Here is a 56,812-nt window from a genome sequence, read left to right as displayed (position 1 = left end):
TCCTTCGAACTCGTGCAGAAGGCCGCGATGGCCGGGATCGGACTGCTCGCCGCGGTGTCCGCGCCGTCGTCGCTCGCGGTCGAACTGGCCGAGGAGAACGGCATGACGCTGATCGGTTTCCTGCGCGGCGACAGCATGAACCTCTACACCGGGGACCAGCGCCTGCTCACCTGATCAGGCTTCGGCGGGCACCCAGTTGCCGTGGAAGCCGTGCGGGACCCGGTCCGGCAGGTGCACCGCGGCGACGGCGTCGAGGGTGCCCGCGTCGAGCAGGACAAGATCGCTGCGCGCCTCGGCCGCGTCGTAGACATAGCCCATCAGCACGCCCTCGTCCTCGCCCGCGTCCGCACTGGACGGAACGAAGACGAACTCCCCCGGTTCGCGGCCTGGACCGAACCGGTGCGCATCGACGGAACCCTTGCGCAGATCGTGTTTGTACACCGCGCCGACGCTGCGCGACCGATCGTCGAGCGCCGTCGCGTAGCCGTACCGGTGCGGCAGGCCGACCAGCCGCTCGTCCACCCTCGGGAACTCCTGGCCGTGCTCGTCGATCCGTTCCTCGACGACCTTCCCGAGCGTGAGGTCCACAGTCCAGCGGTCGAGCGTCGGCTCGCCCTCGGCCGGGCCGTGCAGCGCGCGGTCGAACATCTTCGGGTGCCGGACCACGTCGAGCACGATCCGGTCGTCCTCGTCGTAGGCGTTGAGCGGGTGGAAGACGTAGCACTGGCCGACGTCGAACCAGCGGACGTCGCTGTTGTCCCCCTCGCGCGGCATCACGCCGATGCGCGCCGGGTAGTCCGGATTCCACCGGTACGGCAAGGAGCTCACGCCGCGGCCGGTGCGCGCGGTGAGCGGGTCGGGCACGTCGAGGCGCACCGGGGCCTGGTCCGGATCGAAGGTGACCGGCAGGTCGTAGAACACGACATACCGTTCGGTGAGCGAGAAGTCGTGCATCATCGGCGCTCCGGTGACCTCGACGTCGACCGTCCGCCGCGCCCGGCCGTCGGTGCCGACCACCGAGTACTGGACCTTGTTCCCCAGTCCGAATTGGTACGAGACGGCGTGCAGTTCGCCGGTCCGCGGATCGCGTTTCGGGTGCGCGGTGTACCCGGAGAGGGTGCCGTCGAAGTCGCAGAAGCCCAGCGTGTCCAGCTCCTCGCTGAGTTCCCACTGCGGCATTCCGCCCTCGACCAGCGCGATCGTGCGCCCGGCGTGCCCGATGACGTTGGTGTTGGCCCCGCCTTCGTCCGTGCCGACGCGGCGGCTGCGGTACCACTCGGCCCGGCCGTCGCGCAGCCGTACGCCGTGCACCATGCCGCGGCCGAGGAACCAGTGGTGCGTTTCGGGATCCGGATCGGCCGGGTTCGGCCCGTTCCGCAGGTAGCGGCCGTCGAGGTAGTCGGGCAGTTGTCCGGTGACCGTCAATCGGGTGCTCGTGTACTCGCGCTCGACCGGCGCGAAGTTGCCTTCGAGGAAGTGATTTCCCATGACCCACTCCATCCATAACGTGGTTATGGCCACCGGTATAACAGGGTTATGGGATACTGGCAAGCATGAGCGAGCGGACTCGGGGCGAACACGCGCGGACGCAACTGGTCGAGGCGGCGATCCGGCTGCTGGCCGACGGCGGCGCGGAAGCACTGCAGGCCCGCAAGCTGGCGGCCGAGATCGGCGCGTCCACGATGGCCGTCTACACGCACTTCGGCGGGATGGCCGCGCTCATGGATGCCGTTGCGCGAGAAGGGTTTCGACGGCTGATCGCGAACATGGCGACAGTCGAGCGCACCGACGACCCGGTCGCCGATCTGTACCAGCTGGCGCTCGCCTACCGCCGCACCGCGGTCGAGCATCCGGAGCTGTTCACGCTCATGTTCCGCGAGGCGGGCGCGCACGGACAGCCGGTCGGCGACCTGCTGAAGGACAAGCAGGACAGCGAGGCGGCATCGTCGTTCCGAGGCATGGTCGCCGCCGTGGGACGCACCATCGACTCCGGACGGCTGCACGGCGACCCGCTCGCCGTCGCCGCACAGGTGTGGAGCGCGGTGCACGGCTATGTCACCCTCGAATTGCTGGGCCACTTCGGCCGGGGCGACCGCGGGGTGACCGAAGTGCTCGCGCCACTCTGCGTGACGCTGGTCGTGGGACTCGGCGACCGCCCTGCCGCCGCCCGGGCGTCCGTGGGGCTGCTCACAACAACCGAGTGAAGATCTTCAGAAGGCAACGTTTCGTCCCTTCCTCACGTCTTACGCTATATGGGTGAGGGGGATCGGGTGACCGAGGAGACTGAGGGCCGAAGGCGGGTGAGCCGCCGGTCCATGCTGATCGCGGGCGCCTCGGGCCTCGGCATCGCCGGGCTCGCGGTGGGGAGCGCGACCGGCGTGGTGCCGTTCAACCAGGCCATGCAGCGGGCACTGGGCGTCACGTCGTCGACGCCGGTCACACAGCTCGGCAGCATGCGGGTGGAGCGCGTCTACTCGCACGCCCGCGGCCGGGAAGTGGACCTTGTTTTCCTGCTGCCGAGCAAGAAGCCGCCGGCCGGCCTGCCGATGTCGCTGATGCTGCACGGCCTGCACGGTTCCGCCCGCTCCGCCGCCCCGAGCGGGTTGCTCAAGCAGCTGGGCAGCGACGTCGCCCGCAAAGCCGTGCCGTCGTACGGCTTCGTCGCGGTCGACGGCGGCGACAACTACTGGCACCAGGTCCGCCCCGGCGACGACCCGATGGCGATGCTCCTGGAAGAAGTCCCGCAGTGGCTGCGCGCTCGCGGCTTCGGCGGCACGGACGGCCTGCCGTTCGCGGTCGCCGGAGTGTCGATGGGCGGTTTCGGGGCACTGCTGTACGCCCGCCGCCGAGCCGAACGCCGCCAGCCGCCCGCCGCGGTCGCCGCGATCGCCCCGGCGCTCATCACGTCCTGGCCGGAAATGGCGAAACGCCGCATTTTCACCGGGATGACGGATTGGACTTCACTGGATCCGCTGCGTCACCAGTCAGCTTTGCAGGGCATTCCGACGGCGATTTACTGCGGTACGGAAGACCCGTTCATCACCGGGGCGCGGCGGTATATCGCGGAGACGCATCCGACGATCGGGTACACGGCGCACGGGAAGCACAGCGACACGTTCTTCCGGACCACGGTGCCCAGCATGGTGGGGTTCCTGGGGAAGCATTTGCGGCAGAAGGCGTGAGCCTGCTCAACGGAGAATCCCGAGCTCGTCCACCAGATGGCTCGGCGTGCCCAGGAACAGTTCCCGCGACACCGGCCCGTACGCGACGTTCAGCGTGTCCAGCCGGTAATGCCATTCCCCGCAGCAGACACCGGTGAGGCGGTAATTCACCTGCCACCGCAGCCATTCCCCTCGGGCCAGGCGGTGGGCCGGAGGGCGGCGAAAGCGGCGTGGATTCCCGTGCGGGGTCGGTTTCACCTCGACCCGCAGCAGGCCGTCCGCCTCGCGGAAGCGGACCGTCGAATCCCAGGGCGACGGCGCTTCGTCCTCGGCACCGGATCGCGGCTCGAAGTCCGTCTCTTCACTCATCCGCACCACGTGCGTGAAGGGCGCGGTCAACGCCGGGAGCGGAAAGGCGATCGGGACGGCATTGCGGCGAGCCGCCTCCGCACCGCCGCGGGACTTCTTCGTCCACGAGGTGCGCACCCACTGCACGACTGCGTCCATCGCGCCATCCTCTACCGCGGAGGACGCCGCCGCGACGAAATTACGAGACCCAGCGGGCCACGACGGATATCACCCAGAACCCGACCATCGCCGCCAGCGCCATCAGCAGCGACCACCGCAGCTGCTGCGCCCGGGTCTCCGACCCGCGCAAGCGGCGCAGGAACAGCCACGAAACCACGAACAGCGGGATCGGAAGCAGCGGCAGCGCCGACAGCCGGGTGCCGACCGCGACCAGGCAGACCAGCGTGAACAGCGCGAGCATGATCTCGGACGCGCGGACCAGCCACGGGAAGCGCGTCAGCACGGACGCGGCGACCCGTTCGCTCAGCTCCACGATGCCGACCGGAGCGGCGGAAGGCTCGGTTTCGGCGGGGACCGCTTCGCCGGGGTCGGCAGTCTCGTCCCCCCGGGGTGCGGTCAGCGGCACGGTTGTCATCCTGTCCATTATCGCGCCTGCCGCCGACACCCGGACAGCCGACTCCTGCTAACGCCCGGCAGCCGCCGGGTCAGGCCGACTTCTCGCCGCGCTCGCTGCGGGTGCGGCGCGACGGCTGGCGAGCCACGATCGTGGGGTTGACGTTCTCCCGCACGGTCTGCTCGGTGATCACGACCTTCGCCACGTCCTCGCGGCTCGGGATGTCGTACATGACCGGCTGGAGGACTTCCTCCATGATCGCGCGCAGGCCGCGGGCGCCGGTGCCGCGGAGCACGGCCTGGTCGGCGATGGCCTCGAGCGCGGTCTTGGTGAACTCCAGCTCGACGTTGTCCATCTCGAAGAGCTTCTTGTACTGCTTCACCAGCGCGTTGCGCGGCTGCGTCAGGATCGAGACGAGCGATTCCTTGTCCAGGTGGTTCACCGTCGCCACGACCGGGAGCCTGCCGATGAACTCCGGGATCAGCCCGAACTTGATCAGGTCCTCCGGCATCGTCTCGGAGAACACGTCGCTGCCCTCGATCTCGGCCTTGGTGCGGATCTCCGCGCCGAACCCGAGGCCGCGCTTGCCGACCCGCTCGTTGATGATCTTTTCCAGCCCGGCGAACGCGCCCGCGACGATGAACAGCACGTTCGTGGTGTCGATCTGGATGAATTCCTGGTGCGGATGCTTGCGCCCGCCCTGGGGCGGCACCGACGCGGTGGTGCCCTCGAGGATCTTCAGCAGCGCCTGCTGCACGCCCTCGCCGGACACGTCGCGGGTGATCGACGGGTTCTCGCTCTTGCGGGCGATCTTGTCGACCTCGTCGATGTAGATGATGCCGGTCTCGGCGCGCTTGACGTCGTAGTCGGCCGCCTGGATCAGCTTCAGCAGGATGTTCTCGACGTCCTCGCCGACATAGCCCGCCTCGGTGAGCGCGGTGGCGTCGGCGATCGCGAACGGGACGTTCAGCAGCTTCGCCAGCGTCTGCGCGAGGTAGGTCTTGCCGCAGCCGGTGGGGCCGAGCATCAGGATGTTGGACTTGGCCAGCTCGACCGGCTCGTCCTTGGAGTCCTTCGGCCCGGACTTGTCGTCGGCCTGGATCCGCTTGTAGTGGTTGTACACCGCGACCGCGAGCGTCTTCTTCGCGTCGTCCTGGCCGATGATGTACTGCTCGAGGAACTCGTGGATGTCGGCGGGCTTCGGCAGCTCGTCGAGCTTCACGTCGCCGGCTTCGGCCAGCTCCTCTTCGATGATCTCGTTGCAGAGGTCGATGCACTCATCGCAGATGTAGACCCCTGGCCCGGCAATGAGCTTCTTCACCTGCTTCTGGCTCTTGCCGCAGAAAGAACACTTCAGCAGGTCGCCGCCGTCACCGATCCGTGCCATGGCCGTTGACCTCGTCCCCTCCGGTGCGCGGGGCGCACCTGCACAACTGTCTGGCGGCCCCGGGACTGCCAGGCGTTCCCGGAACCAACACGCATTGCCATCGACGGTACCCGTCCGAAGGCGCGGTCGGGAACACCCGACCCCCTTCGGGCACGTCGACGACCGACACTAGACCAGCGGACCGGTGCGCGTCGCGGATTCGCCGCGCACCGGCCCGTCGCGGTCAGTTCGCCGAGGCCTTCCGGTACGGGAGCACCTCGTCGATCAGGCCGTAGGCCTTGGCCTCTTCGGCGGTGAGGATCTTGTCCCGCTCGATGTCGGCCTTGATCTCGTCCGGTTCCTTGTTCGTGTGCTTCGCCAGGATGACCTCCATCTGGCGGCGCACGCGCTGGATCTCGTTGGCCTGGATCTCCAGGTCCGAGACCTGCCCGTAGGTGCCCTCGGTGGCGGGCTGGTGGATCAGCACGCGCGCGTTCGGCAGCGCCATGCGCTTGCCCGGCGTGCCCGCCGCCAGCAGCACCGCGGCGGCCGAGGCGGCCTGGCCGAGGCACACGGTCGAGATGTCCGGGCGGATGTACTGCATGGTGTCGTAAATCGCCATCAGCGACGTGAACGACCCGCCCGGGCTGTTGATGTAGATGCTGATGTCGCGGTCCGGGTCCTCGTGCTCGAGGTGCAGCAGCTGGGCCATCACGTCGTTGGCCGACGCGTCGTCCACCTGCACGCCGAGGAAGATCGTCCGCTCCTCGTACAGCTTGTTGTACGGGTTGGACTCCTTCACGCCGTAGCTGGTGCGCTCGACGTAGGACGGGAGGATGTACCGCGACTGCGGAGTCTGCGGGGCCCGGAAGTCACCCGGGAGCCGGAAGTTGCTCATGACGCTCTCCTGTGTGCTTGCGGGCTCAGTTGCTCGAGTTCAGGCCGCTGTCGCGGGTCAGCACGTGGTCGACGAAGCCGTAGTCCTTCGCCTCCTGCGCGGTGAACCAGCGGTCGCGGTCGCCGTCCTTGATGATCTGCTCGGTGGTCTGCCCGGTCTGCTCGGCGGTGATCTTCGCGAGCTCCTGCTTCCACTTGTTGAACAGGTCCGCCTGGATCGCGATGTCGGAGGCGGTGCCGCCGACGCCCGCGGACGGCTGGTGCATCAGGATGCGCGCGTGCGGGAGCGCGTAGCGCTTGCCGGGGGTGCCCGAGGAGAGCAGGAACTGCCCCATCGAGGCCGCCATGCCCATCGCGTAGGTCGCCACGTCCGGGCGGATCAGCTGCATGGTGTCGTAGATCGCGAACCCGGCGGTCACCGAGCCGCCCGGCGAGTTGATGTAGAACCGGATGTCCGATTCGGCATCGTCCGCGTCGAGCAGCAGGAGCTGCGCGGTGAGCCGGTTGGCGACCTCGTCGTTGACCTCGGAGCCGAGAACGACGATGCGCTCCTGGAGCAACCGCTCGAACACCGAGTCGGTGAGGTTGAGCCCCGCGGTGCCGGTCCGCCCCTCGGGCATGTGCTGCTTCACGTCTGCCTGCCTTTTCACCGGCGGCGGGCCGGCCGGAGGGCCGCGCCGCCGCTGTCGTGTTCAGATGCTTGAGATCTTGCAACCGACCCTAACGAACTTGGGCGGTGCAGAATGCCTGACACCGCCCAAGTTCGCTCACAGCTTTACTCCGCGGGGGTCGCCGCCGCTTCTTCGGTGACCTGCGTCTCTTCGGCCGGGGCTTCTTCGTCCGCGCCGAACAGCTCGCTGAGGTCGACCTCGGACCCGGACGCGTCCTTCACCGTGGTGCCGCGCACGACCGAGGCCAGCGCCTTGCCGCGGCGGACGTCGGCGTAGATCGCGGTCAGCTGGCCGGACTGCTGGGCCCGCTGCACGTACTCGTCCGGGCTGACGCCGAAGCGCTGCGCCTGGTAGATGATGCGCTCGGTGAGCTCGCCGTCGTTGACCGACGTCTTCTCCTTGTCGGCGATGGTGTCCAGCAGCAGCTGCGTGCGGACGGCCTTCTCCGACTCCTCCTTGACCTCGGCGTTGAACTCGTCGAGGGTGCGGCCCTCGGCCTCGAGCGCCTTGGCGAACTGCGCCTCGTCGTGGTCGAACGGGTGAATCGCGTCGTGCTTGCGGTTCTCGATCTCGGCCTCGACGACCTTCTCCGGCAGCGGCACCTCGGTGCGCTCGAGAAGGATCTCGAGGACCTTGTCGCGCGCCTGGACGCCCTGCTGCATCGTCTTGACGCGGCCGAGGCGGGTGCGCAGGTCCTCGCGCAGCTCGTCGATCGTGTCGAACTCGCTCGCCAGCTGGGCGAACTCGTCGTCGGCCTCGGGCAGCTCGCGCTCCTTGACCGACTGCACGGTGACGGTGACCTCGGCGTCCTGGCCGGCGAACTCGCCCGCGACCAGCTTGGTGGTGAACACCTTGGTCTCGCCCGCGTTGGCTCCGACGATGGCCTCGTCGATGCCGTCCACGAGCTGGCCGGAGCCGATCTCGTAGGACAGGCCGGTGGTGGAGGCCTCTTCGACGGCCTTGCCGTCGACGGTGGCCGACAGGTCGATCGACACGAAGTCGCCGGTCTGGGCCGGGCGCTCGACGCCGGTCAGGGTGCCGAAGCGGGCGCGCAGCTCGTCGAGCTGCTCGGCGACCTCTTCGTCGGTCGTCTCGACGTCGTCGACGCTGATCTCGATGCCGGCGAGGTCGGGCAGCTCGATCTCCGGCCGCACGTCGACCTCGGCGCTGAACTCCAGCACCTCGCGGTCCTCGAGCTTGGTCACCTCGAACTCGGGCTGGCCGAGCGTCCGGACCTCGCCCGCGCGGACGGCCTCGATGTACTTGGCCGGGATGGCCTCGTTGACGACCTCGTCGAGCACCGGCGCGCGGCCGATCCGGCTTTCCAGGACGCGAGCGGGGACCTTGCCGGGACGGAAACCGGGGACCCGCACCTGCTGGGCGATCTTCCGGTACGCGGCGTCGAAGTTCGGCTTGAGCTCGTCGAACGGCACCTCGACATTGATCTTCACTCGCGTCGGGCTGAGCTGCTCGACGGTGCTCTTCAAGGTCTTCTCCTCGAGCGGTAAACGATGGGGGCGGACAGTCCCTCGGGACCGCCCCGGTCACCTGCTGACCGGGATATCCGAGTCTAGGCCAGAGGGTTGACAAGACTGGCTGCGGGTCACCTGCCGAGGCAAGCCGATCAGCGGCAGGCCGTGCGCGCCCGTAGCGTCGGGGACGTGGTTTCCGGGCAGCAGAGCGAAGGTCCGGCCGCCGCGGCGGCACGGCTAACCGGGTTCGAGACGGTCTCACACGGCCCTTCAGGCACCCTGAGTGAGATCGTGCTGACCGATGGCAACCAGCGCTACGAGACGGTAGTGAAACGCGGCCACACTCCAGGCGCGACCCGAGCCGAAGCCGCCGGACTGCGCTGGCTCGCCGAGGCGGACGCGGTGCGGATCCCCCGGGTGCACGGCGCGGACGACACCTGGCTGGTCCTGGACCGGGTGGCCGAGGCCACGCCGTCGCACGCGGAGGAGTTCGGCCGGGACCTCGCCCGCTTGCACGCGGCGGGAGCCCCGGCGTTCGGCGCCCCTCCTCCGGGCGGCTTGCCGGACGCCTGGATCGGCACCGCGCCCATGCGCAACACCCCGAGCGACTCATGGCCGGAGTGGTACGCCGAGCACCGAATCCTCCCCTACGTACGGATGGCCTCGGATCTTCTCGACCCGGCAGTCTTCGAACGAGCCTGCGCCCGTATCCCGTCGATAGCTGGCCCACCGGAACCGCCCGCTCGGCTGCACGGGGATCTGTGGAGCGGAAACGTGCTGTGGGATTCCGGCGGTGCGGTGTTGATCGACCCGGCCGCACACGGCGGCCACCGGGAGACCGATCTCGCGATGCTGCACCTGTTCGGCTGCCCGCAGCTGGAGCGGATCGTCGCCGCCTACGACGAGGTCGCGCCGCTGGCGGACGGGTACCGGGAGCGGATCGCGCTGCATCAGCTCTTCCCGCTTCTGGTGCACACGGTCCTGTTCGGCCGGTCGTACGCCGGGCAGGCGACCGCAGCCGCGCGCTCGCTGGGCTGAGTCAGCCCGCGCCGGGCCCGGCGCCGTCGGGCGGGGCTCCGGCCTCGGTGACGGAAGTCGCGGTCGCGGTGTCGCCGTTCACCGTCGCGACGATCGTCACGTCCTCGCCGGTCTTGACGCCGGTGGCTGTCGCGGAGTCGATGACGTAGACCTTCGTGAAGCCGTCGGCGCTTTTCGCGGTCAGCGAGGTGGCGCTCAACGCGGTGACCTCGCCGGTCTGCGTGAACTTCGGGCCGGCGCTGGTCGCGAATTCGCCGTGCAGCACGGAACCGAGCCCGCCGCCGGGACCGCCCTGTCCGGCCGGGCCGCCCGCCGAAGCCGCGGGTCCGGCGGCCGTGGACGAGGACGAGGACGAGGACGACGTGGCCGCCCAGATCGCGCCGCCGCCGCCCGCGATGAGCACCGCGGCGGTCCCGCCGGCGATCCACTTGGCCCGCTTCTTGCGTGCCTGGCCGGGTTCGGGTGCGGCGCCCCAGGCCGGTCCGGGGGCGGCGGGCGGGTTCGGAGCGGGATGCGGCGCGGTCATGGCGTTCTCCTTGGTTCGAAGCTTGCTGACCCCACCGTGCGGACGGCGGCTGTGCCGGTCCTGTGCCCCGGACAAGTCCTTCCTGTGTTCGCGAATCGGCGGAACCGGGCGCAACCGCACAGCACGCTCACAGGAAGCACACATCGCACCCACACCGTCCGAACGCACGCTCGGGGCATGAGTTCGCGCACGAGATCCGCCGCCGCCCGCTTCGGGCGCCGGTCCCTGCGCGCGAAACTCACGCTGTCCGTCGTCGTCCTGTTGTCCCTTGTCTGCTTGGTGATCGGCGTGATCAGCGAGTTCGCCCTCCGCGCGTTCCTGCTCTCGCAGACCGACAACCAGCTCTCCGCCACCGCCTCCCGCGCCCTCGATTTCGCCACCCACCCCGGCCCTCCCGGCGGCGGCGAACGCAACCCGCTGGACGCCCCAGGCCAAGGCGCGGGCACCGTCACCGCCCGCTTCTCCTCCGACGGCACGGACGGCAGCGGCGGCTGGCTCTCCCCGCACGGCCAGCGCGTCACCCTCACCTCCGACGAACTGGCGGCGCTGCAACAGCTCCCCACCAACGGCCGCCCGTACACCCGAACCATCGGCGACCTCGGCGACTACCGCCTCACCGCGTTCCCGGTCCCCGACGGCGTCGTCATCACCGGCGTTCCGCTGGCACCGATGCAGCAGACGTTGCTGACCGTCGGCCTGATCCTTTTCGGAGTTGCCGCCGCCGGAGTGACCGGCGCAGCCTTCCTAGGCGCCTTCGCCGTCCGCCGAACCCTCCGCCCGCTGGAACGCGTCGCGGAAACCGCCTCCCGAGTCTCCGAACTCCCCCTGGACCGAGGCGACGTCGACCTGTCTGTCCGCGTCCCCGCCCAAGACACCGACCCGCGCACCGAAGTCGGCCAGGTCGGCGCGGCGCTGAACCACATGCTCGGCCACATCTCCTCCGCCCTCGAAGCCCGGCACGCGAGCGAACTGCGCGTCCGCCGGTTCGTCGCCGACGCCAGCCACGAACTGCGCACGCCGCTCGCCGCCATCCGCGGTTACGCCGAACTCGCCGGACGGTCCGGCAGCCACGCCCCACCGGACGTCGCGCACTCGATGACCCGGATCGAGTCCGAAGCAGACCGCATGACGGCGCTCGTCGAAGACCTCCTCCTGCTCGCCCGGCTGGACGCGGGCCGCCCGTTGGACGTCGCCGAAGTCGACCTGACTCGCTTGGTCGCGGACGCGGTCGGCGACGCGCACGTGGCCGGTCCGCACCACGTCTGGCAGCTCGCGATGCCGGACGAACCAATCCTCGTCCTGGGCGATGTCCAACGGCTGCACCAAGTTTTGGCGAACTTGCTCGCGAACGCGCGCGTCCACACGCCGCCCGGCACCACGGTCGTCACCGCCCTCTCCCGGTCCGCGGACGGAAGCGCCGTGGTCACCGTGACCGACAACGGCCCGGGGATCCCGCCCGAACTGCAGCCGGCGGTGTTCGAACGCTTCGCTCGCGGGGACTCGTCACGGTCGCGGGCAGCCGGTTCGACTGGGCTCGGCTTGGCGATCGCGTCCGCAGTGCTGACCGCGCACCACGGCGCCATCGCGATGCGCAGCCGCCCCGGCCAGACGGAATTCGCCGTGCGGCTGCCGATCGCGGTACCGGCTCAACGGGCACCGCGAGCGGATGACCGCAAGTCCCACAGCGGGCACACAGGGTAGGCACATCCCGGGCCCAGGTGCCCCCACGAGGCTGACCGCATGACCGCAGTCGCGACCCATCCAGCCGTTCCCGCCGCGCCGGCGCAGCGCGCCGAACCGAGGTGGGTGCGCCCGGCCCTCGTGCTGCTGCTCGCCGCCACGGCCGCGCTGTACCTGTGGGAGCTCAGCGCTTCCGGCTGGGCCAACGCGTTCTACTCCGCCGCCGCGCAAGCCGGATCGCAGAGCTGGAAGGCGTTGTTCTTCGGCTCCACCGACGCCGCCAACGGCATCACCGTGGACAAGACGCCAGCCGCGCTCTGGGCGATGAGCCTGTCCGCGCGGCTGTTCGGCGTGAACGCGTGGAGCATCCTGGTGCCGCAAGCGTTGACGGGTGTCGGCTCCACGTGGCTGCTCTACGCGACTGTCCGGCGCACTTCCGGCGCGGCTGCGGGATTGCTCGCTGGCGCGGTGCTCACGCTCACCCCCGCGGCAGCACTGATCTTCCGCTTCAACAACCCGGACGCGCTGCTGGTGCTGTTGCTGATCGCCGCTGCTTACTGCACAGTGCGAGCGATCGAGAAGGCCAGCCCCCGCTGGCTCGTTTTCGCTGGGGTGGCAATCGGATTCGGCTTCCTCGCCAAGATGCTGCAAGCGTTCCTCGTCCTGCCCGCTTTCGCCCTCGCGTACCTCGTCGCCGCCCCGGCCACCCTCGGCAAGCGTCTGCTGCATTTGCTCGCCGGACTGGGCGCGGTCGTGGTTTCGGCAGGCTGGTATCTCGCCGTCGTGGCGTTGTGGCCTGCTGCGGACCGGCCGTACATCGGCGGGTCGCAGACCAACAGCCTGCTCGAACTCACCCTGGGCTACAACGGTTTCGGCCGCATCACCGGCGACGAGACCGGCAGCGTCGGCGGAAGTCCGGGCGGAGGTTGGGGCAGCACCGGGCTGTTCCGGTTGTTCGGCAGTGAAATGGCTGGCGGTATCGCATGGCTGCTGCCCGCGGCGGCGCTCGGGCTCGGCGCTGGCCTCTGGTTCACCCGCTACGCGCCACGCACCGACCGCAGTCGCGCTTCGCTGCTGCTCTGGGGCGGCTGGCTCGTCGTGACCGCCGCGGTGTTCAGCTTCATGGGCGGGATCATCCACCCGTACTACACCGTCGCACTCGCCCCGGCGATCGCCGCGCTCGTCGGGACCGCTGCCGTCCAGTTGTGGCGGATCCGCGGCAATCCGGCCGCTGTCGGGCTTTTGAGCGGCGGTGTCGCGCTGACGACGGTGACGAGTTACCTGCTGCTGGACAGTTCCTGGCAACCGTGGCTCGCGCCGACCGTGCTCATTCTCGGGCTTTTGGCGGCTATCGCACTGTTTTTCGTTCAGCATTTCGGCCGGATCGCCGCTGTGCTGGGACTGGTCGTGCTGCTCACCGGAACCGGCGCGTACAGCCTCGCCACCGCGGCGACTCCGCACAGCGGCGCGATTCCGTCCGCCGGACCGAACACGCGACAAATGTTCGGGGGCGGCGGATTGCTCGGCACCACAATGCCCGGAGCGAACCTGACGGCTTTGCTGCGGAATTCCGGCGACCACCGGTGGGCCGCGGCGACCGTCGGGTCCAACAACGCCGCCGGTTACCAGCTCGCCAGCGGCAAACCGGTGCTCGCCGTGGGCGGATTCAACGGCACCGACCCGTATCCGACGCTCGCGCAGTTCGAGCAGTACGTCCGGGAAGGACAGATCCGCTACTTCCTCGGCGACGGCATGACCATGCGCGGCTCCAGCAGCGGCAGCGACGCCGCCGCCCGGATCGTCCAGTGGGTGGCCGAGAACTGCCAAATGACCACAGTGGACGGTGTCACCGTCTATGACCTGACTGCCTGATTCCATGCCGTGCGGCCAAGATCACCCGAGCGGGCGTACGTCGCACAGCGCAGGCACAGGAACACCACAACGTGGCCAAAGCCCGGCGGACGACGGTGAACGCATGAACGCCACCGCCCCCTCCCGCAGCGGCGCCCCGCGGCCCGGGACGACTCCGGTCGGCCTCGGCGGCCCGCATCCCGTGCTCGACGTCGTCATCCCGGTCTACAACGAGGAAGCCGACCTCGAACCGTGCATCCGCAGACTGCGGGCGCACCTCGCCGAACGCGCCGGCTACCCGTACCGGATCACCGTCGCGGACAACGCGAGCACCGACAAGACCCTTGCCGTGGCCGAAGAACTGGCTCGCGAGTTCCCCGAGGTCGAGGTGCGCCACCTGGACGAGAAGGGCCGCGGCCGCGCGCTGCAGGCCGTCTGGTCCGCCTCGGACGCCGCCGTGCTGGCCTACATGGACGTGGACCTGTCCACCGACCTCGCCGCGCTGGACCCGCTCGTCGCGCCGCTGCTGTCCGGCCACTCGGACGTCGCGATCGGCAGCCGCCTCGCCCGCGGCGCCCGGGTGGTCCGCGGGCCGAAACGCGAGTTCATCTCCCGCTGCTACAACCTGATCCTCCGCGGCACGCTCGCCGCGAGATTCTCCGACGCGCAATGCGGGTTCAAGGCGATCCGCGCCGACGTCGCCCGCGCGCTGCTCCCCCACGTGCGCGACACCGGCTGGTTCTTCGACACCGAACTGCTCGTGCTCGCCCAGCGCGCCGGGCTGCGGATCCACGAGGTGCCGGTGGACTGGGTCGACGACCCGGACTCGTCGGTCGACCTGGTCGCGACCGCCACCGCCGACCTCAAAGGCATCGTCCGGGTCACCCGCGCGACCCTCACCGGCGAGATCCCCGTGCACCGGCTGCGCGAACAGCTCGGCCGCGAACCGATCGGCGTGGAGGCCCCCGGAGTGTCCCCGAGCCTGGTCAAACAACTCGTCCGGTTCGCCGCGGTCGGCGTCGCCAGCACCGTCGCGTACCTGCTGCTCTTCCTGCTGCTGCGGACCATGGTCGGCGCGCAAGCGGCCAACTTCGCCGCGCTGCTCGTCACCGCGATCGCGAACACCGCCGTGAACCGGCGGGTGACGTTCGGCGTCCGAGGGCGGGCGGGAGCCGGACGGCACCAGTTCGAGGGACTGATCGTGTTCGGCCTCGGACTGGCGCTGACCAGCGGTTCGCTCGCTTTGCTCAACCACGCCACCCATCCCGGGCTCGTCCTGGAGACGACCGTGCTCGTGCTGGCGAACCTCGCCGCCACGGTGCTGCGGTTCCTGCTGCTGCGGGGATGGGTCTTCAATCCGCGCCGTACCGCTACCGAGGAGTCGTCTTGAGCACTGTCCTGTCCGCCCGGCCCGCCGCCCCGGACGCGCCGGATCGCGCGAAACCTCGCTGGATCCGTCCGGCGGTGTCCGGTCTCCTGGTGCTCACCGCTGTCCTGTACTTCTGGGACCTCACCGCTTCCGGGTTCGGGAACTCGTTCTACGCCGCGGCCGTGCAATCGGGCACACAGAGCCTGAAGGCGTGGCTGTTCGGCTCGCTGGACGCCGGAAACGTGATCACTGTCGACAAACCGCCTGCCGCACTGTGGGTGGGGACGGCTTTCGCGCGGGTCTTCGGGTTCTCCAGCTTCACCGTGCTCGCTCCGCAGGCGCTGATGGGCGTCGGCTCGGTCGGGCTGCTGTACCTGACTGTTCGCCGGGTTTCCGGACCGCTGCCCGGGTTGCTGGCCGGTGCGATGCTCGCGCTGACGCCAGTGGCCGCACTGATGTTCCGCTTCAACAACCCGGACGCGCTGCTCACACTGCTGCTGATCGCCGGTGCGTACTGCACGGTGCGGGCGGTTGAGAAAGCCAGCCCTCGATGGCTTGTTTTCGCTGGCGTGGCAATCGGTTTCGGGTTCCTGACGAAAATGATGCAGGCGTTCCTCGTGGTGCCCGCGTTCGCGCTGGCTTATCTGATCGCCGCGCCGACCGGGCTCGGGAAACGCTTGCTGCACTTGGTTTACGCCGGGGTCGCGGTGATCGTGTCGGCGGGCTGGTTCGTCGCGTTGGTGGAGCTCTGGCCTTCAGCTTCGCGGCCGTACATCGGCGGGTCGACCGGGAACAGCCTGCTGGAGCTGGCTCTCGGCTACAACGGGCTCGGGCGGATCTTCGGCGGACAAGGCAACGGCGGCGGGATGGGCGGCGGTTTTGGCGGCGGCGGGAACACCGCGTTCGGCGGCAGCTCCGGTCTCGGGCGGATGTTCGGCGCGAGCTTCGGCACCGAGGTCTCGTGGCTGCTGCCCGCCGCGCTGATCGGCCTGGTGGCCGGGCTGTGGTTCACCCGGCGGGCCGCGCGCACGGACCGGACCCGGGCGTCGCTCGTCGTCTGGGGCGGCTGGCTGCTCGTGACCGGGCTGGTGTTCAGCTTCATGAGCGGCACCGTGCACCCGTACTACGCGGTGCAGCTCGCGCCCGCGGTCGCCGCGCTGGTCGCGATTTCCGGGCACGCGCTGTGGCGCGGCCGGGCGCACACCGCGCCGCGAATGGTGCTGGGCGGGATGATCGCGGCGACCGCGGTGTGGGACTTCATCCTGCTCGACCGGACGCCGGACTGGTTCCCCCTGCTGCGCTGGGCGATCGTGGTGCTGGGGTTGCTCGTGAGCACCATTGTGGTGGTCGGGGTGCCGCGGGCGCGGACCGTCTTGACCGGCCTGGCGGCGGCGATCGTCCTGACGCTCGGAGTCGGCACCACTGGGTACGCGGTGGAGACGGTTTCCCTGCCGCACAGCGGTTCTATCCCGACTTCGGGTCCGCGCAGCAGCGGCATGGGTGGTTTCGGGGGCATGATGGACGAGACCAGCGGCTCCGTCGCTCAGCTTTTGGGCGGCACGACGACGAAGTGGGCCGCCGCGACGACCGGATCGCAGTCCGCGGCGAGCCTGGAGCTGGCGAGCGGCAAGTCGGTGATCGCCATCGGCGGATGGGACGGCAGCGATCCGGCCCCGACACTGGAGGAGTTCAAGCAGTACGTCGCCGCGGGCGAAGTGGCGTACTACGTGGACGGCGGCCGGGGCGGCGGTCCCGGCGGCGGGTCGAGCGACATCTCCGAGTGGGTGGCCGCGAACTTCGCCGCGACCGCGGTCGGCGGCGAAACTGTCTACCAGCTCACCCGGTGATCCTCAGCCTCCTCCCAGGAACGAGGCGCATTCTGGAAAGCACGGAGAGTCATCCGCCGCGAACGTCCGGAGGTCACGATGGCCGCATACCCACGCTGGCACACCGCGAGCGAGCAGGGACCGCGCGAGCGCAACGCCGACGCGGTGAGCGCCTACGCGGCCGCCGGGGCGCGCGGAATCACCTTCGCACTCGCCGACGGCGTCGGGGACGACCCCGGCGCCGGGCGAGCCGCACAGGTCGCCGCCGCGGCCGCCGCGCGCACGCCCGTCGAATCCGGCCCGGTCAAGGCGATTCTGGCCGCCCAGCAAGCAGTCCACCGGCTGGGCGGCACCGGAGACGCGGTGCTCGTGGTGGCGATGCCCTTCGCCGGCGGATACCGGATCGCCTGGGTCGGCGACGCGCGAGCGTACTCGTGGGACGGGTCGATGATCCACAAACTGACGCGGGACCACACGATGGCGGAGTACTTCCGCTCGCGGCACCAGCCGTACTCGCCGCGGATGGAGCACCTGGTCACCACGAGCGTCCGCACGACGAGGCCCGAGGAGATCGGCACGACGGAAACCCCGAGCGGCGGCCTCCTGCTCACCAGCGACGGCGTGCACAAGGTCCTGACGCCCGCCACCATCGACGAAATCCTCGCCGACCCGGCCCGCGGCGCCTCAGCACTGGTCGCCACCGCCATCGCCCTGGGCGGCCGCGACAACGCGACGGCGCTGTTCGTGGAAGCTCCGGACGTGGCCGCGCTGGTCACGGAGAGGTTTCCGGCTGCCGCCTGAGTGAGGTCAGGCGCGCTCGCGTTTGAGGTTCCGGTACTCGCGATAGACGAGCACGATGATCACCACGTCGAGTGCGGCGAAGAACGGCAGCGCGATGGAGTGCGTTTCGAAGGCGCGGTAGATCTCGTACACGACGAACGCCGCGAGCACGACCATCGCGACCGGATACGCGCGAACCCACTTGCGCGCGAGCGCCCACACGAGGCCGAGCTTGAGCAGCCCGTGCGCCAGCAGGTACCCGACAGCGAACGTCTTGGTGCCCCCTCCGGCGAAATGCTCGGCGGCGGTTTCCAGATGCCGCGCGAGCGTGCCGGAGGGGTCGCCAAGCAGGTCGCGGGTGATGACCGCGTTGACGAACCCGGTGACCACCGTCGCGGGGATGAACGCCAGGATCAGCGCTCCGATCAGCTGAAGGGCTCCGTCGAGGCCCTTCAGCGTGATCGCGATCTTGAACAGCCGCTCGGTGGAACGGGTGGAGGTCTCCTCGCTCATCGGTACAGGAAACCGGAAAAGCCCCGGGGTTGCTGGGCTGGCAGCCGGGTTTCGGACGGGTGATCCGGTTTGCGTGGGCTGTGACGTGGCCGCGTGCCGGTTCGCGCACGCTGTGGCTCCGATCCCCGTCCAGTGCTCCGGTTCCCGCGCCTCGCGGCCCGGTCGCGTTCCTTTCACTCGCGAAGCATTGCCGCACCGCCCTTGCTCTGGCATTCCGTACAGCGCGCGTACCGTTTCGTGTGATTGTGCGGATCCTGCCCGAACACCGGATAACACGCGGCACCGCACAATCCGAGATACACCGGCCCGCAACGCAGCGGACGGCGCCCGACTTGATGCGCGAGCCGCGCCGCGTTGTCCGGCGCGCCCGCCTGCGGCAGCCAGCCGTGCGCGGGCAGGCTCGCCAGGACGATCTCGTTCAGGTGATCGGCCCGCCGGATCAACGCCCGCCCGAGGTCGAGCAGGCGCTCGCCGAGATCCCGCACCGCGTCCGGGCGCGGGTATCGCTCGTCGAGCGCACGGGTCAGGAAGGCGAGATCCAGTGCCAGGGTGGCTTGCAGGTCGCGAATCCAGGTCACCAGCTCGGGGCCGGTGAGCCCGACTGCCGAGGTGCGCTGCTCGGGCAATCTGCTCCAGTGCCCGGTCATGCGCTGTCCCCAGCAGGTGCCGGGATTCGCCCCTCCGCACTGTTCACGCCGGGCACCGTTCTTCGTTCGAGCGGGCCTGTCCGTCCTGACGGAGCCATTCGTCCGCGCAGTCAGAACACGTCGGATCGAACCAATGGCCGCCGAGCTGCGGCACGTCCCTGCGGGCGACCGTGACTTCGGCTCCGCACAGCGCGGTGAACGTTTCCCCGGGTCGCGGAGCGAACGGCCCGTCCAGTGCGTGCCGTTTCCCTTCCGCCTGCTGCCATCTGAACACCGGACTCCTCCCCTTGTGGTGCTTGGAGTCCCATTTCGGATGTCGCCGCCGCGTAACGCAAGCCCCCGTTCCGGGTGATCATCGGAACCGGGATTTCGCCGCAGCCACAAGGACTTTCCGCGCGTGCCGGGGACCGTGCGCGGGTTACCGCCGGGTTAGCTGTCACCAGATGGTGACACCCCCGGAGGGCGGACGCCGCCGCGAGCGTTACGGCGCCCGTGCTGCCTCAGCGATGCGAGGCGCGGCAGCAGCCACGGGTGCCGCGAGGGGGAAGGCGGCGAGCGTCCGCGCGGGCATCACCTCGCTTTCCGGAGTGCGGTCGCCGCAATGACTGCTGTCGCCAAGCGCATACGCAACCCCCGCGCGAGGGTTGTCACCCGGCAGTGGCGCGAATCGCCTGCGCACAGGCTTGAGCACGCCACGACGGTGGGGTCGATCAGGACTGCCGGAAGCCACGGCTGCGCCGTGCAGGACGGGCGGCAAAGCGAGGGCCGCGGTGCAGCCGGTCGGCATGCCGGGAGCAGCCTCGCGGTCCATGCGGCGTGGCGCCCGGAGCCTTTGCCCAGCGCCCGGCCGGGTCACGCCACGGTGGTGCGGCTGATCAGCACGTCGAGGCCGGGGCCGGTCAGATCGTCCGCCGCCGCGCGACGGCCCGCCAAAGCGAGCAGCAGGGCCTCCGCCGGGCCGCGGACCTCGATGCCGTTGCCGGACGTCCAGTCCAGGTCGGTCGCGACCGCGCGCAGACCGGTCAGCCGCCGGGACACCCCGATCGGCGGAGCGCGCAGCGACAGTTCCAGCGCCCGGCGCAACCGCGCCGCCGGGATCGTCCTCGGCAGCCCGAGCGGGCGGCGGATGTCCTGGTGATGGATCAGGCCGTCGAGAAATCCGACCATCCCGCCGAACTTGCCCAGGATCCGGCCCGGCTGCGGGTGCCGGCGCAGGACGCCGATCAGCTCCTCCGGCGCGCGCACGCGGTATTCGGCGAGCCCGATTTCGTTGGCCCGGCTCAGCGAGAGCCTCGCCCGGGCCAGCCGTCGCGCCAGCTGGCACCCGCTCAGTTCGTCGTAGCTCACGACGTGGGCGACGACCGAACGAACGTTCCAGCCGGTGCACAGCGTCGGCTGGTCCCACTGCTCTGGCGTGAGCGTCTCCAGGAAGTCCGCGAAGTCGGCGCGTTCCTCGCGAGCCAGTGTCCGTACGTCCATGCCCTCCCCCGTCCGCGGCGGACACTCACCGTAGCAGCGCACCCGTCGCGTTCGCCGGGTTGATCAGGGCGGGGAACCCCAAAGTGGACCTCTCCCCACATTCATCCGATCGGGTCGAATATACGCGGATGGATAACGCCGGGAATAGTCCGGCAGATCGCGAATACCCGTTCCGGAAACACCCGGACGGACGGCTTCGGCGAAGAATTTTCCGCCCCGGGTTAGCGCGATCGGCAGCGGGCATGCAAAGATGGCGTTGCCGCAGGCAGGAGGGGTTAAGAGGGTGGAATATTCCATTCCCCGGACGCCCGCCGCGGCCGCCGGAACCAGTTCCCCTCGGGGGCGGGCTGGGAACTGTGTTCCGGCACTTTTCCGGCGGACAAGAAAGGATGCGCAATGACCGTTCCTGGCGCGGAAAATGCAGGCCAGGCATACCGTCGGACAGAAAAAACGGACATTGGCGACGACAGACCGTATGCCGTCGCCGTGAGTCAACGCCCCGGCCGGGTGACAGTGACGTTTCACGAGCCGGGCATGCCCCAGCCGGCGCCGGTCGCACCCTCGCCGCGGCCGAGCACCAGACCGGCCTATCCGTCGTGGAAGACCGCGCGGACGGCGGTCGAACTGGCCGCGCGGCAGCCGGACGGCGGGACCCGGCCGTGGCAGCTGATCGCGCTCCTGCTGATCCTGCTCGCCGGCGCGACCGCGATCGTCTTCGCGACCGCCGGCGTCCTGGCCGGCCTGGCCACCGCGGGCGGAGTCGCCCTCGTACACGTCACCGGCGCCGTGCTGCGCAAGCAGCACTCCGCGAACCGGGACGCCTGACCACCCTCGAAGCGGACGCCGGCGGCGGCTCACGGCCGCCCGCGTTCTGCGCTCCCGGTGCCCGGCCGGGCAGGGCCGGGCACCGGGAGACGAGGTTGCCGTTCTGGATTGGCTTCGGGGCCGTGCCGAGTGCTGGCGACGGCAGGGCGGGGAGGCCGGGGAGCCCTGCCGCATCGGGTTGCGCGAGTTTGATTCGCGCCCCGGCTCGACGCGACTTCGCCTTCCGGCGGTTCGGCTCCAGCCCCGCTCTCGGCCGACTCCGCCTGGTTGGCGTGGCTCGGCCCCTCGGCACGGCGCGGCCAACCTCGCCTCTCTGACCGCGCTCGTGCGGCTCGCGAGAACCGGCCCGCTGGGCTGGGCTGGGCTGGGCTGGGCTGGGCTGGGCTGGGCTGGGCTGGGCTGGGCTGGGCTGGGCTGGGCTGGGCTGGGCTGGGCTGGGCTGGGCTGGGCTGGGCTGGGCTGGGCTGGGCTGGGGAGACAGTCGCCCCGCCAACCCGGATCCGCAACCCTCAGCCGCGACCGGCAACCGGCAGGCTCAACCAGCACAGGCTCAGCCAGCAACCGCAGTGCGCAGTCGCCGAGCCGCGACCCGGCCCGCCCTCGTCCCGCAGACCGCCCCTTCGCACCCAGGCAACCGCATCCCGAAGCGGCGCAAGCCGCACTGCACCGAACAGCTCAGCCGCTCAACCGCCCGCCAGGTGTTATCAATTGCAGACACCCCAACCCGTCCCACACCCTAAAAACCACGAAAAAAGCACCATCACCCCACCGCGACAACGGAATCCACATCGCCACTTCGAAATTGCACGTGCGAAAGCACCACCCAATGCATGAGAAGTGTCCATTCAGGTGAAATCCCCGACCTGCAGCGCCATTGATCCACCAGCCCACTACCCTCAGGAATATTCCGAACACATTCCGTACTTCGCGGAATATTCCATTCACTCACCGAAAACGAGAAAACGAGGGGTTGCAGTGGACGCCTACGACCCGCACGAGCAGCAGCACCCGAACCACGTCCCGGCGGCCGGGCCGGCGGCGGGGTTCCCGGACGGCGCCTGGCGGAAACCCTCCGCCTGCGGGCCGAATTCCGGCAACTGCGTCGAGGTCAACCTGGCCGGGGACGGACTGGTCGGGGTGCGGGACAGCAAGATCGGCGACTCCCCCGTCCTGGTCTTCGACCGGGGCGAGTGGGCACGGTTCACCGAGGCCGTGCGGCGCGGGGAATTCGACGGCTGACCAGGCACGACAACCGCAGCACCTGCCGAAAACGCCGTGCACCTTGCGAAAAAGGCGCCGACCCGGAGTATTGCCCGCCGGGTCGGCGCATTATCATCGGAGGTTCTCACATCGGCCCCTGGACGAAATGACGGAGCCCCTGGTGACCTCCCCGATCCGGCAACCGCCGCCGTCCCTGCGGACCCAGCGTTCCCGGCTGGGCTCCCGGATCCTCAAGTGGCGCACCGCTCGCGGGCTGACCCAGGTCGACCTCGCCGACGGGATCGGCTGCAAACAGCCCAAGATCCAGAAAATCGAATCCGGCAAGGCGGGCACCCGGCCGGAGGACCTCGAGCGGATCGTCGAGGTGCTGGAGATCCCGCCGGCGGACGCCGACCAGCTGCGGGAACTCAACCGGGCCAACGATCCCTCCGCGCGCCGGGCCGAGCGGAGGATGATCACGCCGCAGTGGTTCCGCGAGGTCCTGGAACGCGAGCAAGCGGCGGCGGAAATCCTGAGCTGGACCGGGAATCGCATCCCGGGACTGCTCCAATCGGAGTATTACATGCTCGCGCAGTTCCAGGCCAGCCGCCAGGAGCGGGTCACCGACCGGGTCGCCGAACGCAAGGCGCGGCAACGGCTTTTCGACGCCTGCCCGGGTCCGCGGGCGGTCTTCATGCTGGAGTACAGCTGCGTCGAGAAGCTCGTCTACGGCACCAAGGCCAGCATCGCCACCGATCAGCTCGAGCACATGATCCGGATCGTCGAAACGCATCCCTTCGCCGAGGTCCGGATCCTCCCGCGCGACGCGGCCGCCTACCCGGACGAGGACTTCACCATCCTCCGCTTCGGCCATCCCGACCTGCCCGATTTCGCTTACCAGGAAAGCAAAGTCAAGCTCATCACCGTGCCGAGGGGCCAGGACGAGTTCGCCTCCTACGAGGAGTCGTGGGAAGCCCAGCTCGCCGCGACCCTCTCGCGCGACCAGTCCCTGCAATACCTGAAGGAATGGGCGAGCCGTTGCGCGACGCCCGCCCGCTGACCAGCAGTCCCTCACGAAAGGAACAGCCACCGGTGGCCGACGAACCTTTCCCGCCTCCCGGGGTCGACCTCGACCACCCGAGCGTCGCGCGGGTGTACGACTACTACCTCGGCGGCACCACGAACTGGACGATCGACCGGGAGTTCGCCGACGAGGTGATCCGCGAGTTCCCGCTGATCCGCCCGATCGCGAAGGCCAACCGGCTGTTCCTGCACCGGCTCGTGCGCCACCTGGTGAAAAAGGGCGTGCGGCAGTTCGTCGACATCGGCTCCGGCGTGCCGACCATGGGCCACGCGCACCAGGTCGCCGACGAACTCGCGCCGGGCGAGAGCCGCGTCTGCTACGTCGACTACGAACCGGTCGCCGTCGCGCATTCGGAAACCCTGCTGCGCGAGGCGGGCGACCTCGACCGGCACGCGGTGATCCACGCCGACATGCGCGATCCGGAACGGCTGTGGGGCCAGATCGCGGCGACCGGCGTGATCGACGTCGAGAAGCCGCTCGCGCTGCTGCTGATCGCGGTGCTGCACGTCCAGCAGCCGCCCGCCGAGGACAGCGGCGGCACCGAGGACCTCGGGCCGTCCATCGTCGCGCAGTACCGCGATCTTCTCGTCCCCGGCTCGTTTCTCGCCCTCTCGCACATCACCGACCAGGGCGTTCCCTCCGACGTGGACGCCGGGCTGGTCGAGCTGAAGCAGTTGTACGACCGGTCCAGCAGCCCGGTGATCTGGCGTTCGCGCGAGGAGATCCAGGCGCTGTTCGGGTCGTTCGAGATGCTCGAACCGGGGCTCACCTGGACGCCGTCATGGCATCCGGAGGAGTCCGGCGCGGGCGCGCCGCAGGTGGAGTTCCAGACGCCCGCGCATTCGGTGATCCTGGCCGGAGCGGCACGGAAGCCGTAATTCGCTCGCTCCGCGTCCGCGCCGCTGCGACCATCGACGCATGCGCACGAGCACTGTGGCGGACCGGATCCGCGAGGCCACCGTCTTGCTCGGGGACGGACCGGACCGCCACCGCTACCCCGACCCGACGGGATGGTGGCGTGCGCCCGAATTGCTGCGCGAACTGGGTCCCGCGCTCGCCGCGCTGTTCGCCGGCGAACGGCCGAACGTCGTGCTGGGCCCCGAATCCCGCGGGTCGCTGCTGGGTCCGCTGGTCGCGGTGGAACTCGGCGCGGGCTTCGTCGAGGTGCGCAAGAACCGGTACCCGGCCTGCGATTCCGACCGGTGGCTCCAGCGCACCTCGCCGCCGGACTACCAGGACCGGCACCTGCGGCTCGGCTTCAGCCGCCGCCTGCTGCAAGCGGGCGATCGCGCGCTGCTCGTGGACGACTGGATCGACACCGGCGGCCAGGCCTTCGCCGCACAAGCCCTGGTCGCCGACGCCGGAGCGACGTGGGTCGGCGTCGCGGTGATTGTCGACGGGCTGCGTCGCCACGAGCCCCGACGGCAGCTCCGCGTGCGGTCCCTCCTGCACTCGCGCGACTTCTGATCACCGGAACGCGTCGACGCTGCGGCCGACCCACGAAGCGAACGAGGTCGCCGGACGGCCGAGCACCTTCTCGACGTCGAGGCTGCTCCGGATCTCCTCCGCAAGCGGCTTGCCGAGGATGTCGAGCGTGCCGTCGGCGACCGGTTCCGGCATCTGCTGCACCATCTGCTCGCGTGCCTGTGCACGGCCAAGTTCGACGAATTCCAGCGGCTCGCCAAGGGCCGCGCCGAGGATCTCCGTACGCTGCCGTGGGCTCGTCGCCTCCGGTCCGGTGAGGACATACGTCTGTCCGGCATGGCCGTCCCCGGTCAGCGCGGCCGCGGCGGCTTCGGCGATGTCGAGCGGGTCCACCGCCGGGAGCGCGATGTCGCCGAACGGCGAGAAAACCTTGCGCTGGGCCCGGATCGTCGAGATCCACGCGAAAGTATTGGTGGTGAATCCGCCGGGACGGAGGACTGTCCACTCCAGACCGGACGACCGCACCGTCTCTTCCAACGCGGCGAGCGGCGCGTGCGAAACCGCGTGCGGGCGAGTTCCGGCGGCCTGCGACGACTGCAGGACGACCCGCGAGACGCCAGCCTCGGCCGCCGCCCGCAGGACAGCTTCCCCGTCGACGTGCGCGCCCGCGCCGGAGACCAGCAGAAACAGTGCGTCCGCGCCCTTCAACGCAGGGACCAGGCTGCCCGCGTCCGCCAGATCGGCGACCATCGAGGTCACCCCGGGCCGTGCAGGCGGCGGGGACGTCACGCCGCGCGAAACGGCGGTCACGGCGTGCCCGGCTCCGGCCAGGGACTCGACCAGCAGGCGGCCGACGTTGCCCGTGGCACCAGTGACGACGATCATGGCTTGCTCCTCAGCTAGGGGTCGAAAGCGACACAGCGAGGCTAAAAGCCGCCGTACAGTAGGTTCCCCAGGGAAAGTATTGGAGCCGCATGACCACCACCGCGCGGACCGGCGCCGATCCGCTCGCCGCGTGCCGGATCAGCCCGGCCGTCGACCTGCTGTTCAGCCGGTGGACGACCCCGATCCTGTGGACGCTCAGCCAGTCCGGTCCGGTGCGGTTCGTCGAGCTGGAGCGGCGGCTCGGCGCGACCGGGAAGGTCCTCACCCAGCGGCTCCGGCAGCTCGAACGCGACGGTTTGGTGGAGCGGCGCTACTACGCCGAGGTGCCGCCGCGCGTCGAGTACGAGATCACCGAACTCGGCCGGAGCCTGTCGCCGGTCTTCGCCGCGCTCGCCGAGTGGACCGACGAGCATCTGCCCGCCGTCGAGAGGGCCCGCGACGCGTATACCGGGCCGCTTCCGCGTTAGAGCTCGTGAGTGCTGGCGCCGGTTCTAACCGGCATAACCACTCACGACACCCCCGCTACCCGGCGAACTGCTCGTTTCCCAGCACGCCCAGCAGCTGGATCTTCTCGAACGCCTCGCTGCGCGGCGGCGCGGTCAGCACGAGCAACGCCTGCGACTGGTCCTCGGTGAACAGCACCTGGCAGTCCACCTCGATCTCGCCGAGCTGGGGATGCACGAGCACCTTGTGGTCCTCGAACCGTTTGGCCACTTGGCGTTCTTCCCACAGCCGCGCGAATTCCGGGCTCTCCCGGGTCAGCGCGCGCACCAGTTCGCCCGCCCGCGAGCGCGGCCCCATCGACCCGTGCACCACCCGCAGGTTCGCCACCAATGCGCGGCTTTGCCGGTCCCGGTCGTGCGCCGGATAGACGAGCCGCTCGTCCGGGTTGGTGAACCACCGGTAGATCTCGCTGCGCGCCAGTCCGGTGTACTGCGATCGGTCGCCGTACAACGCGTCCGCGAACCGGTTCTGCACCAGTACTTCGCCGAGGTTCGACAGGATGAGCGCGGGCGTGTCCGACAGCCGGTCCAGGACCCGCATCAACGCCGGAGCGACGTGGGTCGCCGCGACGATCGGTGACGGTGCGTTGCGGCCGGCGAGGTGGAACAGGTAGTCGCGCTCGTCGTCGGTGAGCCGCAAAGCCCTGGCCAGCGACGCCAGCATCTGCTCGCTCGGCTGCGGTCCGCGTTGCTGTTCCAGCCGCGTGTAGTAGTCGGTGGACATCGCCGCCAGCGCCGCGACCTCCTCGCGCCGCAGCCCCGCCGCTCGCCGCCGCGCACCGGCGGGCAGCCCGACGTCCTCGGGCCGCAATCCCTCGCGACGGCTGCGGAGGAAGGCAGCCAGCTCAGCTCGATCCATGGGTCCAGTATCCGGCGGGGCCGGCGCGCCAGCCAGGGATCGCCGATCCCCCGATATGCGGTCTCTGCCGCCGCGACGCCGGCCGGCCGAAACTCAGTGGCATGAACATCACCGGAAACACCGTCTTCATCCCCGGCTCGACCAGCGGCATCGGCCTCGCTCTCGCCCGTGAACTGCAGGCGAAGGGCAACACCGTCATCGTCGGCGGACGGCGCACCGAACTGCTCGCACGGATCGCCGCCGACAACCCCGGTCTCGACACCGTCCAGATCGACACCAGCGATCCGGCGAGCATCGAAGCCGCGGCCAAGGAGGTGCTCGCGAAGCATCCTGAGCTGAACGTGCTCGTCCCGATGGCGGGCATCATGCGCGTCGAGGACTGGCACCGTCCGGAGTCCTTTTTGGATAGTGCGGAAGCGACGCTGGCCACCAACGTCCTCGGCCCGATCCGGCTCATCGCCGCGTTCGTCGAGCACCTGCAAACCCGCCCGGACGCGACCATCCTCACCGTGTCGTCCGGTCTCGCCTTCGCGCCGCTGAAAGCCACGCCGAGCTACAACGCGTCCAAGGCCGCGATCCACATGCTCAGCGAATCACTGCGGCTGCAACTGGCCGACACCTCGGTGAAGGTCGTCGAACTGGAGCCGCCGTCCGTGCGCACCGCGCTCCTGCCCGGACAGGAGGAGAGCGAGTTCGCGATGCCGCTGGACGCATTCGTCAGCGAGGTCATGACGCTGCTCGAAACGCAGCCGGACGCGACCGAGATCCAGGTCGAGAACGTCAAATTCCTCCGCTACGGCGAGGCCCGCGGCGACTACCGCCAGGTGGTGGCGATGCTCAACGCCGCGGACCCGCACGGGAAGTGAGTCAGAGATACAGCATGGCGGTGAGCACCATGCCGCCGAGCGCGACCACCCAGGTGTAGGGCAGCGTCGAGGCCATCGCCCGCTCCGGCCGCACGCCGGAGTACTGCGCCGCCCACACCGTCTGGGTGCTGGTCGGGTCGGAGACGCCGAACACCTGGTTGTACGAGGCCATCAGCCCGACCACCGCGGGCAGCGGGTAGATGCCGCCGGTCACCAGCACCCCGGCGACGCCCGCGCCGAGGCCGAACACGTTGAGCGGCCCGCGAAACAGGCACAGCGGCACGAGCAGCACGAAGACCACCACGAACCAGACCGCGCCGGACGGGCTGATCGCCGACACGATCGGCGTCAGCGCGTTCTTGGCGCCGGGCAGTTTCACCGCGGCGAGCAGCATGCCGATCGCGACGAACAGCGCGATCGGCGGAGCGGCCACGTCGAACGCCTTGTACAGCGAACGCAGCGCGCGGCCGTTCAGTTCGCCCCATTTCGTGGTGGTGACCAGCCCGTACAGCACTCCGGCCAGCAGCGACGGCACGATCGGCACCGCGAAGCCGAGCGCGAGCACGATCGGCAGCAACGGCGTGAGGAGCGCATACCAGGGTGCGTCGCCGCGACGGACGCGCGCCTTGGGCCGGTCGAGCTTCACCGCCCACGCGTGCCGCGCGCCGCGGCGGGTCTGGACGAGGACGTAGGCGATGCCGACCACCAGCGCCATCGGGAACAGCTTGATCATGATGGACTTGACGTCGGAGACCGGGGCGCCCAGCGCGTCGGAGAGGAACTGCCACACCGGGAGTTCCAGCGGCGAGCCCGCGGAGATGCCCATCAGGACCGTGCCGCCCGCGGCGACCGGGCGCACGCCGACCGCGATCATCGCCGGGATGCCGACCACCCCGGCCAGCATCGCCGCAGGAGCCGAACCGGTGATGCTGCCGCACAGGATCGACACCGCGAACACGCCGAGTGCCACCGCGGCCGGCCGTTCCCCGCCGAACTCGACGATCTTGCGCACCAGCGTGCCCGCGATGCCGGTTTCGTCCATCAGCGTGCCGAGCCAGGACCCGAGCAGCACGGCGATCATCGTGGACGCCAGGGCGGCGGCTCCGGTTTGCAGGACGCCGGCGAGGATGCTGTTCTTCCCCTCGGCCAGCGGCGCCCCGGCGAGCAACGAGATGCCGACCGCCAGGAACACCAGTGCGAACGCCGTCGGCAGCACGCGGGTCAGCATCAGCACCACGCCGACCGCCATCAGGACCAGAATCGCGATACCCATGGTCAGTTCCCTCCGGCGAGCGCGGTGGTGAGCAGCAGCGGGCTGACGCCCAGGCCGCTGCGGTGGTGTGCGAAGCGGTGCGCGACGATCTCCTCGGCCCCGGCGACGTGCCCGCGCACGCGGAACGGGCCGAGCCGAAGCGCGGTGTGGCCGAGTCGCCGGTTCAGCTCGCGGACGTCGATGCGGTAGTGCGCTTTTTCGTGGGCGATGGCCGCCGTCCGCAACGCCTCCCGGGAGGCTTGGAAGCCGTGCTCCGCAGCGAGTTTTGCCAGGCGGGTCAAGGAATCCGGGTACACCGTGACGGTGCCGCCGCGGTGTTCGGCGACCAGGATCTCTCCGCGACCGACGCCGCCCTCGCGCTCCACGACGGGCACGTCCTCGTCGGGTTCGGCGGCCAGTTCGTCGCCGTACGCCAGGGCGATCGCGGCCCATTCGCGGAGCTGTTCCTCGCTGCGGTTCTCGTGGGTGGGCGTCGCGCGCAGCAGGCCGACAGCCAGGTCCAGGTCGGTGGTCACCGGCGGTCCTCCAGGATCAGCACGACCGGTTCGTCCGCCGCGCGGGTCTTGACCTCGGCTCCGGCCAGCGCGACCAGCTGGTCCCGGTCGAGCACGCCGGACAGGTCGGCGATTTTCGGCCCGGCCAGCAGCCATACCGCCGGTGCCCGGGAACCGCCGTCGCCGTAGCGGGTGTGCTGGTCGGCCAGCGTCGCCAGGCGCGCCGGCGCGGAACCGGCGTCGGTGTGCTCCACAATGGAACCGGTGCTGTGCAGGCGGATCACGCCCTCGCCGTCGACCACGCGCACCTGCTCGACCGGTTTCGCGAACCGGCCGAGGAATCCCGTGCGCCGCGCTTTCGCGCCGAAGACCCGGTGCTGCGCCGTCCCGTCCAGCTCGCGCACCTCGCCTGGCCGGACGCCGATGCTGCGCGCGACCGCTGCCCGGATCGCCAGGTCGTCCACAGTGGAGGATCGGTCCTTGGTGCGCAGCTCGGTCGCCCCGGTGGCCACCGCGCGCACCAGATTGCGCCGCGGATCCACCGTCACGTCCACCTCGACGCCCGCCGGATCCGCCCCCTGGGCCACGACCGCGGACTCCGCCTCCGTGCGCACGGCGAGAATGTCCGCATTGGACGGACTCGGCACGATCCGTTCGACCGATTCCCGCACCAGCGCGAGCGCCGCGCCGAGCGGGCTGATGACCTCCGCGTGCGCGGCGATCCGCCAGTCGCGCAAGGACTTTTCGCCGAGGAACGGCGTGACCGACGCGGCCCCGCCACCTCCGCCGACCAGCGTCGGCCGCTCCAGCCGGTACTCGGCGATCAGCCCGTCCACGACCGCGCGGACGGGTTTGACCGCCTGTTCCAGCACGGCTCGCGCGGCCTCGTCGACGGTCGCGCCCATCGCCGCGGCAAGCGGCTCCAATGCCAACCGCGCCGATTCGCCTTCCGCGTGCGCGTAAGCGTCATCCGGAACCACGCCGAGCGCGTTCGCCGCGCAGGTGAGGGTGAGCGCGCAACGACGACCGCCGGACAGCTCCAGCGCGACGTAATCCGCCGGGTCGTCCGGCCTCGGCGAGACCGTGACCAGCTTGGCCCCGGCGAGCGCGGAAGCAGGCTCGAAACACGCGTACGGCAAACCAGCGATGTGCGCGCTGCGCGGCCCGACCTCGGTCACCGCGCGACCGGAGAACCGGATCAGCGAACCGCCGCCGACGCCGACGGTGCGCACGTCAAGCGCGGGCAGGTACGTCTCGTGCCCGCCGAGATGTGCGTGCCGGACCTGAACCCGGCCGCGCCGGATCACGCTGATGTCCGTGGAAGTCCCGCCGGTTTCCAGGAAAACGCCCTCGCTGAGCTTCTCCCCCATCAACGCACCCGCCACGCCCGCGGCCGGTCCGGACAACGCGGTCAGCAACGGACGGCGCCGCATCTCCGGCAACGACATCACCCCGCCGTCGCCGCGCACGACCATCAGCGGCGCGGTGATGCCAGCGCGCTCCACACTGGCTTCGACCAGATCCGCCGTCGACACCATCCGCGGCATGATCCCGGCGTTCAGCACCGCCGTCCGCGCCCGTTTGGTCAGCCCGTACAGGCCGGTGATCTCGTGCGTCGCCGTCGCGAGAACGCCGCGTTCCCTCGCCGCGGCGGTCACCGCCCGCTCGCCCTCGGGATCGTCCACGCTGAACGGTTCGACGGCGACGATCACCTCGGCGCCCTGTTTGGCCAGGTCGTCGACCGCGTCTCCGGCCGCTGCGAGATCGGTGACCGGCGCGAACCGGACCGGCATCCGGCGGCCGGGAGCCAGTTCCGTCTTGCCGAGCGCGGAGAGCCGCCGGGTGGCGAACGCGTCGAAGCCGGTGCCGATGCCCGCGATGCCGACCGTCGCCACGTCGCCTTCCAGCAACGCGTTCGTCGCCTGAGTGGTGCCGTGCGCGAGGAACGACACTTCACCGCCGACTTCCGCCTGCAGTTTCTCCAGCGCTTCGAGGATGCCGTGGGCGACCCCGTCTTCGTGGTCGTGGCTGGTCGGCACTTTCACTTGGCCGAGCAGTTCGAACGTCCGCGCGTCGACGGCCACAGCGTCGGTGAACGTGCCGCCGACGTCGATGCCGACGCGCACGGGACCGGGATGGAACGCCATTGTCCGCACCTCCTGGGGGAATCGTGGTCAGTAGCCGCGGACCTCGGGCCAGCGTCGTTCGACGCCGGCGCGGTCCAGCACGCGGGCGAACTCCGCGAACCGGTCGTCGCGGACCTGGTGCGGCTGCAGCCTTTCGCGCAGCGCGAAGCCCGCGAGATGGCCGGCGACCTCGCCGACGTTCCACTCCACGGGGTGCAGCCGGTGACAGCCGTTGGTGATGTGCGTGGTGCCGATGTTTTTTCCGGCCGGCAAAAGGTTTCGCATCCGGCGCGGCAGCAGCGCGCCCAGCGGGAGTTCGAACGGGACGCTCGGCACGTCGATGTAACTGTCCCCGGCGGTCGACGGGTGCAGGTCGATCCGGTAACTGCCGATGCCGACCGCATCCTCCCGCCGCTTCCGGCCGGTCGGACCGAGGATGTCGAGGGAGACGTCCTGCTCGACGATCGTGGTGACGGCCTGGATCCGCCTCGCCTCGCGCACGTATGCGGACTTCGCCAAGCCGTCGTCAGTCCCGACGATGTCCGGACGCAGCTTCAGCCCGGGGAAACCAGTGCCGCCGTCGAGTCGCGGCGCCTCGGTCTGCAACCAGTACAGGACCGACAGCGAAAGCTGTTTCGCCTCGTAATGCGCACGGGCGACGTCCTCGGCGGTCGTGACGCCGTCGATCTCCAGCGCGGGCCGCAGCCAGTAGTCGTTGAGCGGCCAGTTGACCAGCGTGATGTCGGAGTCGAACGCACCCGGCCGGTGCAGTTTGCGGGCGAGGATCCGGCGAAAGCCCCACAGTTCCTTGTCTCCCGCGTCGGCGCTCTGGTCGGCGCTCACCGCCAGCGGGTCCGTCTCCGGGTTCGGGTCGAAGGACCGCGGCACCGGTTCCAGCGACCGCGGGTCCGGGGCCAGGAACCCCAGCAGCGGGCCCGGCCAGAACTCCGGCCGGTACTCGCGCCATCGGCGGTACAGCTCAGGCCGGTCGATCGTGTGGTTCTCGCCCGCGTGATGGGACAGCGCGAAACAGTAGGTGATGCCTTGGAGATTGGCCGGGTCGGCCGCCTCCGGCGCATGCGGTTCGCCGTGCTCGGACTGGGCTTCGGCCCCGACCGAGAACTCGGTTCCGGTCAGCGGCAGCAGGTCGCCGTTCTCCGTAGCGTCCAATGCGTACTCGGCGCGGACCGTCGTGCGAGCGCCGTCCGGCCCTTCGAAGACGACCGCCTCGACCCGGTCGCCGGTGACGTCCGCGGCGACCGGCCGGTGTCGCAAAAGGACAGTCAACCGGCCCGACGAACGATGCGGCGCCAGCATCGCTTCCAGCACCGCGAGCGCGACTCGAGGCTCGTGGCACAGCTTGCTCACTCGACCCGCACCAGGGTTCAATTCCTTGAGCGCCGAGGCTTCCGCGCGCAAGGGGTAGTGCCACCGGTAGTAGTCGCGCACGCCCTCGCGGAACTGGCGATACGTCGCGGTCCCGCCGAACTGCTCGATCCACGGGTTTTCGTCCGGGGGCACCGCTTGCGCGGTGAACTGGCCGCCGAGCCAGTCGGTTTCCTCGGTCAGCACGACGCGGTGTCCCGCCGAAGCGGCGGCAAGCGCGGCAGCGACGCCGCCCACTCCTCCGCCGGCGACGAGAATCTCCGTGCCGAGTTCAGCCATGCTCTGTCCTAACGGGATCGTGGTGCGCCGACGTCCTCGCCGGCGACCGGTGGGCACCACAGCAGCTGCTGCTGCGCGGTCGTCTTTTCGGTGACGAGGTCCACGAGCAGGCGCACGGCCCGCCGGCCCATCTCCCGCATCGGGACCTCGAATCCGCTCGTCCCGGCCGGCCCGCCCAGCACGGCGAGGGAAAGATCGTCCGGAGTGGACAGCCCGGCCGCGTCGACGGCGGCTCGCACCGCCCGGTGCGCCGCCCCGGTGTCGGTGCCTTCCACGACCACCGCCGTGACGCCCTCGCCGAGCCATTCGCGGATCGGGACCGGGTTTCCGTTCAGCCGGAGGATTTTCGTGTCCGGCGCCGCGCGCAGAACGCCGAGCTGCCGGTCCTCCGAGGACGGTGCCTCGTCGGCTTCGCGCACGTACCGGATTTCCCGGTGCCCCAGCCCGATCAGCCGCTCCAGCACCTGCGCCGAGGCGGTGACGTAATCCGCTCCGACGTACGGGATCCGTCCTTCCAGCTCCGGCCGGCGTCCGATGTAGACCAGCGGGAAGCCGGACGCCATCAGCCGCGACACCGGTCCCTCCGGCACGTGGCGGCCGAAGAACAGGCAGCCGTCGGCCATCCGCGTGCGGCGGATCGCTTCCTCCTGGCGCGCGTCCGGCCCGCTCGTGCCGGTGAACAGGAGCAGGTCCTGGCCCAGTGCCGCGGCTTCCTCCTCGACGCCGGAAAGGATCGGATGGTACGAATCGGCCTCGTCGGTCGGGAACGCGGTGCGGAAGGTGTACAGCCCCAGCAAATTCGCCCGCGACGACGCGAGCCGGGTCGCCGCCGGATGCGGCACGTAGCCCAGTTCCTCGGCCACCCGCAGCACCCGGCTGCGGGTCGACTCGGCCATCCGCACCGTGCGATTGCCCGCCAGCACGACCGAAACCGTCGCCTGGGACACCCCGGCGATCCGGGCGATGTCGGCTTGGCGGGGCATGCGGTTGCGGCCGGGCACGGTCACCTCCAGGGGCTAATGCGGATTAGCCGAGGATCTGCGCCGCCTGGACGGCCGTCAAGGCTTCGAGGTGGTTTCTGTCCGGTTTGGCCGTCGCACGGGACTAATACGTATTAGCACCTTGACAGCCCCTCGGCGGCGCCCGAAGAGTCGCTGCGGGTAACCGCCGACGAATGGGAGCGTCCGCATGACCGAACTTTCCCGCCGCACCGCCCTGCGCGGCGCCGCCGGAGCGAGTCTCGCCCTGGCCGCGCTGCCCCTGCTCGGCACCGGGACCGCGAGCGCCGCGCTCGCCGGGTTCCCGGAATACCGGTTCCTGCGCACCGCGTTCGACAAAAGCAAACTCCGCTACAACCCGACCGGCGAGCTGATCTTCCCGTGCATCCGGGGCGTCTACGACAAGCTCGCCGACCCGCTGGGCCGCTACTACCTCTACTACGCCCCGCACGACGCGCCGGGCGGCATCTGCCTGTCCTATGCGGACAGTCTCGAAGGGCCGTTCATCGAGTACCCGCGCAACCCGATCGTCAAGAACGTCTGGAAGCCGCACTACGACGTGTCGCACGTGTCGTCGCCGTTCGTGCTGTGGCACGCGCAAAGCCGCGAACTGTGGCTGTATTTCCACGGCGAGAACACCACGACCCGGCTCGCGCGGTCGAAGGACGGGATCCACTTCACCTACGACAAGACCGTGCTCTCGACGTCGATGCTGCCCAAGGGAACCACCGAGACTTCCTACGCCAAGGTGTTCGAGCACGATCTCCCGGCGCACGGCGCGAAGTACGTGATGGTGTTCATGATCAACGACACGACCAACCACCGCAGCATCGGATGGGGCTGGTCGGCCGACGCTCGCGATTGGACCTTCTCGCAGAAGCCGTTGATCCGTCCCGAAGACGTCGGCGCGAGCAACATCGGCGCGCCGACGGTGGTGCGGCGCAACAATTCCACGTACGTCGTGTACCACGAGAACATCGAGGCCGGCGGGAACATGCTGATCACTGAGGTCGGCAACGACTTCGGCAAACGCAATCACCTCGGCGTGTTCCACGCTCCGCTCAGCGGCGCGCCGGACAACGGCCGGTGCGCCGCCGCGTCGTTCGGCACGATGAACGGCAAGGAATACATGTTCTACGAAGCGGGCGAACGGCTCAAAGGCTCGATCGCCATCGCCCGCGCCGTCTGATTCGCCGCGTCAAGCCAGGTACGTCGGCCTTCCCGCCACGATCGTCGCGGACACCGGCATTTCCCGCAGTTCCTTTGTGGACAGTCCACTCGGGTCGGCCGCCGCGAGCACCAGGTCGGCCACGTCGCCGACCTGGACGCCGCGGCGGCCGCCCGAGGACGCCGCCAGCGCCTCCGCGAGCGGAATCGCCTGCTCCGGATGCCACGGCGGCCGGTCGTCGTCGGTCCGCCCGACCGCGGCGGCGATCCCGTCCCACGGATCGAGCGGCGCGACCGGTGCGTCCGAACCGAGTTCCAGCCGGGCGCCGGATTCCAGCAGGGCACGATAGGCGTACGCGCGATCGGTGCGGCCGGGCCAATGCCGGTCGGCGACGTCGCGGTCGTCGGGCTGATGCGCGGGCTGCACACTCGCGACCAGCCCGAGCGCGGCGAACCTCGGCACGTCCTCGGGCCGCAGCAACTGCGCGTGCTCGATCCGGCCCGGACAGCCGACCTCGGCGAACGCGTCCAGCGCGATGGTGTTCGCGTGGTCGCCGATCGCGTGCACCGCCGGGGTCAGCCCGTTCTCGTGCGCGCGGCGCAGCAACGGAACCAGTTCCTCCGGCGGCAGCTCCAGCAGCCCGTTCTCGCCGGATCCTGGGTAGGAGTCGTGGCAGTAAGCGGTGCGGGTGTTGAGCGAACCGTCGACGAACAGCTTGAACGGGCCGACCGTGAGCAACCCTTCGCCTGCTGCCAGCACATCGCCGGTACGGTGTCCTCTTTGGATAGTCTCGTCCAGCAAATACCTCGCTATCACGCAGGAAACCCTCGTCGCCGGCGTTGCCGTGGCCGCCCGCCGAGTCCAATCCGCGACCGTGTCCGCGTATTCGTAGTCGACCACCGACGTCACGCCCCGCTTCGCCGCGGCAGCCAGCGCGTCGGCGACCCAAGCGTCCTGCACCTCGACCGGCGCGGACGGCAACGCCGCCGTGGCGCTCATGCAGTCGTTCTCCAGCAGGACTCCGGTCGGATGCTCGCGGCCGATCAACTTCAACGCGGCCGGGCTGAGCCACAACGTATGCAGGTCCGCGCTGAACAACGCCACCGCGCGGCCCGGGAGCGCACGTTGCAGCAGATCCTTGTGCGGCCGGTCCGGCCAAAGCCCGTCCCGGAACCCGACGCCGACGACGAGCTCCCCCGCCGGAGCGTCGAGCAGCTTCTCCATCAGCATTTCGACCGCGCCCACCGCGGATTGCGCACCATCCAGGGGAATACGCCTGCGGAAACCGGCCCACTGAACGAGGTGCGCGTGCGCGTCGACAAGCCCGGGCAGGAGCGTGCCGCCGTGCCCGTCGAGCACCCGCGCGGCGAACCCGGCTCCAGCGCCCGGTTCCTCGACAGCCGACACGACGCCGTCACGCACCCGAACGTCGGCGAGCGGCCCCCGCAACCCGACCCGGACGCGGCGGAGGAGAAGATCGTCCATGTGCCCAGCCTGCCAGCCGGCCCCGTTCGGGTGAAGCGGGAATTCCGGTGCGGGGACGGGCGTTGGAACGGGTACCCGGGAAAACATGGCAGCCGTCGCCCGCCGAAGGGTCAGGGCCGGTCAGGAGCGCCGCCTTCACAAGCCGCGCAGGGTTCGACTCCCTCGGTTGCCGCTTCTTTCCGCTGAACCGCGCGGGTGCGCTCGGGTCGGCTGGGGCTGGGTCGCGGATCCAGCCCGGTGGCCGGTCCCTCACGCCCAACCTCGCGGGCGAGCGCGAGTCGACGGGAGCGGGCGAGCGCGGGTCGACGGCAGTCGGGTCGCGGATCCAGCCAGACGGCCGCTCCCTTCCGCTGGATCTCACGGCTGGGCGCGGGTCGCGAATCCGGCCCGGTGGCCACTCCCTTCCGCTGAAGCTCACGGCTGGGCGCGGGCTGGCTGGAGTCGGTCGCGGGCCCAGTCCGGTTGCCGTTCCCTTCCGCCGAACCTCGCGGCTGGGCGCGGGCTGGCGGGGTTGGGCGGTGGATGCTGCCCGACGGCCTCTCCTTTCCACCGAACCCCGTTGGCGAACGCGGGCTGGCCGGAGCCGGGTCGCGGGCCCAGCCGCCGTCCACCCGGGCCGGACTTCGCGCGGAGATCGTTCCGACGTCAGCTGCCGCGCCGTTCGCTGCGACCGGATTGAACGGCGGGGCCAGCTTGCCCGGCCCTGGGCGCGATAAGCAGCCGCAACAGGCCGCGATCCCGCAGCCGACAGGGCGTGGAGATGCTGCGAACTTCCCAGCGCAGCCCGAGCGCAGGTCCCGGATCCCGGCTGGACTCGCTTCAGCTACCTGCCGCTTTCCCGCCCCAGCGCAGGTCAGCCCGCCTCACTCCCCCCACAGCTCAAACACTTAGCCCTTGCGCTAACCATCCCCGCCCGGCAATACTTAGCCCCATGGCTCAGTATTCGACCACGCTCGACGGGGTCTTCGCCGCCCTCGCCGATCCGACCCGGCGGGCTGTCGTGCGGCGGCTCGGGCGGGGGCCGGCGAGTGTCGGGGAACTGGCGGGCGACGCGCCGATGACGTTGCCCTCCTTCATGAAGCACGTGCGGATGCTCGAGTCGCACGGGCTGATCCGCACCGAGAAAGCCGGGCGGGTGCGGACATGCGTCCTCAACCGCGACCGGTTCGCGCTCGTCGAGGACTGGCTCGCCGAGCAGCGGCGCGTCTGGGCCGAGCGCACCGACCGGCTCGAGCAGTTCGTCACCAGCCAGGAGGACCAGCCGTGAACCCCGACCTCGATCTCGCCCTCGACCGCGTCATCCGGGCGCCCCGCAAGCGCGTCTGGGACGCCTGGACCGACCCTGCCAGCCTCGCCCGGTGGTGGATTCCCGCGCCGCTGCGCTGCCGAGTCGAGGAACTGGACGTGCGCGCTGGGGGTGCGTTCGTCACGCGGATGAGCGAGGACGGCGACACTTTCGTCCCGCATCTCGACGCGTGTTTCCTCGTCGTGGAGGACTACGAGCGGATCGTCTTCACGAACGCGCTCGACAGTTCGTGGCGGCCGGCGAAACCGCAGCCAGTCGCGATGACGGCGGAAATCGTCCTGCGGGATCATCCGGACGGCACGGATTACCGCGTCGTCGTCCGACATGGGGATCCGGCGGCCAGGGAGCGGCACGCGGATCTGGGGTTCGCGGACGGATGGGGCACGGTCACCGCTCAGCTCGCCCGGGTCGCGGAAAGCGGGTCCTGACGCGGGTATCCGTCACCGCGTTCGTCACGCTCGGCGGTGTCAGCCAAGGGCCCAGATCGTCCCCAGAGGACACCAGCGGCGAGTTCTCCCGCGGCGGCTGGTTCGTCCCGCATCTCGACCAGGCCTTCGTCCAGCGGGCGTCGGAGTGGCTGGATGCGGCTGACGGACTGCTGTTCGACCGCCGCACGTACACGTCGTCCGCGCGGGACTGGCCCGCGGTCACCGATCCGGACGATCCGTTCGCCGAGAGGATGAGCTCGCTGCCGAAGTACGCCGTGTCGAAAACGCTCGAAACCGGCACCTGGGCGCCGACCACCGTGTTGCGCGGCGACGCCGCAAAGGCAGTGCGCCAACTCAAAGCGCAGCCGGGCCGGGAGTTGCAGGTCCACGGCAGCGCCCGGCTCGGCAATACCCTGCTGTCCGCGGGGGTCGTGGACAAAGTGCGGTTGGTCATGACGCCGACAGTGCTCGAGGGTGGGGCGGCTGCGGTTCCCGCATCCGGTGTCGGCGATTGGGTTGCGGTTGGTCCGGCACGAAGCCACGCCTCGTGAGTGGCGTTGCCGGTTAGAACCGGCAACGCCACTCACGAGCGTCACAGGCGTGCGGCGGAGACCATCGCGCGGTAGACGTCGGTGTTGTCCAGCGTCCCGTCGAGCCGGTCCGAGCCGGGGCCGGTCGCGGTGACCGGGGTCGGCACGCCGCTGTGGTCGCCGGTCGTCCAGTCGACGGTCAGCGAAAGTTTGGTGCCGGGAACGGGAAACGGACCGTCCTCGTTTCCTTCGGGAGCGCCGTCGGTGTCCTCGATGGCCAGTCCGCCGGTCTCGTGGTCGCCGCCGATGATCACCAGCGTGTCCGGATGCGAGCGGGTGAAGCGAAGCACCTCGGCGACCGCCGCGTCGAGCGCCCGGCCCGCGTCGAGGACGCCGTGCGCGTTGTTTTCGTGGGACATGCCGTCGATGCCCTCTTCCTCCAGGAACAGGAAGAAACCGCGCGGGTTGGCGGAAAGCGTGTCCAGCGCCTTCCGAGCCATCACCGGCAGCGCGACCTTCGGCTGGTACGCGCCCTTGCCGTCCGGGCCGTAGTCGACCATGTCCTCGTTCGCGAACAGCCCGAGCAGCCGCGGCGCGCGGGTCGCGGCGAGTTCGCCGGCGTTGCGCACATAGGTGTAGCCGGAACGCTTCGCCTGCTCGATGAGATTTCCGTGCGTGCTGTGGCTTTCCTCGCCCGGCTTGTCCGGCCACGCGCCCGGATCGCCCTTCGGCAGCCACCAGTCTTCACCGCCGCCGAGGAGGACTTCCGGGCGGCTTTCGGTGATGTACTGCTTCGCGATGTCGCTCTGCAGATCCCGCGAGGGCACGTGCGACGCGAACGCGGCCGGCGACGCGCCGGTGACCTGCGCGGTGGTGACCAGACCGGTCGACTTCCCGGCGCGTTTCGCCTGCTCGAGCACGGTCAGCAGACGACGGCCCTGCGCGTCCTGGCCGACCGCGCCGTTGCGGGTCTTGTGCCCGGTGGCCAGCGCGGTCGCCGCCGCGGCCGAGTCGGTGACGAGTTCTTCCGGGTCGTCGGGGTCGGTGTGCACCATGCCGGTCACCGGGAGCCGGTTCATGACGAGGTCGCCCTTGCGGCCGGTCGTCGCGAGCCGGACGAACTCCCGCTGCGCCGCGCCCATGCCGTCGCCCTGGATGTAGACGATGTTGCGCGCCTTCGGATGCCAGCCGGCGGAGTCCGCGACGGGACCGTCCCCCGCCGTCGCGACCGCGGGCACTGCTCCGGCCGCCGCGAGCACAGCCGCGGCGAGCACCATCGTCTTGCGCATCCGGATCCTCCTTAGTTAGGAAGCTTTCCTAACATGTTTCCCGGAGCACCGCGAGAGGGTCACCTGAATGGACGTGTCCGCCGACGGTGAACAGGACCCCGCCGAGCCTCGGCGCTCATTACGGTGGGGCGCATGGAGACCGTCACGACGCGCACCGTCGAGTACCCGGCCGACGGCCTCACCATGGTCGGCCGCCTCGCGCTCCCGGCGGGCACCGGACCCGCGCCCGCGGTCCTGATCGGGCCCGAAGGCACCGGTCTCAACGACTTCCAGCGCGCACGGGCCGACGCGCTGGCCGAACTGGGCTACGTGGCGCTCGCGTTCGACATCCACGGCGGCCGCTGGTTCACCGATCCCGACGAGATGCTGGCCCGCTGCCTGCCGCTGCTCGACGATCCCGGCCGGATGCGCGACATCGGCCGCGCGGCACTCGACGTGCTGCTCGCCGAACCGCGGACCGATCCGGGCCGGATCGCCGGGATCGGCTACGGCACCGGCGGCGCGATCGTGCTGGAACTCGGCCGCGCTGGCGTCGATCTGCGCGCGATCGGCACGGTCAACGGACTGGTCACCGGACGGCCGGGCGAGGCCGCGAACATCCGCTGCCCGGTGTGGGCGGGCGTCGGCTCGGAGGACCCGATCATGCCGCCCGCGCAACGGGACGCGTTCGCCGCCGAGATGCAAGCGGCGGGCGTCGACTGGCGGCTCACGGTCTACGGCGGCGCCCTGCACGCCTTCCACCATCCGCCGGTCGGCCCGGAGCAGCGGCTGCTCCCCGGCGTCGGCTATCACGCGCGGCACGCCGAACGGGCCTGGCGCGACGTCGTGACCCTGCTCGCCGACAACCTGGGCTAACGGGCGAGAAACGATCCCGGGTCAGCCAAAACGCCATGGATCGTCCGGCCCGCGGCGCCCAGCGTCGCGGCGGAATCGCCGAGGGCGGACGGGCTCAGCACCGGCACCGAACCGCGGAGGCCGGTCAAGCGCGCCCGCAACACGGCCTCCGCAGCGGGAGCCAGCCAGGGAAACAACGGCCCGAACACGCCGCCGAGCACCACGCGGTCCACATCCACCAGATTGACCGCCGACGCCAGCGCCAACCCCAGCGCCTCCCCTGCCGCCGAGACGGCCGACAGCGCCGCGTCGTCGCCCGTCGTCAAGGCGGCCGCGAGAGCATCCACTGTGGACACTCCGGCCGCGGTCAACATCGCTTCCTGCCCGGCGTAGGTCTCCAGACAGCCGGCCGCGCCGCAGCGACAGGACGGGCCGGACGGGGACACCAGGACGTGCCCGAGTTCGCCGCCGGTGCCGCGGAACAACCGCGAGTCCGCGACCAGCCCCGCGCCGATGCCGATCTCGCCTGACACGTAAAGGAAATCCGCCGCACCGGCACCGAACCACAGCTCGCCCAGGGCACCGAGATTCGCCTCGTTGTCCACTGAAGCCGGGACCGGCAGGTCCAGCTCGGCCGGAACGTTCCGCCATCCCAGGTTCGGCGCGCTCAGCACCACGCCGTCGCGCACCGGGCCGGACACCGCGAGCACCGCGCCAGCGACCGTCAAGCCCAGCTCGCGCGCTTCAGCCAACTCCGCGGAAGCCAGTTCCCGCACCGCTTCCAGCACGGTTCCCGCTGGCACGCCGCGGTTGTCCCGCTCGATTCGGACCGACCGGCGGACCGTGCCGGTCAAGTCCAGGACGCACGCGGCGAGATAGTCCACATTGGCCTCAAGACCCAGCGACGCCATCCGCGCACCGCTCAGCGACACCTCGACGCCGGGCCGGCCGCGCTCCCCCGCGCGCACGGCGGCAGTCTCGGACAGGAAGCCCGCGTCCAGCAGCGAGCCGACCAAAGTGGACACGGTCGACTTGGTCAGCCCGGTCAGCTCCGCCAGCGCGGCGCGGGTCAGCGGCCCGCCGCGGCTGATCTCGCCGAGCACCAGTTCGAGGTTCCGCGCCCGCATCGCGTCGTGCCGGACCGGTTCCATGCGCACCTCCGCTCTTGACGGCCGGGGCGGCCGCGGCGCAGTATTTAGTCTACATCGTGAACTAAATGAAGGGACGGGCATGGCCGACTACGCCCCCGCGCCGGAGGACAAGTTTTCGTTCGGGTTGTGGACCGTCGGCTGGGCAGCCGCCGACCCGTTCGGCGTCGCGACCCGGCCGCCGCTCGATCCGGTCGAAAGCGTGCACCGGCTGGCCGAACTCGGCGCGTACGGCGTCACCTTCCACGACGACGACCTGCTGGCCACCGAACCGGACCGCGACACCGCGATCGCCCGGTTCCGGCAGGCGCTGGACGAAACCGGCCTGCGCGTGCCGATGGCGACGACGAACCTGTTCAGCCATCCGGTGTTCAAGGACGGCGGCCTGACCAGCAACGACCGCGACATCCGGCGCTACGCGCTGACGAAGGTCCGGCGCAATCTCGACCTCGCCGCGGAACTCGGCGCGCAGACCTACGTCCTGTGGGGCGGCCGCGAAGGCTCGGAATCCGACGCGGCGAAAGACGTCCGCGCCGCGCTCGCCCGGTACAAGGAAGGGCTCGACGTCCTCGCCGACTACGCCGTTTCGCAGGGCTACGACCTGCGGTTCGCACTGGAGCCGAAGCCGAACGAACCGCGCGGCGACATCCTCCTGCCGACGATCGGCCACGCGCTCGGGTTCATCTCGCAGCTGGAGCGGCCCGAGCTGTTCGGGCTCAACCCGGAGGTCGGCCACGAGCAGATGGCCGGGCTGAACTTCGTGCACGGCATCGCGCAGGCGTTGTGGCAGGGCAAGCTGTTCCACCTCGACCTCAACGGCCAGCACGGCCCGAAGTACGACCAGGACCTGATCTTCGGGCACGGCGATCTCACCAGCGCGTTCTTCCTCGTCGACCTCCTGGAGCACGGCGGCTACGACGGCCCGCGGCACTTCGACTACAAGCCGCTGCGCACCGAGGATCCCGAGGACGTCTGGGTTTCCGCGGCGGCGAACATGCGCACGTACCTGATCCTGCGCGAGAAAGCCCGCGCGTTCCGCGCCGATCCGGAAGTCGCCGAAGCGCTCGCCGCGTCGCGGGTGCCGGAGCTGGCCACGCCGACGCTCGCGCCCGGCGAAACCCTGGACGATCTGGCCGCCGACGAGTTCGACGCCGAAGCGGCCGGTCGCCGCGGGTATCACTTCACCAGGCTCAACCAGCTGGCCCTCGAGCATCTGCTCGGCGTCCGGTAAATCAGGCGACGCGGGCGGCGGCGGTGTTTTACCGTTGCGGGCAACACGTTGACGGAGACAAGTAGCGCAGGGCACCGCGAGGGACAGAGAGCTGCCGCCGGTGAGAAGGCAGCGTCGCGGCCCAGCGCGAAGACACTCCCGAGTGCGGGGAGGAAATGCCCCGCCGGCCCGGCCGCCGTCATCCGGCCAGAACGAGGCCGCCCACCGGCGGCGAAGGTGCGGTGGCACCGCGAGTGTCCCTTCTCGCCCGCACCCCCAAGGGGTCGCCGAGTGCGCTCAGGAGAAGGAATGAGTACCCGCACCCCGGTGGCCTGCCTGCGTGACCGCGTGGGCTCCACCGTGACGATCGCCGGCTGGGTGCACCGCCGGCGCGTGCTGAAATCCGTGGCATTTCTCGTCATTCGCGACCGGTCCGGCACCGCGCAGGCGGTGTTCGCCGAGCCGCCGGAGGTCGCCGAGGAGACCGTGGTGCGGCTCACCGGGCAGGTAGTCGCCAATCCGCGGGCACCGCAAGGAGTCGAGCTGCGGGAGCCTGCGTTAGAAGTGTTGTCCGCGCCGGAAAAGCGGCCGCCGTTCGATCTTTACCGGCCGGAAGTAGCCGCCGGTTTGCCTGTGGTGCTGGACCATGCCGCGGTCGCATTGCGACATCCGTTGCTGCGGCGGCGATTCGAGGTCGCCGCCGCCAGTGTCGCGGCGTTTCGACGAGTGTTGGACGGGCAGGGATTCACCGAGATTCACACCCCGAAAATCGTTGCCACCGCGACGGAATCCGGGGCGAATGTGTTCCAGCTCGACTACTTCGGCCGTCCGGCTTGCCTCGCGCAGTCGCCGCAGTTCTTCAAACAGGCCATGGTCGGGGTGTTCGAGCGGGTGTATGAGGTGGGGCCGGTTTTCCGGGCCGAACCGCATGACACCGCACGGCATCTGGCCCAGTACACGAGTCTCGACGCGGAACTGGGCTTCATCGCCGGCCACCGCGACGTGATGGCCGTGCTGCGCGACGTCATAGCGGAGATGGCCGCTGCCGCCGGACCGGACGCGCCCGCGGTGCCCGAAGAGATCCCGTCGATCGATTTCGCCGCGGCACAAGAACTTCTGGCCAGGAACACCGGCGAGGACCCGCGCGGCGAACCGGACCTCGCGCCCGCGCACGAACGCCGGCTCTGCGAGTGGGCCGAGCGGGAACACGGGTCGGAGTTCCTGTTCGTGACCGGATACCCGATGGCGAAACGGCCGTTCTACACCCATCCGGACCCGGCGGACCCAGTCCGGTCGAACAGTTTCGACCTGCTTTTCCGCGGCCTGGAACTGGTGACCGGCGGCCAGCGGCTCCATCGGCACGCGGACTACCTGGCCGTGCTGGGCGAGGCGGCCGCGCAGTACTCGGACTACCTGGACGTGTTCGCGTACGGCATGCCGCCGCACGGCGGGTTCGCGATCGGGCTGGAGCGCTGGGTCGCGCGCGTGCTGGGCGTGGCGAACGTGCGCGGGGCGACGCTCTTCCCCCGCGACCTGCACCGCCTGCGGCCCTGACTGTCCGTGCGGGGAACCCTGAGCAGGGTTCCCCGCACGTCACTTGGCAGCGAAAGTGAGCGACCCCAGCGCGGTGACCAGCGGGGCCAGCTCCGGCAGTTCCTCCGCCTCGGCGAGCGCGGCGGAAAGCGCCGCGTCGTGCGTCGGGCGGGCGGCGGCCAGCAGCTTCTGCCCGGACGGCGTGACCTCGGTGTAGATGCCGCGCCGGTCGTCCTGGCACAGGTAGCGCGAGAGCAGGCCGCGCTCCTCCAGCCGCGTGACCAGCCGGGTCGTCGCCGACTGGCTCAGCACCACCGCGTTGGCCAGCTGGCTCATCCGCAGGTGGAAGCCGTCCTGGCGGCCGAGCACGTCGAGCACCGTGTACTCGCTCACCGACAGCTCGTGCTCGCTTTCCAGCGCGCGGTTCAGCCGGTCTTCGATCCGCGCGTGCAGCGCCGCCAGCGTCCGCCAGCCTTGCGCGCGCGCCTCGACGGCGTCGTCCGACACCGACATGGTGCACCTCCTCCAGACGGCCCCGGTTGCGGGCGGCCGCGGCCCCGAGCGGCATCAGCGCAGGTCAATGTGGTTGCAAGTATTGCGCGCGCCGATAGTGCTCGACTGCCACTGTACTCGCGAAACGCCGGGAGGTCCGCCCCGCAGGGCCTCGGCCGTCCTCCCCCGAACCGCGGCGCGGCTTTTGTCCTCGCCCGCCGGCGAGTAAGTTGTCCCCGCTACCCGGGGGAAAGGCGAGCGGCACATGACCGGCACCGGCGATTCGGACGCGGGCACGACCGCGAGACGGTTCGCGCTGGGCCGGTACGGGCCCGCTCCGCTGGTCCTGGCCGGCCGGTACGAGGTGGGCGAGCGGATCGGCGAAGGCGCGACAGCCTGCGTGCACCGCGCCGAGGACCGCGAAACCGGAGCCGCGGTCGCGGTGAAGCTGTTCCACGCCGGAGCGGTCGAACTGGGCCGCAACCGCCGGGAGCAAGAGATAGCGGCCCTGCGCGCGGTGCGGCATCCGGGACTGGTCGGGTTCGTCGACGCAGGGGTCGACGAGGAGCACGCGTACCTCGTGATGGACTGCGTGCACGGGCCCACTCTGTCCGAATGGCTGCGTTCCGGGCCGCTGCCCGCCGACAAGGTCGTCGATTTGGGTGCACAGCTGGCCGAGGCGCTCGCGCACGTCCACGCGCACGAAGTGACCCACCGCGACCTCAAACCCGCCAACATCCTCATGTCCGACGACGGTCCGCGGATCGCCGACTTCGGCGTCGCGCGCATCGTGGACGCGACCCGCGTGACCGACACCGGCGCGGTCGTCGGGACGGCGGCCTACCTCTCTCCGGAGCAGGTGCTCGGCGAGCACCCAGGCCCGGCTTCGGACGTGTACGCGCTCGGGCTCGTCCTCCTGGAATGCCTGACCGGCGTCCGCGAATACCCGGGCACGGCGGCGGAAACCGCGGTCGTGCGGCTGCACCGGTCGCCGCGAGTGCCGCCGGGTACGCCGGAACCGCTGGCGAGGACTCTGCGCGCGATGACCATGCGCGATCCGGAAGAAAGACCCTCCGCGACCGCCGTGGCGCGTGCGTTGCGCGGCACGGAAACGTTGCGGCTTCCGATCAAAACGCGGCTGGCGGTGTTCTGCCGCCGCCACCGGGTCTCGCGCCGGCGCGCGGTGCTCGCGGCGGGCCTGCCGGTCGTGCTGGTCGCGGCGGGAACGCTGCTGCTCGCCACTCCGCTCCGCCCCGCCACCGGGTCCGCGCCAGGCCCCGAACCGGCTCCGATTCCGGTTTCTCCGCCCTCTTCCGCTCCGTCCGATTCACCGGACTCGGCTCCCCGGCATTCGTCGGCCGCGCCCCCGGTCCGTTCGACGAACGCGGCGACGCCCGCGCAAACCACGACTGTGCCGCCCGGCACGACGGCCCAGACCGGACCGGCGCCGGAAAGCCAGGCCAGCCAGACGAGCCAGCCGGGCCGGACCCCGCCGAGAACCCCGCCGGGACAGGCGAAACCGCCCCGGAACACCGTCACCGGCCCGCCGAGCGGGAAGACTCCACATTAGACAGACCGGACCACCCGGTCGGCTGACGCGGCGCAATTCGGTGGCGAAGTCCGTCCCGGCGCGCGATCCTGGTGGCGAGCCGGGGAGGTGGAACCGATGACCGCACACTCACGTCGGTTCGGACGGCAGTGCCGCGAACACTTCGAGCGCCCGGAAACCGCCCGCGCGGCCGAGCCGGAACCGGACGCCAAGACCGTTCCGGAGCCGGAGCGCGCGCCGGAACCGGAGCCGGAAGTCCAGCCCGGGAAGTAGCTTTCCGTTGCCGCGCAGGGGAAGCCGGGCTTACTCCGCGCGCGGCGCGGCCTCGATCGCCAGCACCGCGATGTCGTCGTGGCCGGAGTTCCCGAGCCATTCCCGCACGGCCTCGCGCAACCGGCGCACGACTTCCCGCGCCGGTTGCCCGACGCAGTCCTCCAGCACCGTGTAGAGCCGTTCGTCGCCGAACAGTTCGGTGGATTCCGTGCGGTTGCGGGCTTCGGTGACGCCGTCGGTGTAGAGCAGGCAGACGTCGCCCTCCTCGAGATGCGTCGTCGCCTCGGCGAACCGCGCCTGCGGAGACACGCCGACGAGCGTGCCGGGCACGCTGATCTCCTCGACCCCTCCCCCGCGCCGCAGCACGAGCGGGGCGGGATGGCCGCCGGAGGCGAGGGTGACGTCGAGCCCGGACTCCGCGGCGGCGACCGAACCGAGCACGAGCGTCGCGAACCGGTTGCTGCCGCCGGAGATCAGGAGTTCGTTGAGCAGCCGCAGCATCGTCCGGCCGTCGCGTTCGACCAGATGCAGCGCGGCCAGCGAATGCCGCACCCGGCCGGTCAGCGCGGCCGCCTCGGCGCCTTTGCCGCAGATGTCGCCGACCACCACGAACGCGCTGCCGTCGGCGCGGGAAAGAACGTCGTAGAAATCGCCGCCGACCCCCAGCACCCCGCCCGCGGGCTCGTACCACAGCTCGAAATTCGCGCCGTCGACCTGCGCGGGCGGCGTCGGCAGCAACGTCGATTCCAGCCCGCGCGTGGCTTCCTCCTGGCGGGCGTAGCGCTGCGCGTTGGCCAGCGCCGTGCCGGCCGCGTCCGCGAACGCCTCGACGGCCTCGCCTTGCGCCAGGCCGAACGCGGGCTCGCCGCGCCTGCCGAGCAGCACCGCGCCCGCCATTCCGGAGCCGAACGAGACCACCGACACCTCGAGGTGCCCCTCGAACGGCTCGGCGACCGCGGCCGGAAGCGCTGCCACTTCAGTCGCCGGGACCGCGCGGACCTCCGGCCGGGCGACTTCCGTGATCGCATCGGACACCACCGGCGCGAGCTGCGCCGGCACCCGCCGGATCCGGCCGTGGCCCGCCGCGCCGTGCTCGGTGCAGCTCCACCACTCCCAGCGGCCTCGGGTCGTCGGCAGCAGCACGAAGGCGCAATCACCCAAAGCGGACGCCGCCAGTTCGGCGATCACCCGCGCCGTGCCGTGCCGTCCGCGCGCGAGCGCCAGTTTCGGACCGGCCTCGGCGAGGAACTCTTCCGGACGGCGGCGGCCGTCGTCGACCACGGTCCAGGCGCGCCAGCCGCCGGGCAGCGCGCGGATCTTGGCCGGCCGGTGGCCGACCTTGCCGGTGGTCTCGGTCACGCTGACGAGCTCGGCCGGGCCGAGCCGCTGCGCCGCCGCGTTGGCCCAGCGCAGGGCGCCTTCCGGGTCCTGGAGGAACACCGGCTCCCGGACGTCGTCGAGCACCGAGCGCCAGAAGCCGGCGTGCCCGGGCAGCTCGGCGCCGGGTGGCAGGGCCGACGCCGGAGCGGGCCGTGACACCATGCACGAACCTCCTGCCTCCGGGTCGACCTGACGGTCCTGGTCCTTCCAGGTTGGCACAGTGTGCGCGGGCGGACTGGGTCGAAGTGTAGGGCGAACCGTGGCAGGCTGGGTCGACGACCATGGCTGGCACACGCGTGGTGGGAAGGTCGGCAGAGATGACAGAGACTCCCCAGGCTTCCGGGAGCACCCGGAACTCCGGGGCCCTTGACCCGGATTCCGTCCCGGCGCACGAGGTCGCGGCGCTGGAGCGGCTGCTCGCCGCGGTGCACGACCTCGGGGACGGCAACTTCCGGCGGCGGTTCGTGGCGCACGGCGACGGGATCACCGCCCGGCTCGCGTCGGCGTTCAACGACATCGCCGAACGCAACCAGCGGCTCGTGACGGAACTCATGCGCGTGCGCGGCGAGGTCGGCCAGGAGGGCAAGCTCACCGAGCGCGTGCGCACCGAGATCGGCCCCGGCGGCTGGGCCACCGCGGTCGACACGGTCAACGGGCTGATCGAGGACGTCAGCCGCCCGGTCGTGGAGCTGGACCGGGTGCTGGGCGCGGTCGCCGAGGGCGATCTGTCGCAGCCGATGGCGCTGCAGCTGGACGGCCGTCCGCTGCGCGGGCAGTACGCCGAGCTGGCGAAGACCGTGAACGGCCTCAACGCGCAGCTTTCGCGGTTCGCCGCCGAAGTGATCCGGCTTTCCCGCGAGATCGCCGGCGAGGGCCGCCTCGGCGGCCAGGCCGAGGTCCCCGGCGTGGCCGGGACCTGGCGCGACCTCACCGACTCGGTCAACTTCCTCGCCGACAACCTCACCGAGCAGGTCCGGAACATCGCCTCGGTCACCACGGCGGTGGCCCGCGGCGACCTGACGCAGAAGATCAACGTCGACGCCCGGGGCGAAATCCTCGAGCTGAAGAACACCATCAACACGATGGTCGACCAGCTCTCGTCGTTCGCCGACGAGGTCACCCGGGTGTCGCGCGAGGTCGGTTCCGAGGGACGCCTCGGCGGCCAGGCACGCGTGCCGGGCGTGGCGGGCACCTGGCGCGACCTCACCGACTCGGTGAACCTGATGGCGGACAACCTGACCGACCAGGTCCGGAACATCTCGCAGGTCGCCACGGCGGTCGCGGCGGGCGATCTGACGAAGAAGATCGACGTCGACGCGCGGGGCGAGATCCTGCAGCTGAAGACGACGCTGAACACGATGGTCGACCAGCTCTCGTCCTTCGCCGACGAGGTCACCCGAGTCGCCCGCGAGGTCGGCAGCGAGGGCCGCCTCGGCGGTCAGGCGGAAGTCCCCGGCGCGGCGGGCACGTGGCGGGGTCTGACCGACTCGGTCAACCAGATGGCCGACAACCTGACCGACCAGGTCCGGAACATCTCGCACGTGACCACCGCGGTCGCGAAGGGCGACCTGACGCAGAAGATCACCGTCGACGCGCGCGGCGAGATCCTCGAGCTCAAGACCACGATGAACACGATGGTCGACCAGCTCTCGTCCTTCGCCGACGAGGTCACCCGAGTGGCCCGCGAAGTGGGTACGGAAGGGCAGCTGGGCGGCCAGGCCACCGTGCCCGGGGTCGCCGGCATCTGGCGCGACCTGACCGGCTCGGTGAACTTCATGGCCAACAACCTCACCGCGCAGGTCCGGAACATCGCGCAGGTCGCGACGGCGGTCGCGCGGGGCGACCTGACCAAGAAGATCGCGGTCGACGCCAAGGGCGAGATCCTCGAACTCAAGACCACGCTGAACACGATGGTCGACCAGCTGTCCGCCTTCGCCGACGAAGTCACCCGCGTGTCCCGCGAAGTCGGCACGGACGGAAAGCTCGGCGGCCAGGCGACCGTGCCGGGCGTCGCGGGCACTTGGAAGGACCTCACCGACAACGTCAACTTCATGGCCAACAACCTGACCGAGCAGGTGCGGAACATTTCGCACGTCACCTCGGCGGTGGCCCGCGGCGACCTGACGCAGAAGATCACCGTCGACGCGCGCGGCGAGATCTTGGAGCTCAAGAACATCCTGAACACGATGGTCGACCAGCTGTCCGCCTTCGCGGACGAGGTCACCCGGGTCGCGCGCGAGGTCGGCACCGAAGGACGGCTGGGCGGTCAGGCGCGCGTCCCCGGCGTCGCGGGGATCTGGAAAGACCTCACCGACAACGTGAACGTCATGGCCGACAACCTGACCGTGCAGGTCCGGAGCATCGCCACGATGGCGAGCGCGGTGGCGAACGGCGACCTGTCGAAGAAGATCTCGATCGACGCGGCGGGCGAGGTCGCGGCGCTGGCCGGGACGCTGAACGACATGGTCGAGACGCTGCGCGCGTTCGCCGACGAGGTCACCCGGGTCGCCCGGGAAGTGGGCACGGAAGGCATCCTCGGCGGTCAGGCGCGGGTCCCCGGCGTGGCCGGGACCTGGAAGGACCTGACCGAGAACGTCAACTTCATGGCGCACAACCTGACCAGCCAGGTGCGGAACATCTCGCAGGTCACGACGGCGGTCGCGCGCGGCGACCTGTCCCGCAAGATCGACGTCGACGCCCGGGGCGAGATCCTGGAGCTCAAGACGACGATGAACACGATGGTGGACCAGCTGTCGGCGTTCGCCGCGGAGGTCACCCGGGTCGCCCGGGAGGTCGGCACCGAGGGCAAGCTGGGCGGTCAGGCCGAGGTCGAAGGCGTGTCCGGCACCTGGAAGCGGCTGACCGAGAGCGTGAACCAGCTGGCGGGCAACCTGACCACGCAGGTCCGCGCGATCGGCCAGGTCGCGACGGCGGTCACCGCGGGCGATCTGACCCGGCACATCACCGTGGACGCGTCCGGCGAGCTGGCGGACCTCAAGGACAACATCAACCAGATGATCGCGAACCTCAAGGAGACGACCTCCGCGAACCGCGAACAGGACTGGCTGAAGACGAACCTGGCGCGGCTGTCCGGCCGGATGCAGGGGCACCGCGACCTCGCTTCGGTGGCGACCCTGATCCTGTCCGAGCTGGCCCCGCTGGTGAGCGCGCAGCAGGGCGCGTTCTTCATCGCGCACGACGACGAGGACGCCGGAGACCCGGACAAGCTGCTCGACTGCATCGCCGCCTACGGCCTCGCCCAGGCCCGCACCGGCCTGCGCTTCCGGCTCGGCGAATCGCTGATCGGCCAGGCCGCCGTGGACCGGCGGACGATACTGGTCAACGGCGCTCCCCCGGAGTACGCGCTGGTGTCGTCCGGGCTCGGCTCGGCCCCGCCGGTCAACGTGATCGTGCTGCCGGTGCTGTTCCAGGGCGAGGTGCTCGGCGTGCTGGAACTGGCGTCGGTCAACGAGTTCTCCGCGGTGCACCTGGACCTGCTGGAGCAGTTGCGGCACACGATCGGCGTCAACGTGAACACGATCCTGTCGAACTCGCGCACCGAGGCGCTGCTGACCGAATCGCAGCGGCTGGCCCAGGAATTGCGCGCGCGGTCCGAGCAGTTGCAGGCCCAGCAGGGCGAACTGCGCCGGTCGAACACCGAGCTGGCCGAGAAGGCGGCGCTGCTGGCCCAGCAGAACCGCGACATCGAGGTCAAGAACATCGAGATCGAGCAGGCTCGCCAGGAGCTCGAGGAACGGGCCGGGCAGCTGACGGTCGCGTCGCAGTACAAGAACGAGTTCATGGCGAACATGTCGCACGAGCTGCGAACTCCGCTCAACAGCGCGCTGATCCTGGCGAAACTGCTGTCGGAGAACCCGGAGGGCAACCTCACGGAGAAGCAGATCCAGTTCGCGAAGACGATCTGGGCGGCCGGGTCCGACCTCCAGCAGCTGATCAACGACATCCTGGACCTGGCGAAGGTCGAGGCCGGGAAGCTGGACCTGCAGATGTCCGACGTGACGCTGCCGGAACTGGTGAACTACGTCGAATCCCTGTGCCGGCCTTTGACCGCGGACAAGGGCCTGGAGTTCGCGGTCCTGATCGACCCGCCGGTGCCGGGCAGCGTGCACACCGACGAACACCGCCTCCAGCAGGTGCTCCGGAACCTCCTCTCGAACGCCGCGAAGTTCACCGACGAAGGCGGCGTACGCCTGCACATCCGGATGGCGGACCCCGAAGAAGTCGAGCAGGAGTCGCTGCGCTCGGCGGCCGGGATCATCGCGTTCGGCGTCGAGGACACCGGCATCGGCATCCCCGAGGAGAAGCTGGAAGTCATCTTCGACGCGTTCCGCCAAGCGGATGGAACGACCAGCCGCAAATACGGCGGCACCGGCCTGGGCCTGTCGATCAGCCAGCAGCTGACCGAGCTGTTGAGCGGCGAACTGCGGGTCAGCAGCGTCCCCGGCCGGGGCAGCACCTTCACGCTGTACCTGCCGGTCGGCGCCGCGAACCTGATCGCTCCCACGACGCCCGTGCGGCCCACCCCCAAGCTGCCGGTCCTGCCGAGCACCATCACCGTGGCAGAGCCGAACAGCGCCCCGAAACGCTTCAACGGCGAAAAGGTCCTCATCGTCGACGACGACCTGCGCAACGTCTTCGCCCTCGCAGCGGTCCTGGAACAGGCCGGATTGGAAGTCATCTACGCCGACACCGGCGTGGCCGGAATCCGGGCACTGGAACGCCACGAGGACACCGCACTGGTGCTGATGGACGTGATGATGCCGGAGCTGGACGGCAACGCCACCATCGCAGCCATCCGCGCCGAGGCGGCCCACGAAGACTTGCCTGTGATCGCCGTCACCGCGAAAGCGACGGAGGAAGACCGCGAACGAACCCTGGCCTCCGGTGCGGACGACTACATCACGAAGCCGGTGGACACAGACCTGCTGCTGGACGTGATCGCCGCCCGCCTGGAGGCGGACGCGGCGTCGTCCTCGTCGGACGGAGAAGTACTGGAGCGGGTGACGGGAATCGAACCCGCGTAGCTAGTTTGGAAGACTAGGGCTCTACCATTGAGCTACACCCGCAGCGCCCTCGGTGACCCGGGAGCGAAGCAAGCTTAGCGTGCCCGCTAGGGTGGGTCGTACACCCCCCGGGTACATGGGTTCCGGAGGCCTCGAGAGGGTCCGGAAGCCAGGGCTTCGGGGGTGCCGGGATGTGGCGCAGCTTGGTAGCGCATCCGCTTTGGGAGCGGAGGGTCGCAGGTTCAAATCCTGTCATCCCGACCCTGATGGGGGCTGGACCTGCGGGTTCAGCCCCTTTTTCGTGCAGTGAGGCGCGGGGCGGGTGCTTGTGCGGTGGTTGGCGGCTCTTCTGTTTGAGGATTTCACCTGCGCGCCCGAGCCCTAATCCTCGCTCCCGCGTCCTGGCGGGCGTTGATCGACGAGTGGGCTATGTCACTCGAGGCCGAGACCAAGAGTCCCCGCACGATCCGCGGCTACTGCGACACCGTGCGCTTCTTCCGCATCTGGCTCGCCGACCCGATCGCACCGCCCGAAGCAGACGACCCCGAGGCGTGGCTCGCTTCCGTTCCGCCCGAGCCCGAAGACTACGAACCGAACCACGGCTAACGGTGGGTCGCCTACCGCATCGCAACAACCAGTCCTGGCAATGCGAACAACAATCGCCGTGCGTTGAGCGCGTGGTTCCACTGGCTGATAGCTGAGGAGGCGATCGAGCACCATCCGATGACCCGCATGAAACCGCCGCACATCCCGGACCAGCCGATTCCTATCACCCCGGTGGCATGCATCAAGGAGGTGCTCCGGAACTGCCAAGGCCGCGACTTCCACAGCCGCCGCGACGAAGTACCTGTGGTACCGAATCGGAGAACAGCTCCCGCAGGTCAAGAACCTCAGTGTCACCCCCCCACTGGCTCAGATACACCACGCTGACCTGGGCCGAGCGCAACTTCGGGTTCGCCGTCGCAGCCGGGCACGCAGGGCACGTTCCCGTCGTCAGCCGGGCAGGCAACACGCACACCTACGTCGCGGCGAAGCTCGAAGAAATCGCTGCCGCTCTGCCAGGGCTGACCGGAGAACCGCATCCACTCGCGGCAGTCGGAGCGGAGTAAGGCTCGACGAACGGGCCGCGCCAGCAATACTGTCCTGACAAATCGGCGCCCATTCCGTCGGGGAAGCGGGACAACAGGGCGCAATCCTGTCATCTCGGCCAGATAGGGCTGGATCTACTGGCGTGAACGAGCGTCTTGACAACGAGCGCCGATACCCAAGGCACACCGCAGAAGACAGATTCCCTTTTTTAGAGTTCAACCTCCTTCCCTGCCCGGGTACGAAAAACGCACCGGGGAAAGGTTTACAAGAAGCGTCCGTTCGGTCGTATTGTCGACGCCTTCCCGGTGCTACCTTCACCCTGTCGACAGTCAAGAAGTCGGCCGACAGAGCACATTCACCGAATAGGTCCGACACTGGCGCATCGCACTTACTCACAGCAGGCACCAAAGACGCGCAACAGGGGCTCGGTTGACGACAGGGGGTATATGCGTTTTTCGGCGCGCGGGCCGCAAGAACATGGAGAAACCGTTGATAAAAGGCGGTCGCGATACAAGCCCGCCACGCGCCAGACCGAGAAATGAAACCATGATCGATGCTTTCCTACCGCGCATCCCATGACGCAGGATGCTGAATTATCCGACGAGATTTGATTTTTTCGCATGACTGCAGATACTCAAATCTCATCCGTGAAGCAATGAACCAGTAGCGCCCTGAATTGGCGCGACAGCCGGTGCACCGTTGCGCAATAGCGAACGACCCCAGCATCGCTGCGGTCCATTGCGAAATCCGGTTCCACAGCAGGTTTCGAAACGGAAATTGCGGTATTCGATCGACTCTTCAGAAGAGAGGTGTTCGCTCGATGTCACGAAGAAGATCGGGCCGGTGGAAGGCGGGCGGGGCGCTGGCCGTGCTCGCGTCGTTGTGCATGATCGCGAGTTCGCTGCCCGCACAGGCCGTGGAACCACGGGCCGAGACGCGCAGGCTGGTGGGGTATGTCGTTTCTGATCCGGAGCTGGCGAAGCACCCCGAGAAGATAGTGACAGCACTGCAGCGGGACGGATCTCTGGACGCGCTGGGGATTAAACCAGTGTCCAGATCCGAGGGCGGGAAGACCGTGCTGTCTCCCCCTCCGTTGCAAGCTGTCGACGACCCGCCCTACGTCGTCGACAGCGCAGCGTTCGACCGGGGCGCCAAACCCGTCGAGCCCTACCAGTACGTCCAGACCCCGGCTGAGTGCTGGGGCAACACCTCGGTGTTCCACGACGCGGGGTGGATCAAGAACCGGTTCTCCTACTGCCAGCTCAAGATGAACTGGGCGGTGGACCTGAAATGCTCGATCCTCAGGTGCCGGCCGATCGGCTACCTGGCGGTGTTCAACACGCTCATCGGCTACGGCAAGATCGGCGGCGACCCCGCGAAGCCCGAGCGGCGCTTCGCTGACTTCCAGCTGCTGTCCGAGCCGATCATCACCAACGGCACGTTCGACAAGCCCACCGCGCGCATGAAGGCGACCTTCAAATGCGCCGGCGAGTACCGCATCAAGAACGGCGACCTCGGCAACGGCGACGCGTGCCATCCGCAGGCCGGCCGCGACAGCAGAGAGGACCTCCTCTCAGCATGGAAGGCCAACCCGCAGACCTGGTTCACCCTGCAGTCGGAGGGCTATCCCGCGAGCCCGCAGTACGGCGAGCAACTGGCTCAAGGGGTGTTCC

At 69.9% G+C, this 56,812-nt stretch carries 53 protein-coding genes and 2 tRNA genes (2 of these 55 cut by a window edge); 30 read left to right on the top strand and 25 right to left on the bottom strand.

The window, feature by feature from the left end:
- Positions 1-174, top strand: the 3' portion of a protein-coding gene (gene fdhD / locus H4281_RS29300; protein WP_182894124.1) for a formate dehydrogenase accessory sulfurtransferase FdhD. The gene continues 651 nt to the left of window position 1, outside the view; only the last 174 of its 825 coding nucleotides appear in the window; the start codon falls outside the window, past its left edge; the stop codon is at positions 172-174.
- Here fdhD and H4281_RS29295 read toward each other — a convergent pair whose 3' ends face one another.
- Positions 175-1,488 (bottom strand): carotenoid oxygenase family protein, encoded by a 1,314-nt coding sequence (locus H4281_RS29295; protein WP_182894123.1) that lies wholly within the window; start codon positions 1,486-1,488, stop codon positions 175-177.
- Between the two features lie 65 nt (positions 1,489-1,553).
- Between H4281_RS29295 and H4281_RS29290 the strand changes: the two genes are divergently transcribed.
- Both H4281_RS29290 and H4281_RS29285 read left to right on the top strand, forming a co-directional pair.
- Positions 1,554-2,204, top strand: coding sequence for a TetR/AcrR family transcriptional regulator (locus tag H4281_RS29290; protein WP_182894122.1), 651 nt, complete (start codon positions 1,554-1,556; stop codon positions 2,202-2,204).
- Positions 2,205-2,252: 48 nt separating this feature from the next.
- Complete coding sequence (locus H4281_RS29285) at positions 2,253-3,182, top strand: alpha/beta hydrolase (RefSeq protein WP_182894121.1); 930 nt, start codon at positions 2,253-2,255, stop codon at positions 3,180-3,182.
- A gap of 6 nt (positions 3,183-3,188) precedes the next feature.
- On the opposite strand, the gene H4281_RS29280 is transcribed toward H4281_RS29285, so the two are convergent.
- The 6 genes from H4281_RS29280 to tig all read right to left on the bottom strand — a co-directional run bounded on the left by H4281_RS29280 (position 3,189) and on the right by tig (position 8,504).
- Complete coding sequence (locus H4281_RS29280) at positions 3,189-3,668, bottom strand: hypothetical protein (RefSeq protein WP_182894120.1); 480 nt, start codon at positions 3,666-3,668, stop codon at positions 3,189-3,191.
- Positions 3,669-3,708: 40 nt separating this feature from the next.
- The gene (locus H4281_RS29275; protein ID WP_220507998.1) at positions 3,709-4,104 is read right to left on the bottom strand and encodes a hypothetical protein; all 396 of its coding nucleotides are present in this window, start codon (positions 4,102-4,104) and stop codon (positions 3,709-3,711) included.
- A gap of 70 nt (positions 4,105-4,174) precedes the next feature.
- A complete protein-coding gene (gene clpX, locus H4281_RS29270; RefSeq protein ID WP_009081145.1) occupies positions 4,175-5,470 on the bottom strand; it encodes an ATP-dependent Clp protease ATP-binding subunit ClpX in 1,296 nt (431 codons plus the stop codon).
- Positions 5,471-5,693: 223 nt separating this feature from the next.
- Positions 5,694-6,347, bottom strand: a complete 654-nt coding sequence (locus tag H4281_RS29265) for an ATP-dependent Clp protease proteolytic subunit (RefSeq protein WP_009081146.1) — start codon at positions 6,345-6,347, stop codon at positions 5,694-5,696.
- A gap of 25 nt (positions 6,348-6,372) precedes the next feature.
- Entirely contained in the window at positions 6,373-6,978 is a 606-nt protein-coding gene (locus H4281_RS29260; protein ID WP_304504577.1) for a ClpP family protease, read from the bottom strand.
- A 143-nt stretch (positions 6,979-7,121) separates the two neighbouring features.
- Entirely contained in the window at positions 7,122-8,504 is a 1,383-nt protein-coding gene (gene tig, locus H4281_RS29255; RefSeq protein WP_182894118.1) for a trigger factor, read from the bottom strand.
- A 273-nt stretch (positions 8,505-8,777) separates the two neighbouring features.
- On the opposite strand from tig, the gene H4281_RS29250 reads away from it, so the two are divergent.
- Positions 8,778-9,527 (top strand): fructosamine kinase family protein, encoded by a 750-nt coding sequence (locus H4281_RS29250; protein ID WP_446680392.1) that lies wholly within the window; start codon positions 8,778-8,780, stop codon positions 9,525-9,527.
- Between the two features lies 1 nt (position 9,528).
- On the opposite strand, the gene H4281_RS29245 is transcribed toward H4281_RS29250, so the two are convergent.
- Complete coding sequence (locus tag H4281_RS29245; protein WP_182894116.1) at positions 9,529-10,053, bottom strand: hypothetical protein; 525 nt, start codon at positions 10,051-10,053, stop codon at positions 9,529-9,531.
- Positions 10,054-10,230: 177 nt separating this feature from the next.
- Here H4281_RS29245 and H4281_RS29240 point away from each other — a divergent pair, with 177 nt between their 5' ends.
- From H4281_RS29240 to H4281_RS29220, 5 genes are all read left to right on the top strand, one after another.
- A complete protein-coding gene (locus H4281_RS29240) occupies positions 10,231-11,754 on the top strand; it encodes a sensor histidine kinase (protein WP_182894115.1) in 1,524 nt (507 codons plus the stop codon).
- A 39-nt stretch (positions 11,755-11,793) separates the two neighbouring features.
- Positions 11,794-13,605 carry a glycosyltransferase family 39 protein gene (locus tag H4281_RS29235; protein WP_182894114.1) on the top strand — a complete coding sequence of 604 codons (1,812 nt, stop codon included), beginning with the start codon at positions 11,794-11,796 and terminating at the stop codon, positions 13,603-13,605.
- Between the two features lie 103 nt (positions 13,606-13,708).
- Positions 13,709-14,974 (top strand): bifunctional glycosyltransferase family 2/GtrA family protein, encoded by a 1,266-nt coding sequence (locus H4281_RS29230; RefSeq protein ID WP_182894113.1) that lies wholly within the window; start codon positions 13,709-13,711, stop codon positions 14,972-14,974.
- Positions 14,971-16,800: an ArnT family glycosyltransferase gene (locus H4281_RS29225; RefSeq protein WP_182894112.1), complete on the top strand. Its 1,830-nt coding sequence runs from the start codon at positions 14,971-14,973 to the stop codon at positions 16,798-16,800. The genes H4281_RS29230 and H4281_RS29225 overlap by 4 nt, the downstream gene beginning before the upstream one ends.
- Positions 16,801-16,878: 78 nt before the next feature.
- On the top strand, positions 16,879-17,580 hold the full coding sequence (locus H4281_RS29220; protein WP_182894111.1) for a PP2C family protein-serine/threonine phosphatase: 702 nt from the start codon (positions 16,879-16,881) through the stop codon (positions 17,578-17,580).
- Between the two features lie 6 nt (positions 17,581-17,586).
- Here H4281_RS29220 and H4281_RS29215 read toward each other — a convergent pair whose 3' ends face one another.
- The 4 genes from H4281_RS29215 to H4281_RS29200 all read right to left on the bottom strand — a co-directional run bounded on the left by H4281_RS29215 (position 17,587) and on the right by H4281_RS29200 (position 20,198).
- Positions 17,587-18,072: a DUF2127 domain-containing protein gene (locus H4281_RS29215; RefSeq protein ID WP_182894110.1), complete on the bottom strand. Its 486-nt coding sequence runs from the start codon at positions 18,070-18,072 to the stop codon at positions 17,587-17,589.
- Positions 18,073-18,245: 173 nt separating this feature from the next.
- Complete coding sequence (locus H4281_RS29210) at positions 18,246-18,719, bottom strand: hypothetical protein (protein ID WP_246412396.1); 474 nt, start codon at positions 18,717-18,719, stop codon at positions 18,246-18,248.
- A 43-nt stretch (positions 18,720-18,762) separates the two neighbouring features.
- Positions 18,763-18,993: an HC3 family zinc finger protein gene (locus H4281_RS29205; RefSeq protein ID WP_182894109.1), complete on the bottom strand. Its 231-nt coding sequence runs from the start codon at positions 18,991-18,993 to the stop codon at positions 18,763-18,765.
- A 578-nt stretch (positions 18,994-19,571) separates the two neighbouring features.
- Entirely contained in the window at positions 19,572-20,198 is a 627-nt protein-coding gene (locus H4281_RS29200; RefSeq protein WP_182894108.1) for a maleylpyruvate isomerase family mycothiol-dependent enzyme, read from the bottom strand.
- 534 nt (positions 20,199-20,732) lie between these two features.
- Here H4281_RS29200 and H4281_RS29195 point away from each other — a divergent pair.
- From H4281_RS29195 to H4281_RS29175, 5 genes are all read left to right on the top strand, one after another.
- On the top strand, positions 20,733-21,023 hold the full coding sequence (locus H4281_RS29195; protein WP_182894107.1) for a hypothetical protein: 291 nt from the start codon (positions 20,733-20,735) through the stop codon (positions 21,021-21,023).
- Positions 21,024-21,998: 975 nt separating this feature from the next.
- Complete coding sequence (locus H4281_RS45790; RefSeq protein WP_237600735.1) at positions 21,999-22,262, top strand: DUF397 domain-containing protein; 264 nt, start codon at positions 21,999-22,001, stop codon at positions 22,260-22,262.
- 142 nt (positions 22,263-22,404) lie between these two features.
- Complete coding sequence (locus H4281_RS29185; protein WP_312872199.1) at positions 22,405-23,283, top strand: helix-turn-helix domain-containing protein; 879 nt, start codon at positions 22,405-22,407, stop codon at positions 23,281-23,283.
- Between the two features lie 32 nt (positions 23,284-23,315).
- Positions 23,316-24,185, top strand: a complete 870-nt coding sequence (locus H4281_RS29180) for an SAM-dependent methyltransferase (protein WP_182894105.1) — start codon at positions 23,316-23,318, stop codon at positions 24,183-24,185.
- 40 nt (positions 24,186-24,225) lie between these two features.
- The gene (locus H4281_RS29175; protein ID WP_246412395.1) at positions 24,226-24,774 is read left to right on the top strand and encodes a phosphoribosyltransferase family protein; all 549 of its coding nucleotides are present in this window, start codon (positions 24,226-24,228) and stop codon (positions 24,772-24,774) included.
- On the opposite strand, the gene H4281_RS29170 is transcribed toward H4281_RS29175, so the two are convergent.
- Positions 24,775-25,617, bottom strand: a complete 843-nt coding sequence (locus H4281_RS29170) for an NAD(P)H-binding protein (protein ID WP_182894104.1) — start codon at positions 25,615-25,617, stop codon at positions 24,775-24,777.
- A gap of 89 nt (positions 25,618-25,706) precedes the next feature.
- Between H4281_RS29170 and H4281_RS29165 the strand changes: the two genes are divergently transcribed.
- Entirely contained in the window at positions 25,707-26,084 is a 378-nt protein-coding gene (locus H4281_RS29165; RefSeq protein WP_182894103.1) for a winged helix-turn-helix transcriptional regulator, read from the top strand.
- A 55-nt stretch (positions 26,085-26,139) separates the two neighbouring features.
- On the opposite strand, the gene H4281_RS29160 is transcribed toward H4281_RS29165, so the two are convergent.
- A complete protein-coding gene (locus H4281_RS29160; protein WP_182894102.1) occupies positions 26,140-26,979 on the bottom strand; it encodes a helix-turn-helix transcriptional regulator in 840 nt (279 codons plus the stop codon).
- 101 nt (positions 26,980-27,080) lie between these two features.
- Here H4281_RS29160 and H4281_RS29155 point away from each other — a divergent pair, with 101 nt between their 5' ends.
- A complete protein-coding gene (locus H4281_RS29155) occupies positions 27,081-27,845 on the top strand; it encodes an SDR family oxidoreductase (protein ID WP_182894101.1) in 765 nt (254 codons plus the stop codon).
- Between the two features lies 1 nt (position 27,846).
- Here H4281_RS29155 and H4281_RS29150 read toward each other — a convergent pair whose 3' ends face one another.
- From H4281_RS29150 to H4281_RS29130, 5 genes are read right to left on the bottom strand one after another with little or no spacing between them, the layout of a single operon-like run.
- Complete coding sequence (locus H4281_RS29150) at positions 27,847-29,118, bottom strand: TRAP transporter large permease (RefSeq protein WP_182894100.1); 1,272 nt, start codon at positions 29,116-29,118, stop codon at positions 27,847-27,849.
- 2 nt (positions 29,119-29,120) lie between these two features.
- Positions 29,121-29,633, bottom strand: coding sequence for a hypothetical protein (locus H4281_RS29145; RefSeq protein WP_182894099.1), 513 nt, complete (start codon positions 29,631-29,633; stop codon positions 29,121-29,123).
- On the bottom strand, positions 29,630-31,759 hold the full coding sequence (locus H4281_RS29140; RefSeq protein ID WP_182894098.1) for a hydantoinase/oxoprolinase family protein: 2,130 nt from the start codon (positions 31,757-31,759) through the stop codon (positions 29,630-29,632). Before H4281_RS29140 ends, H4281_RS29145 begins: the two co-directional genes overlap by 4 nt.
- 27 nt (positions 31,760-31,786) lie before the next feature.
- Positions 31,787-33,403, bottom strand: a complete 1,617-nt coding sequence (locus H4281_RS29135) for an FAD-dependent oxidoreductase (protein WP_182894097.1) — start codon at positions 33,401-33,403, stop codon at positions 31,787-31,789.
- Between the two features lie 8 nt (positions 33,404-33,411).
- On the bottom strand, positions 33,412-34,410 hold the full coding sequence (locus H4281_RS29130) for a LacI family DNA-binding transcriptional regulator (protein WP_312872197.1): 999 nt from the start codon (positions 34,408-34,410) through the stop codon (positions 33,412-33,414).
- Between the two features lie 181 nt (positions 34,411-34,591).
- Here H4281_RS29130 and H4281_RS29125 point away from each other — a divergent pair, with 181 nt between their 5' ends.
- Positions 34,592-35,590: a glycoside hydrolase family protein gene (locus tag H4281_RS29125; RefSeq protein ID WP_182894096.1), complete on the top strand. Its 999-nt coding sequence runs from the start codon at positions 34,592-34,594 to the stop codon at positions 35,588-35,590.
- Positions 35,591-35,599: 9 nt separating this feature from the next.
- On the opposite strand, the gene H4281_RS29120 is transcribed toward H4281_RS29125, so the two are convergent.
- The gene (locus H4281_RS29120) at positions 35,600-37,054 is read right to left on the bottom strand and encodes an amidohydrolase (protein ID WP_182894095.1); all 1,455 of its coding nucleotides are present in this window, start codon (positions 37,052-37,054) and stop codon (positions 35,600-35,602) included.
- Between the two features lie 931 nt (positions 37,055-37,985).
- Here H4281_RS29120 and H4281_RS29115 point away from each other — a divergent pair.
- From H4281_RS29115 to H4281_RS29105, 3 genes are read left to right on the top strand one after another with little or no spacing between them, the layout of a single operon-like run.
- Complete coding sequence (locus tag H4281_RS29115) at positions 37,986-38,321, top strand: ArsR/SmtB family transcription factor (protein WP_182894094.1); 336 nt, start codon at positions 37,986-37,988, stop codon at positions 38,319-38,321.
- Positions 38,318-38,788, top strand: a complete 471-nt coding sequence (locus H4281_RS29110) for an SRPBCC domain-containing protein (protein WP_182894093.1) — start codon at positions 38,318-38,320, stop codon at positions 38,786-38,788. The genes H4281_RS29115 and H4281_RS29110 overlap by 4 nt, the downstream gene beginning before the upstream one ends.
- Complete coding sequence (locus H4281_RS29105) at positions 38,737-39,339, top strand: dihydrofolate reductase family protein (protein ID WP_246412394.1); 603 nt, start codon at positions 38,737-38,739, stop codon at positions 39,337-39,339. The genes H4281_RS29110 and H4281_RS29105 overlap by 52 nt, the downstream gene beginning before the upstream one ends.
- 41 nt (positions 39,340-39,380) lie before the next feature.
- On the opposite strand, the gene H4281_RS29100 is transcribed toward H4281_RS29105, so the two are convergent.
- A complete protein-coding gene (locus tag H4281_RS29100) occupies positions 39,381-40,607 on the bottom strand; it encodes an alkaline phosphatase (RefSeq protein ID WP_182894092.1) in 1,227 nt (408 codons plus the stop codon).
- A gap of 132 nt (positions 40,608-40,739) precedes the next feature.
- Between H4281_RS29100 and H4281_RS29095 the strand changes: the two genes are divergently transcribed.
- Entirely contained in the window at positions 40,740-41,462 is a 723-nt protein-coding gene (locus tag H4281_RS29095; protein WP_182894091.1) for a dienelactone hydrolase family protein, read from the top strand.
- On the opposite strand, the gene H4281_RS29090 is transcribed toward H4281_RS29095, so the two are convergent.
- The gene (locus tag H4281_RS29090; protein WP_182894090.1) at positions 41,459-42,592 is read right to left on the bottom strand and encodes an ROK family transcriptional regulator; all 1,134 of its coding nucleotides are present in this window, start codon (positions 42,590-42,592) and stop codon (positions 41,459-41,461) included. The two genes, H4281_RS29095 and H4281_RS29090, sit on opposite strands and share 4 nt — an antisense overlap.
- Positions 42,593-42,671: 79 nt before the next feature.
- Between H4281_RS29090 and xylA the strand changes: the two genes are divergently transcribed.
- Positions 42,672-43,820, top strand: a complete 1,149-nt coding sequence (xylA, locus tag H4281_RS29085; RefSeq protein WP_182894089.1) for a xylose isomerase — start codon at positions 42,672-42,674, stop codon at positions 43,818-43,820.
- Between the two features lie 288 nt (positions 43,821-44,108).
- The gene (gene aspS / locus H4281_RS29080) at positions 44,109-45,353 is read left to right on the top strand and encodes an aspartate--tRNA(Asn) ligase (RefSeq protein WP_182894088.1); all 1,245 of its coding nucleotides are present in this window, start codon (positions 44,109-44,111) and stop codon (positions 45,351-45,353) included.
- 39 nt (positions 45,354-45,392) lie between these two features.
- Here aspS and H4281_RS29075 read toward each other — a convergent pair whose 3' ends face one another.
- The gene (locus tag H4281_RS29075; protein ID WP_182894087.1) at positions 45,393-45,845 is read right to left on the bottom strand and encodes a MarR family winged helix-turn-helix transcriptional regulator; all 453 of its coding nucleotides are present in this window, start codon (positions 45,843-45,845) and stop codon (positions 45,393-45,395) included.
- A 244-nt stretch (positions 45,846-46,089) separates the two neighbouring features.
- Between H4281_RS29075 and H4281_RS46340 the strand changes: the two genes are divergently transcribed.
- Positions 46,090-47,394 (top strand): serine/threonine-protein kinase, encoded by a 1,305-nt coding sequence (locus H4281_RS46340; RefSeq protein ID WP_182894086.1) that lies wholly within the window; start codon positions 46,090-46,092, stop codon positions 47,392-47,394.
- 96 nt (positions 47,395-47,490) lie between these two features.
- Positions 47,491-47,646 carry a hypothetical protein gene (locus H4281_RS29065; protein ID WP_182894085.1) on the top strand — a complete coding sequence of 52 codons (156 nt, stop codon included), beginning with the start codon at positions 47,491-47,493 and terminating at the stop codon, positions 47,644-47,646.
- Between the two features lie 30 nt (positions 47,647-47,676).
- Here H4281_RS29065 and H4281_RS29060 read toward each other — a convergent pair whose 3' ends face one another.
- Positions 47,677-49,188 carry a PP2C family protein-serine/threonine phosphatase gene (locus H4281_RS29060; protein WP_182894084.1) on the bottom strand — a complete coding sequence of 504 codons (1,512 nt, stop codon included), beginning with the start codon at positions 49,186-49,188 and terminating at the stop codon, positions 47,677-47,679.
- 155 nt (positions 49,189-49,343) lie between these two features.
- Here H4281_RS29060 and H4281_RS29055 point away from each other — a divergent pair, with 155 nt between their 5' ends.
- Positions 49,344-54,071, top strand: coding sequence for a HAMP domain-containing protein (locus H4281_RS29055; RefSeq protein ID WP_220507996.1), 4,728 nt, complete (start codon positions 49,344-49,346; stop codon positions 54,069-54,071).
- On the opposite strand, the gene H4281_RS29050 is transcribed toward H4281_RS29055, so the two are convergent.
- Positions 54,040-54,113, bottom strand: a tRNA-Gly gene (locus H4281_RS29050). The two genes, H4281_RS29055 and H4281_RS29050, sit on opposite strands and share 32 nt — an antisense overlap.
- Positions 54,114-54,237: 124 nt before the next feature.
- Here H4281_RS29050 and H4281_RS29045 point away from each other — a divergent pair.
- From H4281_RS29045 to H4281_RS29030, 4 genes are all read left to right on the top strand, one after another.
- Positions 54,238-54,311, top strand: a tRNA-Pro gene (locus H4281_RS29045).
- Positions 54,312-54,479: 168 nt separating this feature from the next.
- The gene (locus H4281_RS29040; RefSeq protein ID WP_182894083.1) at positions 54,480-54,656 is read left to right on the top strand and encodes a hypothetical protein; all 177 of its coding nucleotides are present in this window, start codon (positions 54,480-54,482) and stop codon (positions 54,654-54,656) included.
- 287 nt (positions 54,657-54,943) lie between these two features.
- Positions 54,944-55,159 (top strand): hypothetical protein, encoded by a 216-nt coding sequence (locus H4281_RS29035; protein ID WP_182894082.1) that lies wholly within the window; start codon positions 54,944-54,946, stop codon positions 55,157-55,159.
- Positions 55,160-55,959: 800 nt separating this feature from the next.
- A protein-coding gene (locus H4281_RS29030) for a hypothetical protein (RefSeq protein ID WP_182894081.1) crosses the window boundary here: on the top strand, positions 55,960-56,812 show its 5' portion. Its footprint extends 644 nt past the window's final position; the window shows 853 of its 1,497 coding nt (coding positions 1-853); its start codon is at positions 55,960-55,962; the stop codon falls past the right edge of the window.

It is taken from the genome of Amycolatopsis dendrobii, assembly GCF_014145675.1.
GTDB classification, from domain to species: domain Bacteria; phylum Actinomycetota; class Actinomycetes; order Mycobacteriales; family Pseudonocardiaceae; genus Amycolatopsis; species Amycolatopsis dendrobii.
This window is presented reverse-complemented; position numbering and strand designations above follow the sequence as displayed.

Bases quoted from the DNA above. Each gene is read 5' to 3' on its own strand.
- H4281_RS29295 (WP_182894123.1), bottom strand. From the start codon at position 1,488: ATGGGAAATCACTTCCTCGAAGGCAACTTCGCGCCGGTCGAGCGCGAG.
- H4281_RS29265 (WP_009081146.1), bottom strand. From the start codon at position 6,347: ATGAGCAACTTCCGGCTCCCGGGTGACTTCCGGGCCCCGCAGACTCCG.
- H4281_RS29055 (WP_220507996.1), top strand. From the start codon at position 49,344: ATGACAGAGACTCCCCAGGCTTCCGGGAGCACCCGGAACTCCGGGGCC.
- H4281_RS29060 (WP_182894084.1), bottom strand. From the start codon at position 49,188: ATGGTGTCACGGCCCGCTCCGGCGTCGGCCCTGCCACCCGGCGCCGAG.
- H4281_RS29160 (WP_182894102.1), bottom strand. From the start codon at position 26,979: ATGGATCGAGCTGAGCTGGCTGCCTTCCTCCGCAGCCGTCGCGAGGGA.
- H4281_RS29235 (WP_182894114.1), top strand. From the start codon at position 11,794: ATGACCGCAGTCGCGACCCATCCAGCCGTTCCCGCCGCGCCGGCGCAG.
- H4281_RS29290 (WP_182894122.1), top strand. From the start codon at position 1,554: ATGAGCGAGCGGACTCGGGGCGAACACGCGCGGACGCAACTGGTCGAG.
- H4281_RS29135 (WP_182894097.1), bottom strand. From the start codon at position 33,403: ATGGCTGAACTCGGCACGGAGATTCTCGTCGCCGGCGGAGGAGTGGGC.
- H4281_RS29215 (WP_182894110.1), bottom strand. From the start codon at position 18,072: ATGAGCGAGGAGACCTCCACCCGTTCCACCGAGCGGCTGTTCAAGATC.
- H4281_RS29095 (WP_182894091.1), top strand. From the start codon at position 40,740: ATGGAGACCGTCACGACGCGCACCGTCGAGTACCCGGCCGACGGCCTC.
- H4281_RS29155 (WP_182894101.1), top strand. From the start codon at position 27,081: ATGAACATCACCGGAAACACCGTCTTCATCCCCGGCTCGACCAGCGGC.
- H4281_RS29280 (WP_182894120.1), bottom strand. From the start codon at position 3,668: ATGGACGCAGTCGTGCAGTGGGTGCGCACCTCGTGGACGAAGAAGTCC.
- H4281_RS46340 (WP_182894086.1), top strand. From the start codon at position 46,090: ATGACCGGCACCGGCGATTCGGACGCGGGCACGACCGCGAGACGGTTC.
- H4281_RS29210 (WP_246412396.1), bottom strand. From the start codon at position 18,719: ATGACCGGGCACTGGAGCAGATTGCCCGAGCAGCGCACCTCGGCAGTC.
- H4281_RS29125 (WP_182894096.1), top strand. From the start codon at position 34,592: ATGACCGAACTTTCCCGCCGCACCGCCCTGCGCGGCGCCGCCGGAGCG.
- H4281_RS29195 (WP_182894107.1), top strand. From the start codon at position 20,733: ATGCCCCAGCCGGCGCCGGTCGCACCCTCGCCGCGGCCGAGCACCAGA.
- H4281_RS29175 (WP_246412395.1), top strand. From the start codon at position 24,226: ATGCGCACGAGCACTGTGGCGGACCGGATCCGCGAGGCCACCGTCTTG.
- H4281_RS29075 (WP_182894087.1), bottom strand. From the start codon at position 45,845: ATGTCGGTGTCGGACGACGCCGTCGAGGCGCGCGCGCAAGGCTGGCGG.
- H4281_RS29170 (WP_182894104.1), bottom strand. From the start codon at position 25,617: ATGATCGTCGTCACTGGTGCCACGGGCAACGTCGGCCGCCTGCTGGTC.
- aspS (WP_182894088.1), top strand. From the start codon at position 44,109: ATGAGTACCCGCACCCCGGTGGCCTGCCTGCGTGACCGCGTGGGCTCC.
- H4281_RS29105 (WP_246412394.1), top strand. From the start codon at position 38,737: ATGGGGCACGGTCACCGCTCAGCTCGCCCGGGTCGCGGAAAGCGGGTC.
- H4281_RS29100 (WP_182894092.1), bottom strand. From the start codon at position 40,607: ATGCGCAAGACGATGGTGCTCGCCGCGGCTGTGCTCGCGGCGGCCGGA.
- H4281_RS29230 (WP_182894113.1), top strand. From the start codon at position 13,709: ATGAACGCCACCGCCCCCTCCCGCAGCGGCGCCCCGCGGCCCGGGACG.
- H4281_RS29150 (WP_182894100.1), bottom strand. From the start codon at position 29,118: ATGGGTATCGCGATTCTGGTCCTGATGGCGGTCGGCGTGGTGCTGATG.
- H4281_RS29090 (WP_182894090.1), bottom strand. From the start codon at position 42,592: ATGGAACCGGTCCGGCACGACGCGATGCGGGCGCGGAACCTCGAACTG.
- H4281_RS29065 (WP_182894085.1), top strand. From the start codon at position 47,491: ATGACCGCACACTCACGTCGGTTCGGACGGCAGTGCCGCGAACACTTC.
- clpX (WP_009081145.1), bottom strand. From the start codon at position 5,470: ATGGCACGGATCGGTGACGGCGGCGACCTGCTGAAGTGTTCTTTCTGC.
- H4281_RS29245 (WP_182894116.1), bottom strand. From the start codon at position 10,053: ATGACCGCGCCGCATCCCGCTCCGAACCCGCCCGCCGCCCCCGGACCG.
- H4281_RS29240 (WP_182894115.1), top strand. From the start codon at position 10,231: ATGAGTTCGCGCACGAGATCCGCCGCCGCCCGCTTCGGGCGCCGGTCC.
- H4281_RS29200 (WP_182894108.1), bottom strand. From the start codon at position 20,198: ATGGACGTACGGACACTGGCTCGCGAGGAACGCGCCGACTTCGCGGAC.
- H4281_RS29040 (WP_182894083.1), top strand. From the start codon at position 54,480: ATGTCACTCGAGGCCGAGACCAAGAGTCCCCGCACGATCCGCGGCTAC.
- H4281_RS29115 (WP_182894094.1), top strand. From the start codon at position 37,986: ATGGCTCAGTATTCGACCACGCTCGACGGGGTCTTCGCCGCCCTCGCC.
- H4281_RS29220 (WP_182894111.1), top strand. From the start codon at position 16,879: ATGGCCGCATACCCACGCTGGCACACCGCGAGCGAGCAGGGACCGCGC.
- H4281_RS29120 (WP_182894095.1), bottom strand. From the start codon at position 37,054: ATGGACGATCTTCTCCTCCGCCGCGTCCGGGTCGGGTTGCGGGGGCCG.
- H4281_RS29285 (WP_182894121.1), top strand. From the start codon at position 2,253: ATGGGTGAGGGGGATCGGGTGACCGAGGAGACTGAGGGCCGAAGGCGG.
- xylA (WP_182894089.1), top strand. From the start codon at position 42,672: ATGGCCGACTACGCCCCCGCGCCGGAGGACAAGTTTTCGTTCGGGTTG.
- H4281_RS29165 (WP_182894103.1), top strand. From the start codon at position 25,707: ATGACCACCACCGCGCGGACCGGCGCCGATCCGCTCGCCGCGTGCCGG.
- H4281_RS29275 (WP_220507998.1), bottom strand. From the start codon at position 4,104: ATGACAACCGTGCCGCTGACCGCACCCCGGGGGGACGAGACTGCCGAC.
- H4281_RS29140 (WP_182894098.1), bottom strand. From the start codon at position 31,759: ATGGCGTTCCATCCCGGTCCCGTGCGCGTCGGCATCGACGTCGGCGGC.